Source organism: Taklimakanibacter deserti, from assembly GCA_003574785.1.
Genome location: QORU01000020.1, coordinates 1 through 56,987 on the forward strand (window position 1 = coordinate 1; position 56,987 = coordinate 56,987).

The window sequence follows — 56,987 nt, forward strand, 5'->3', positions numbered from 1 at the left end:
AGGGCCGGTATAGGTCGCGCCGTTGATGGTCAGAGTGACCGTATCGCCGTCCTGGACGTCGCCACCCACCGTGCCGGTCACGGCCACCGTGCCGCCGGCTTCCGCCGCATTGACGATGTTGTCGGCGGTGATCGCATCAAGCGTAATCGAGGCCGGAGGCGGCGTCGTGTCGACGCTGTAGGTCTGGCTGTCATTCGCCGTCGTGCTGTTGCCGGCCGTATCGGTGGTGGTGACGCTGGCATCGACGGTCACGTTGTCGTCCGCAGCCAGGGCCGAGCCCGGCACATCGATGCTGAAAGCGCCACTCGCGACGGGGCCGGTATAGGTCGCACCATTGATCGTCAGAGTGACCGTGTCGCCGTCCTGGACATCGCCACCCACCGTGCCGGTGACGGCAACCGTGCCGCCGGCTTCCGCCGCATTGAGGATATTGTCGGCGGTGATCGGCGCCAGGGTAATCGAGGCCGGAGGCGGCGTCGTGTCGACGCTGTAGGTCTGGGTGTCGTTAGCGGTCGTGCTGTTGCCGGCTATGTCCGTGGTCGTGACGCTGGCATCGACAGTGAGGTTACTGTCGCTGGTCAGGGACGAGCCCGGGACATCGATGCTGAAAGCGCCGCCCGCGGCGGGGCCGGTATAGGTCGCGCCGTTGATCGTCAGCGTGACCGTGTCGCCGTCCTGGACATCGCCACCCACCGTGCCGGTGACGGCAACCGTGCCGCCAGCCTCTGCCGCATTGACGATGTCGTCGGCGGTGATCGGCGCCAGGGTAATCGAGGCCGAAGGCGGCGTCGTGTCGACGCTGTAGATCTGGCTGTCATTCGCCGTCGTGCTGTTGCCGGCCGTGTCCGTGGTGGTGACGCTGGCATCGACGGTGAAGTTACTGTCGCTGGTCAGAGCCGAGCCCGGGACATCGATGCTGAAGGCGCCGCTGGCGACAGGGCCGGTATAGGTCGAGCCGTTGATCGTCAGAGTGACGGTGTCGCCGTCCTGGACGTCGCCGCCCACCGTCCCGGTGATGGCCACCGTGCCGCCGGCTTCCGCCGCATTGAGGATGTTGTCGGCGGTGATCGCATCGAGGGTAATCGAGGCCGGAGGCGGCGTCGTGTCGACGCTGTAGGTCTGGGTGTCGTTGGCCGTAGTGCTGTTGCCGGCTATGTCCGTCGTCGTCACGCTGGCATCGACGGTCACGTTGTCGTCCGCAGTCAGGGCCGAGCCCGGGACATCGATGCTGAAAGCGCCACTCGCGACGGGGCCGGTATAGGTCGCACCATTGATCGTCAGCGTGACCGTGTCGCCGTCCTGGACATCGCCACCCACCGTGCCGGTGACGGCAACCGTGCCGCCAGCCTCTGCCGCATTGAGCACATTGTCCGCCGTGATCGCATTGAGCGTGATCGAGGCCGGAGGCGGCGTCGTGTCGACGCTGTAGGTCTGGGTGTCATTGGCCGTGGTGCTGTTGCCGGCTATGTCCGTCGTCGTCACGCTGGCATCGACGGTCACGTTGTCGTCCGCCGCCAGGGCCGAGCCCGGCACATCGATGCTGAAAGCGCCGCCCGCGACAGGGCCGGTGTAAGTCGTGCCATTGATGGTCAGCGTGACGATGTCGCCATTGTGCACATCGCCGCCGACGGTGCCGGTCACCGCGACCGTGCCGCCAGCCTCCGCCGCATTGAGGATGCTGTCGGCGGTGATGGTATTGAGTGTGATCGACGCCGAAGGCGGCGTCGTGTCGACCAGAACGATGTCTGCCGGGTTCGATACGACGCCCGAGAGATCGGCAGCGTTACCCGCCACGTCCTTGATGCTGGCCGAATTGAGAGCGAGCCCGGATATTGCGAGATCGGCCGTGTTCTGGCCGGGCGCCACCGTATAAAGGAAAGTGAGTGATGCGGTTCCGGAGCCCGCCTGATAGATCGCCGTGCCGCCGCCGCTCAAGGAGAGGGTCGGAACACCGCCGGTGACTACGACGGCCTCCGAGAAGGTCAGGGTCAAGGTGATCGTGTCCGAGGCCTTGAGGGCGCCGTCATTGGCGCCATAGGCCGAGCCGGAAACGATCGGCGCGATCAGGTCGGACGGGCTGAGGCCCAGAAAATCGCCGGCGCCCAGACTTTCTCTCGAATTGATCCTGATGACCATATCGGCCAGGCCGTCGCCGGTCGTGTCGATGTTCACCAGGGTGGTGCGCGAGGAGGCAGAGTACCAGACGCCATAAGGTGCGGGCGACGTGCCCGCCCAGGAAAGGCTGTGGCCCGCGGAAGCGGCGAGGCCGGTGAGGTCGATCTTGTCGCGAAGTCCGGCATTGGTGGTTTCGGCCGTGGAGGCGAAGCTGTCGATCGTGTCGCCGGTCGTGGTGCTGAAGCCACGATTGGCGGCCGCCTGAGAATCACCCACAGCATCGAACACGTAGCGATCTCCGCCCGCGCCGCCGTTCAGCGCGTCGGCGCCGGCCCCACCAACGAGGACATCGTTGTTGTCTCCCCCGGAAAGGGAATCGTTGCCGGATTCGCCATAAAGGGTGTCGTCGGCCGTGTCGCCGCGCAGCACATCGTCGCCGTCGCCGCCGTAAATCGTGTCCCTGCCGGTACCGCCGCGCAGCTCGTCCTTTCCGGAACCCGCTGCATTGGCCGAGGCCGTGCCGCCATAGATGGTGTCGTTGCCGTCTCCGCCATCGACGGTATCATTCCCGGCTTCGCCATAGAGACTGTCGTTACCGGCGTCGCCGCGCAGCCCATCGTCCCCGTCGCCGCCGTAAATCGTGTCGCTGCCGGCACCGCCGCGCAGATTGTCCTTTCCGGAACCCGCGGCATTGGCCGAGGCCGTGCCGCCATAGATGATGTCGTTGCCGTCTCCGCCATCGACGGCATCATTTCCGGCTTCGCCATGGAGGCTGTCGTCGCCGGTGTCGCCGCGCAAACTGTCGTCGCCGTCACCGCCATAGATCGTGTCGTTGCCGGCGCCGCCGCGCAGATCGTCCTTTCCGGATCCGACGGCGTTGCTCGCGGCCGTGCCGCCATAAATGACGTCGTTGTTGTCGCCACCGTCGACGACATCGTTGCCGATGCCGGCGACGATCAGGTCGTTGCCGGCCTGACCGAAGAGCTGGTCGTTTCCACCAGCGCCATCGATTTCGTCATCGCCGGCGCCGGCATTGACGATGTCACCCGCGGAGGTGGTTGCCGACGGGCTGGTCAGGACCCAGGCCGTCCCGTTCCAGGTAAAAATTCCTAAAGTATTGAATCGCTCGCGAAGCGCCGTTCCCGTGAGCTTGGCCATATCGAGATCCCGCTGATTTTGAAGTCGCCGTCAGATGCTTGCAGAGTCGGATCAGAGGAACGCTAGGCAACCAGTTTCTTGTCCGCCACCCCCAAATGGGGGATGACATAATTATTAACCGAAGGTAAGCATATATCTTACGCTGCGCAAGGCAGCTCCGACACAAGGACAGGTTGCTCTGACGAAACTCGGGACGGCGGCCGATTCGGACAGGTCATTCCACGCGTCCGGGCGATTGTCCTGGGCGGGATGCGGTTTGCTTGGCCGGTCGCGCCTGGATTTCCCTAGCCGGCGCGAAGCCAAATGAGCCAGGCACCACTAGCCAACGGCAAGATGGCGCCGAAACCGGTGCTGGCGGCGGCCCTTGCCCATTTCAGAACGGCCTTCACCGCCATCGGCCTCATCAGCGGCGCCATCAATATCCTGGCGCTCACGGGCTCGTTCTTCATGCTGCAGGTCTATGACCGGGTGCTGCCCAGCCGCAGCATCCCCACCTTGCTGGCGCTGGCGCTCCTCGCCGGAACCCTGTTCCTGTTCCAGGGGATATTGGAACTCATCCGATCACGGCTTCTCGGCCGCATAGGCCTCGCCCTCGATCGCCGGCTGAGCGGACAAGTCTATTCCGCCCTGCTTCTTGCCCCGCTGAGGGCCAGATCGTCGGGCGACGGCCTGCAGCCGCTCAGAGACCTGGATCAAGTGCGATCCTTCATGTCGAGCGTCGGTCCGACGGCGCTCTTCGACCTGCCCTGGGTGCCGCTCTATCTCGCCATCTGCTTTCTCTTTCACTTCTGGATCGGTGTAGCGGCCCTCGCAGGGGCAATCCTCTTATGCGGCCTGACGCTCCTGACGGAGCTGCGCACGAGAGAGCCGACCAGGCTCGCCGGCAACCATGCGGCGAGCCGCAACGCGTTCGCCGAGGCGAGCCGGCGCAATGCCGAGGTCGTGCACGCCATGGGCTTCGGCGAGCGGATCGCGGAGCGATGGTCGGCGATAAACCGCGAATATCTCGATGCCCAGGCCAGGGCCAGCGACGTGACCGGCGCGCTCGGCACCGCCTCGCGGGTCTTGCGGCTGGCGCTTCAGTCCGGGGTGCTCGGCATCGGCGCCTATCTGGTGATCCACCAGGAAGCATCGGGCGGGATCATGATCGCGGGCTCGATCATCCTGAGCCGCGCCCTGGCGCCGATCGAACTCTCCATCGCGCATTGGAAGGGCTTCGTCTCGGCGCGGCAGAGCTGGGGCAGGCTGAAGTCGCTCCTGGCGGCGTTCCCGGCGAACGAGGTCAGCGTCGCCCTGCCACAGCCAGGCTCGGCGCTGACGGTCGACGGCATCAGTGTCACGCCGCCCGGGGAAAGACGCCTCGTCGTCCATGATATCAGCTTCATGCTGACGAAAGGCGCAGGGCTCGCCATCATCGGACCGAGCGCATCGGGCAAGTCGTCTCTCGCGCGCGCCTTGGCGGGCGTGTGGCAGCCGGCGGCCGGCCATGTGCGCCTGGATGGCGCATCCCTCGACCAATGGGATCCGGCCGAGAGAGGAAAGCATGTCGGCTATCTGCCACAGGACGTTCAGCTCTTCGACGGCACGATCGCGGAGAACATCGCCCGCTTCGAGACGAATCCGCCGGCCCGCAAGATCATCGATGCCGCGAAAGCGGCGGGCGTCCACGGGCTCATCGTCGGCATGAGAGAGGGCTACGACACGCGCGTCGGCGAATCGGGATCGGCATTGTCCTCCGGGCAGCGGCAGCGCATCGCCCTGGCGCGCGCCCTCTACGACAATCCGTTCCTCGTCGTGCTGGACGAGCCCAACTCCAATCTCGATGCCGATGGCGAGGCGGCGCTCACCGAAGCCATCAAGGGCATTCGAACGAGAGGCGGCATCGCCGTCGTGGTCGCGCATCGCCCGAGCGCGCTTGCGGCACTGGACCAGATACTGGTGCTGGCCAACGGGCGGGCACAGGCCTTTGGCGCGAAGGACGAAGTAATGGGCGCCATGAGCCGGCCAAAGACCGGTCACGCTCCGCCCTTGAAGATCGTCCCCTCGACGGAAGCGGCGGGCGCGTCATGACGGCCGGCAAGCCCAGCGCCGATCCCGATCGGTCCATCAAGAAATACATGCTGGCCGCGGCGGCGACCCTGGTTCTGCTTGTCGGCGGCATGGGTGGGCTTTCGGCGATGACCGAGCTGTCGGGCGCGGTCATCGCGCAGGGAACGCTCGTCGTCGATTCGAATGTCAAGAAGGTGCAGCATCCGACGGGCGGGGTCGTCGGCGCCATCAATGTGCGCGAAGGCGACAATGTCAGAGCCGGAGACGTCCTCGTCCGGCTCGATGAAACCGTGACCAAGGCCAATCTCGCGATCGTGGCGAAGAGCCTCGACGAGCTCAGGGCGCGGCTCGCAAGGCTCGAAGCCGAGCGCGACGGAAAAGACGGCGTCCGGTTTCCGGAAGATCTTCTGGCGCGCCGCGACGATACCGGCGTCGCCGGCATTCTGGCCGGCGAAACATCGCTGTTCGCGCTCAGGCGCGATGCGCGCCATGGACAGAAATCGCAGCTGCGCGAGCGGATTTCCCAACTGGCCGAGGAGACGGCCGGGCTCAACGAGCAGAAGACCGCGAAGACCAGAGAGATCGAGCTCATCGGGCGCGAGCTCGAGAGCATCCGCACCTTGTGGCAGAGCAAGCTGGTCTCACTCGACCGCCTGACCGCGCTCGAACGCGATGCCACGCGCCTCACGGGCGAGCACGGGCAGCTGATATCGGCGATCGCGCAGACCAAAGGCCGCAGCAGCGAGATCGAGCTGCAGATCATCCAGGTCGACCAGGATCTGCGCAGCGAGGTGGCAGGCGAGCTGCGCGAGGTCCAGGCCCGGATCGCCGAGCTTGTCGAACGCAAGGTCGCGGCCGAGGATCAATTGAAGCGGATAGACATACGAAGCCCGCAAAACGGGATCGTCCATCAGCTGATGATCCATACGATCGGCGGGGTCATCACTGCCGGTGAGCCTATCATGATGATCGTGCCGGTCAGCGACGAATCGACGGTCGAAGCCCGCATCGCCCCTCAGGACATCGATCAGGTCGCGCATGGCCAGAAGGCGCTGGTGCGCCTTTCGGCCTTCAACCAGCAGACCACGCCCGAGCTGATCGGCCTTGTCGCGAAGGTCGCGGCCGATCTCACGGTCGATCAGAAGTCCGGGGCGGAATACTATTCGGCCCGCATTCAACTGCCCAAGGAAGAAGTGTCGAAGCTCGGCGATTTGTCCCTCGCAGCTGGAATGCCGGCGGAAGTATTCCTGCAGACGCGGGAGCGCACCGTGCTGTCATATCTGGTCGAGCCGCTGTCCGATCAGATGAACCGGGCGTTCCGCGAAGATTAGCCGCAAGTCTCGCTTCCAGGACCCGCACCGCGACGATCCGCAAGGGCCATGCCCCAGCCTGTTCGGCGTCCTGAAACTTTATGCCCGGCTCATCCGTCAATAGGAATGTCCCCGAATGAGGGGGACACCGCAACTGAACCTCAAAAACGGAACAGTCCCATGATGACCCTTCGCGCTGCGCTTTGCGCCACCCTCCTGTCTGTCTGCGCCACGTCGGCATTCGCCGGCAATCCCAATGTGGGCGGTGCGCCCATGTTCGAAAACAAGAACATCATCCAGAATGCCGTGAACTCCAAGGACCATACGACCCTCGTCGCCGCGGTGAAGGCGGCAGGCCTCGTCGACACGCTGCAGACGCCTGGGCCCTTCACCGTGCTGGCGCCCGTGAACAAGGCTTTTACGGCGCTTCCCGCCGGCACGGTCGACAATCTGCTCAAGCCCCAAAACAAGGCCACGCTGGTCAAGGTTCTCACCTGCCATGTGATCCCGGCCAAGGCGCTGAGCTCGGCCATCAAGAAGATGGTGAATGACGACGGCGGCGTGCATGTCGTCGAGACGGTGGGCGGATGCCAGCTCAAGCTTTCGCTGAAAGGCAACAAGGTGCGCATCACCGATGAGAATGGCGGCGTAGCCCGCGTCACGATCGCCGATGTCAAGCAGTCGAACGGCGTCATCCATGTGATCGACAAGGTTCTCCTGCCGAAGAGCTGAGTCACACCGGAAACGAGCCTCTCCGGCGCGCTCGATGGCGCCGGAGAGGCCTCATGCACAGGGACCACCACCATGCCGGATCGGCCATACAATCCCGGACGACTGATCAAGCGGCAAAAGCTCGCGACCCGCGTGACGCATTGGACATGGGCGGTGTGCCTGTTCTTCCTGCTGCTGTCCGGTCTGCAGATCTTCAACGCGCATCCCGCCCTCTATCTCGGCGATCAATCGGGCTTCACTTACGAGAACGCGATCCTCGAGATCGAAGGCTTTCCGTCCTGGCTGATCATCCCCTCGACGCAAGACCTGGCGACGGGCCGCGTCGTGCATTTCTTCTTTGCCTGGATCCTGGTGATGACGCTCGCTTTATGGCTCGTTGCATCCCTCTTCAACCGTCACTTGCGCAAGGATCTCCTGCCCACGGCGCGCGATGCCAAGAACCTCGTCCCCGATATTCGCGACCACCTCAAGCTTCGCTTCATTCACGCGGTGCGTTACTCGCCCTTGCAGAAGCTCGCTTATGGCGGCGTGCTGTTCGTGCTCTTCCCCCTGATCATCCTCACCGGCCTTGCGATGTCGCCGGGCATGAATGCCGTGATGCCGTGGCTGCCTGAGCTCTTTGGCGGCCGGCAGAGCGCGCGCACCGTCCATTTCGCCGTCATGGTCCTGCTGGTCCTGTTCTTCGTCGTGCACATGGCGATGATCCTGCTCGCGGGACCTTTCAACGAATTGCGCTCGATCGTCACCGGGCGCTATCGCCTGTCGCCGCGACGCAAGAGCGAGGCATCCCATGGCTAGGCTGGTCCTCACGCGGCGGTCCCTGCTGCGCGCCGGTCTCGCCTCGGCCGCGGCCCTCCCCTTGGGCGGCTGCGACGCCTTTGATTTCTTGAAAGACCGCGAGAACGCCATGCGCGACTTCATGATCGGCATGAACAAGCTGACCTACAGGACGCAACGCCTCCTGCAATCGCCCGACCTGCTGGCTCCGGAATTCGCCGAAGCGGATATCAGGCAGGACCAGCATCCCAACGGGTCCATCGAACCCGATACCGATGACTATCTGACACTGCTGCAAGGGAATTTCACCGACTATCAGCTCATGGTGGACGGCCTCGTCGAGCGGCCCATGCGCTTCACGCTCGATGCGCTCCGCGCCATGCCGTCACGGACACAGATCACCCGGCATGATTGCGTGGAAGGCTGGAGCTGCATCGCCAAATGGCAGGGCACGCCCTTGCAGCACATCCTCGATCAGGTGGGCGTCAAGCCTCATGCCCGCTATGTCGTCTTCCATTGTTTCGATGCGATCGAGAGAAGCCTCAGCGGCGAAATTCTCTATTACGAGTCCATCGACCTCATCGATGCCCGCCACCCGCAGACGATCCTCGCCTATGTCATGAACGACAAGCCGTTGCCCGTCGCCAATGGGGCGCCCTTGCGGGTCCGGGTCGAACGCCAGCTCGGCTACAAGATGGCCAAATACATCCGCCGCATCGAGCTCGTGTCCGACTTTGGCCAGATCGGAGAGGGCCACGGCAGCTATTGGGCCGATCGCGGCTATGAATGGTATGCCGGCATCTGAGCCGCGGAGATCACACCGGTTTTCGCCAGAGAGTGAGTGGTGGAGCCAGACGGAATCGAACCGACGACCTCTTGAATGCCATTCAAGCGCTCTCCCAACTGAGCTATGACCCCACACTGGGTTTTCGAACGGGCGGCTTCTCGCCCTCGAATTGGGATGCCGCGCAGGCTCGTCTCAGCCTTGCGAAGCGGGCGGAAACTAGTGCCGCCCTCGGCATTTAGCAAGCAAAACTTGCCGCCCTCTGCGCTAAGCGGGGAGAGGCAAAAATCAGACCTCTTCCTCGCCTTCCTTGCCGCCGCCGCCCGGGCCGCCGTCGAGATAGCCCGAGACGTCGGAATTCTCTTCCTCGTCCTCGACCAGGAAAGTCGAATCCTCTTCCGATTCGGACGCTTCCTCCTCCTCGCCCAGATCGACATCGGCGATGGCGGCAGTCTCGTCCTCCTGATCGCCTCCCTCCTCGACCTCCTCGAGGCTGACAAGCTCGACATCGGACACCTCCTCGGCATCCGCGGGGGCGGGCTTGGGAGCCTCGCGCACCGGCTTGGCCACGGCGGCCTGCGGCACATCGCCCTTGGAGGGCAGCAAGGGGGCGGCAATGAAGCTCACCCCGCATTTCGGGCAAATGATCGGCGACTTCAGCAGATCATAGAATTTCGACCCGCAGGACGGGCATGTACGCTTGGTTCCGAGTTCAGCCTTGACCACGGTTGATCCTCTTAAGGGGCTTGAAATTGCGGTGATTGCGGGCTCCATGCCATGCTCGGACCCGCTTGTCAAAAGCAAAGGTGACAGGCGAAAAACCCCATGATAGGAGCCGACGCCAACACCCCGACCCCCATAAAATTGGACTTTCCCGTGCACGGTTCAAGCCCCGCACCCCTCCGTTCCCGCAAGGCCCAGGCGCTCAAGGGCCTGATCCGCGTGCCGGGCGACAAATCGATCTCGCATCGCTCCTTGATGCTGGGCGCCATCGCCGTGGGCGAGACCCGGGCCCAGGGCCTCCTCGAAGGCGAGGACGTGGTCAATACGGCCAAGGCCATGCAGGCGCTGGGCGCCAAGGTTTCGCGCGACAAGGACGGTATCTGGCGCATCCAGGGGGTGGGCGTCTCCGGCCTCACGAGCCCCAAGGGCGATCTCGATTTCGGCAATTCCGGCACCGGCGTGCGCCTGGCGCTGGGCCTGATGGCCGCAACCCCCTTGACCGCCCGCTGCATCGGCGATGCCTCGCTGTCGAAGCGGCCCATGGGCCGCGTCACCGTGCCGCTCTCGCAGATCGGCGCCCGCTTCGAGACCGAGGAGGGCGGCCGCCTGCCGCTGACCCTCCATGGCGCACGCGATGCCGTGCCCATCACCTACCGGCTCCCGGTCGCCTCGGCCCAGGTCAAATCGGCGGTGCTGCTCGCCGGCCTCAATACGCCCGGCCGCACCACCGTCATCGAGCCCCAGGCCACGCGCAATCACACCGAGCGCATGCTGAAAGCCTTCGGCGCCGAAATCGCGGTCGAGCAGAAAGACGACGGCCGCCATATCCATGTCATGGGCCAGCGCGAGCTCAAGGCACAGGCGATCGACGTGCCGGGCGATCCGAGCTCGGCCGCCTTCCCTCTGGTCGCCGCCCTCATCACCGAGGGCTCCGACATCACCATAGCCAATGTGATGCTGAACGAAACGCGCACCGGCCTCATCACCACGCTCATCGAGATGGGCGGCGATATCGAAATCGAGAACCGACGCCTTGCGGGCGGCGAGGAGGTGGGCGACCTGCATGTGCGCGCATCGAGGCTCAAGGGTATCAGCGTGCCGAAAGCGCGGGCGCCATCGATGATCGATGAATATCCCGCACTTGCCGTGGCCGCATCCTTCGCCGACGGCATCACCCATATGGAAGGTCTCGATGAGTTGCGGGTGAAGGAAAGCGACCGCCTCGCGGCTGTCGAGGCGGGGCTGCAGGCGAATGGCGTCACCACGCGCTCAGGCCCTGACTGGCTCGCGGTCGAGGGCGGTTCGCCCAATGGCGGCGGCACCGTCCCGACCCATCTCGATCACCGCATCGCCATGGCCTTCCTGGTGATGGGGCTGGCGGCGAGAGACGCGGTCAGCGTCGATGACAGCGCCATGATCGCCACCAGCTTCCCGAATTTCATCGCGCTGATGAACGGCATGGGCTGCCGCATCGAGCCCGTCGCATGATCATCGCGGTCGATGGACCCGCGGCCGCCGGCAAGGGCACGCTGGCGCGCGCGCTCGCCCGGCATTACAACTATCATTTCCTCGATACCGGGTCGCTCTATCGCATGGTGGGGTTCGCCGTGCTGGTCCGGGGCCATGATCCACGCGATGAAGCGGCGGCGCTCAGGGCGGCACAGGCGCTCAAGCCCGACCTGATGCATGAGCCGGACCTGCGCAGTGAAAAGGTGGGCGAAGCCGCCTCGATCGTCGCCGCCAATCTGAAAGTGCGCGAGGCGCTCCTCGGCTTCCAGCGCGATTTCGCAAGTCGCGCCCCCGGCGCGGTGCTCGACGGGCGCGATATCGGCACCGTGGTCTGCCCGGACGCCGAAGCGAAGATCTTCGTCACCGCGAGCCCGGAGGTCAGGGCCCGGCGCCGCCATGCCGAGCTCGCCGAGAGGGGCGAGGTGGTGCCGTTCGAGACGGTACTCGCCGAGATCAAAGCGCGTGACGAGCGCGACCGCACCCGTGCCCATGCGCCGCTCGTGCCGGCGAAGGACGCTTATGTGCTCGAGACATCGGCCATGACGCGAGAAGACGCGCTCAGGGCGGCGATCGAGTTTGTGGACGGGAGAGGGAAGTAGTTCCCTCGCTCAGCGGATCATTGCGCCGGATCCCCGTTCTGGAGCCTCGCATAGTCGTCCATCGCCCGGACGATGCCTTGCTTCAGCGCATCGATGCGGGCCCGATAGAGCTGGCGCAAACAGGCGAGATCGCCGCCGCATTGGGCGCGCTGTTGCAGGAAATTCTGCGCATCGTCCATGCGGGCACCATTCGAGCCCATCAGCATCGGCACCTTGCTGAAGGCGAACCACAGGCCGCCCATCTCGCTGTCGAGGGCGGAGAGATCGGGGGTCGCGCAAATGGCGCGCTCATCGGGCTTTGCCGCCTTGCTGCAATCGAAGCTCGCGGCCTCTACAGGCGAGACGAAGAGGATCAGAGCGCTGAGGAGAAGAAACAGATACCGGGTCATTTCGCCACATCACTCGTTTGAAAACCGCACCATTGGCCGAGCTTGCGATAGGAAGCGGTGAAGCCTGCAAGCGATAGCGACGGCGTCGGCTTGCCGGCGAGCGTCACCGTGACCGCGCTGCCGGCGGCGAGGCCCTTCAATAGAGCGAGGCTCGTCGCCTTCACATTATTGATCATCGCTTCCTTGCCATCGCCCGAGACCTTTGCCTCGAGCTTCTTGTCGCCGAAATCGAAGCTCGCGGGCTGGTTCTCGCCCTTGGGCAAGCCGCCCGCCGCCGAGCCGACGACAATGGCCGGATAGCCATCGGGCGGCAGGACATCGCCGTTGCTGATCGCGAGCTTGAGCGTCCAGTCCTTGCCGGCGGCATCCTTAGCGGTGGTCCAGGCGCTGCAGGTCTTGCGCAGATCCTCGCCGGTATTGACCTCGTCGAGGCTCGCCGTCCAGTCCTTGGACGTCTCCTTCTGGGACGCGGCGTGAGCACTTGTTGCCAGCGCGGCGGAAAGGATCAGAGATGAAACAAGGCTTCGGAACGTCATGCGGGCCTCCTGTCGGCACTCTCATAGCAGAGGCCGCGCCGCCTGTCGCAGGGCTTGGCATGGGAAGGTTTATGCATGACTTTACCCTCCCCCTCATGCACAGTCGTTCCATGGGAAGAAACGCCAAGACCGGCAAGACCGCCTATGTGGCCGGCACATTCGACACCAAGGCGCGCGAGCTGCTCTATCTCAAGGATTGCCTCGAGCACCAGGGCATCCCGGTCACGACCGTCGATCTGTCGACCTCGGGCGGCACGGCCGCATCCGCGGCCGATATCGGCGCCCTCTCCGTCGCCACCTATCATCCGATGGCCGCGGCCGCCGTCTTCACCGGCGAGCGCGGCAGCGCGGTCGCCGCCATGGCGGAGGCCTTCACCTACTTCATCCGCGCGCGCGACGATGTCGGCGGCATCATCGCGGCCGGGGGCTCCGGCGCCACCGCGCTCGCGACACCCGCGATGCGCGCCTTGCCGGTCGGCACGCCCAAGGTCATGGTCTCGACCATCGCCAGCGGCGACGTCCGGCCGCATGTCGGCTCCTCCGACATCGCCATGATCTATCCGGTCACCGACATTGCGGGCCTCAACCGCATCTCGCGCCGGGTGCTGGCCAATGCCGCGGGCGCGCTTGCCGGCATGATGCGGGCCGAGCCGATCGCCGGCGAGGCCGAGAAGCCCGCCATCGGCCTCACCATGTTCGGCGTCACCACAGCCTGCGTGCAGCAGGTGACGAAGCTGCTCGAGGCCGATTATGACTGCGTCGTCTTCCATGCGACGGGAAGCGGCGGACAATCCTTCGAGACGCTGGCGGCATCGGGCTTCTTCTCAGGCGTCATCGATGTCACCACCACCGAGATCGCCGACGAGATCGCGGGCGGCGTGCTCTCGGCGGGACCCTCCCGTCTCGATGCCTTCGCCCGCCATGACATTCCCTATGTCGGCTCGACGGGGGCGCTCGACATGGCGAATTTCTGGGGCATGGACACGGTGCCGGCCGGATTGCGGCAACGTCTGCTCCATGTCCACAATGCCAATGTCACGCTGATGCGCACCAGTGTCATGGAGAATGAGCGCATCGGCCGGTTCATCGCGGAAAAGCTCAACCGCATGAAAGGCGAGGTCCGCTTCCTCTTGCCGATGAAGGGCGTGTCGGCGCTCGACCAGACGGGCAAGCCTTTCTTCGACGAGGCCGCCGACCGGGCGCTGTTCACGACGATCGAGGAGAATTTCGCGGCCAGCCCCGGGCATCGGCTGGTCAAGCTGCCCCATCACATCAATGATCCCGACTTCGCCAAGGCCCTGGTCGAGGCCTTCCGCGAGATTGCCGAGAAGGAGAGCCTGCCCGCATGAGACGCTTCACCCGAGAAGAGCTGCTCGCCCGCTTCGGCGACATGATCCGCAAAGGCGAGCCGATCATCGGCGGCGGCGCCGGCACCGGTTTGTCCGCCAAATGCGAGGAGGCGGGCGGCATCGATCTCATCATCATCTATAATTCCGGGCGCTACCGCATGGCGGGTCGCGGCTCGCTCGCCGGCATGATGGCCTATGGCAATGCCAATGACATCGTGCTCGACATGGCGCGCGAGGTGCTGCCGGTGGTCAAGAAGACGCCGGTGCTGGCGGGGGTCAACGGCACCGATCCCTTCTGCCTGTTCGACGATTTCCTCGACCGGCTTGCGGCGCTGGGCTTCGCCGGCATCCAGAATTTCCCGACCGTCGGCCTCTTCGACGGCAAGATGCGCGCCAATCTCGAGGAGACCGGCATGGGCTATGGGCTCGAGGTCGATCTCATCCGTCTCGCCCACGCCAAGAACATGCTGACGACGCCCTACGCCTTCACCGTCGATGAAGCCGCCGCGATGACGAAGGCCGGCGCCGACATCCTGGTCTGCCATATGGGGCTGACGACGGGGGGCGCCATCGGGGCCTCGACCGCCTTCACGCTCAAGGACAGCGCCAAGCTCATCAACGAGATGATCGCCGCGGCGCGGAAAGTGCGCGACGACATCATCGTGCTCTGCCATGGCGGGCCGATCGCCGAGCCCGAGGACGCGGAATTCATCCTCAAGCATTGTCCCCACTGCCACGGCTTCTACGGCGCCTCGTCGATGGAGCGCCTGCCGGCCGAGCGTGCGCTCATCGCGCAGACGCAGAAGTTCAAGGGGATCGGGAAAAGGGCGCTGTAAGGGAAACTTCACCATTCTCGGATCAAATCGGCGGTGCGACAGATCGCCGGCGCCATGCTGCGAGCGATCCGGCAATGAGGGACCCTCGCGCCATGATTAATTTTTCCTTACCCGGCCTTGCAATCGCCGCGGCTCTCTTGTCCCTTGCCGGCCCCGCATTGGCCGCGAACGACGTCACCATCTATGCCGACCAGGCGAAGATCATCCAGCTGACGGACCAGCCGGGCACGGTGGTGGTCGGCAACCCCTCTATCGCCGATGTCACGGTGCAGGGCGAGCGCGTGGTGCTGATGGGCCGTACTTACGGCGTCACCAATGTCATCATCCTCGATCGCGAGGGCAAGCAGCTCGCCGCCCTCGACGTCACGGTCCAGATCACCGACAAGAACGCCGTCCATGTGTTCAAGGCCGGCGGGCGCATGAGCCTCGCCTGCGCGCCGATGTGCGAGCAGACCCTGCAAGTGGGCGACGAGCTGGTCCGCGTCTTCGATCCGCTGGCCAAGGAAATGCAGACCAAGAGCGACCTCGCTGCCGGCGGCGCGAAGGGCGACTGACCGCCGCCGCGAAGGGCAATCATTAAAATTTGAGTGAATATTTTCAATTCACCGCAATAGCGAGTTGCTAAGGCTGCCGCATGACCGCGGGAAACGCAGCACACGCCAAGGGACGGCGCAAAATCACAGGCGCGCGACTGCTCATTGCCGCCTTCGCCCGTAAGCAGGATGGCGCGGCCGCCGTCGAATTCGCCCTCGTCGCCCTGCCGTTCTTCTGGCTGCTTCTGGTCATCTTCGAGACCGCCGCCGTGATCTTTACCGACATCGCGCTGCAGAACGGCCTCACCGAGACTGCCCGCCTCATCCGCACCGGCCAGGTCCAGACCCAGAATATCAGCGAGAGCAAGTTCAAGGAACTGCTGTGCAAGAATGTCGCCTCCTATATCAATTGTACCAATATTCGCGTCGACATCACCAAATCGGCGAGCCTGGCGGCGATTACCGGCCCTGACATGATGACCGTCCAGGACGCCACGGCGCAGTCCTTCCAGCCGGGCGGGCCGATGGAATGGGTGCTGGTGCAGGCGCGCTATGACTGGCAGCTCACCGTGCCGGGCATCAGCCAGCTCGCCAATATGGGCCCGAACAGCTCGGTGCGCCGCCTCGTCGCCGGCGCCATGTTCCGCAACGAGCCTTACGGCGGCTGAGGACCCATGCGACAGCTTCACGCCAAGATCCGCCGGTTCATCCGCGACCGCCAAGGGGTCGCCGCCATCGAGCTCGCTCTCATCGCGCCCGTCCTGCTCCTGCTCTATTTCGGCACCGTCGATCTCGGCAACTGGTACATGGCGCATCGCCGCCTGGTGGTGGCCGGCAGCACGGTCACCGATCTCACCACCCAGAGCAACGGGCAAGTGACGAAGGCCGAGATCGACGCCTTCTGGAACGGCATCGGCCGGATCATCGCGCCCTTGAAGCTTGCCGATGTCAAAATGACGATGCGCGATTTCCGCAAGAAGAACGGCGCCGTCCAGCAGCAATGGTCCTATTCCGCCAATGGCGGCAGCGCGTGCGGGGCCGCTCTTACGGCCGCCGACATGCAGGCGCTCGGCACCAACGAGATGACCGACGGCAATGACATACTGGTCGCGTCGGTCTGCACGACGATCGCCCCCATCGCGCTCCAGATGTTCGGCTTCACGTCGATCGACATGAAATACCGGATCAGCATGCGCCCGCGCATCGGCAAGACGCTCGACTGCACCAATTGCTGAGCCATTTCTTTATTCGCTTTACTGGGTTATAGAGCCCGGCATTCGGCGATTCCGGGCGGGTCTTCGGGGACCCGGTGAAATAAGTGGACCTTCATATCTTCCTGGCCGTTCTTCTCGCGGCCCTCCTGCATGCGAGCTGGAACCTCCTGGTCAAGCTCGACCTCGACCGCTTCCTGGCGCTGCTCCTCATCTCCTGCGTGATGGGCCTCATGGGGATCGCGATGCTGATCGCCTTCCCCTGGCCCAGCCTGGCAAGCGCTCCTTATTTCATCACCTCGGGACTGCTGCATGTGGGCTACAACATGTTCCTGGCGCGCAGCTACCGCACCGGCGACCTCAGCCAGGTCTATCCGATCGCGCGCGGCACGGCGCCGCTCATCACCTTCATCGCCGCCTGGGCGCTGGCGGGCGAAACCGTCGGCGGGATCGGCGCCCTCGGCATCCTTCTTCTGGTCGGAGGCATCTGGCTCACCGCGCGGCCCGGCCATCAATCGATCCGGCTCGACGGCATGACCTTGTTCTTCGCGCTGGGCACCTCGGGCTTCATCGCCGCCTATACGATCGTCGACGGTTTCGGCGCGCGCCTGTCGGGCTCGGCTTCCGCCTATGCCGGCATGCTGTTCGTGCTCGATGCCGTGTTCATGATCATCGTCGCCCTCCTGACCCGCGGGCCTGCCGCCTTCCGGCAGATTCTGCCTTCCTGGAAGAGCGGCACCGCCGGCGCTGCCCTCTCGGCCGGCGCCTATTGGATCGTCATCTGGGCGATGAGTCTTGCTCCCATCGCCGCGGTCGCGGCACTGCGCGAAACCAGCATCCTCTTCGTCATGCTGATGTCGGCGGTCTTCCTGAAAGAGAAGGTGACGGGCTTCCGGCTCATGGGCGCGGTGCTGATCGTCCTCGGCGCGGTGGCGCTCAGAATGTCATGAATCACCCGGCAGAACCGTCATTGGCGTGTCATAAATTAAAGCCAGGTTAAGTTCACCAGGAGGCGTCAGTCGCGTTCCCTTTTCCTGGCATCACCCGACTGCCCAGCCATGCCGGCGCCACCTTCCCATCCTCAGCCCCTTAAAGGTCCGCGTCCGGCATGGCCCTTTCTTCCACCGAGTGTCGGTTCGATACCTAACCGAGAAGATTCTTCATCCGGCCCAGCGCTTCCTTGAGCTCGGCCTCGCTCGCGGCATAGGAGAGGCGCAAATAGCCGGCGCCATTGTCGCCGAAGCTCTCACCCGGGATGAGCGCCACATGGGCTTGATTCAGGAGGTCGCGCGCCAGATCGCGCGAGGCGCGTCCCGTCGCCTTCACATTGGGAAAGGCATAGAAGGCGCCGCCCGGCATGCGGCAGGATACACCTCTAAGCGCGTTGAGCCCGTCGACGACTAACCCGCGGCGCTTCTCGAAACTCCTGCGGAAACCCTCGATCTCGTCCATCGGCCCGGTCATCGCGGCGAGCCCCGCCATCTGGGCCGCGACATTGACGCAGGAATGATCGACGGTGATGAGCTTCCGCACATGATCGACCAGCGCCTTGGGCCAGATGCCGAAGCCCAGCCGCCAGCCGGTCATGGCGAAGGTCTTCGACCAGCCGTCGAGGATGATGGTGCGGTCACGCAGATCGGGGAAATCGAGGAAGCTCGTGAATTTGGCTCCCTGGAAAGTGAGGTGGCTGTAAATCTCGTCCGACAGAACCGCGACCTCGGGATGGCGCGCGAGGCCGTGGGCGAGCTTCGTGATCTCCACGCTATCTACGACGCCGCCCGTCGGATTGGCGGGCGAGTTGATCATGATGAGGCGCGTGTTGGGGGTGATGAGAGAAAGCACCTCATCGGCATCGAAACCGAAATCCTTCTCCTCGCGGATCGGGTAGGGAACACCCTTGGCGCCGCCCGAGCGGATCGCCTCGCGATAGGGCGGGAAGCCCGGATCGGGATAGAGGATCTCCGCCCCCGGACCGCCGAAGAGCAGGCAGGCGAAATAGAAGGTGACCTTGCCGCCCGGCACGATAACGACCTCTTCGGGCGAGACCGGCACTTTGAATCGACTCGAAACATGGGCGGCGACCGCCTCGCGCAAGGGCAGGATGCCAATCGGCGTCGTATAGCCATGCGGCCCATCGCGCACCGCCTTCTCGGCCGCTTCCAGTATATGGCGCGGCGGCGAGAAATCCGGCTGGCCGATGCCGAGATTGATAACGGGCGCACCCTTGGCTTTCAGAGCGAGGGCGCGGTCGAGAACGGCGAAGGCGCCTTCCTCCTCGATGACGGTGATATTGGGATTGAGCTTGAGCATCGGAGCCTTGCGTTCTGGTTTACGTCACATCGTCGATGGCCGGGTCGAGCAGGTGGCTGACATTGCGCCCGCCGTGACCCGTGGCGACCGCCTTGGCGAAGATCTGCTCTACAGCCTCGGTGAGCGGCGTCAACTGCTCGAGTTCCTGGGCGAGCGCCGAATAATAGCCGATGTCCTTGGCGGCATTGGTGAGGGAGAATTTATAGCCGTCGAAATCGCCGGCGAGCGCTGCCTCCATCATCTTGCGCAAGACGCCGGAATTGCCGGAGCCGTTGAGCATCACCTCATAGAGGTCCTTCCAGTCGACTTGCGCCTTGCGCGCCGTGGTGAAGGCCTCGGTGACGAGGCCGATCATGCCGATCACCAGATAATTGGAGATGAGCTTCGCCACATGGCCCGAACCCGGCGGACCGAAATGCTTCAGGCGGCTGGCATAGCAGGAGACAAGCGGCGCGATGGCCGCAAAAGTCTGCTCGTCGGCCCCGATCAGGGCGCCCACTTCCTTCTTCGCCACCTGCTCAGGCCCGCCCGCCATGGGCGCATCGGCATAGGCGACGCCTTGCACCTTCAGCTCGCGCGCCAGGCGGCGCGTCGTCTGAGGATCGGTCGTGCCGGTATCGATGATGATCTGGCCACGGCGCAAATGGGGCATCAGCCCCAAAATCGTCTCCTCCACCACTTTCGCGGTGGTGAGGCACAGGATGATCACCTCGCTTTCCTTGGCGAGGGTGCCCAGATCCTTTGCCTCATGGGCGCCTTTGCCAAGCAAGGGATCGATGAAACTGCGGTTGCGATGCGCCATCAGCCACAACTCGTGGCCCCTCTCCATCAGATGGCCGGCCATGCCGGAGCCCATCAGCCCCAGACCAACGAAACCGATCCTCATCTTCTCATCCTTTCCTGCGAGGCCCCGGGCATGCTAGAGCCGAACGCGAAAAAAAGGGAACCCGCAATTTCCGGAGAGCCGCTATGACACTGAACAAGAACTTCATCAATGGCGAATGGGTCGGCAGCGACCATGCCAAGGACAACATCAACCCGTCCGATCTCTCCGACATCGTCGGCTCCTATGCGCAAGGAAGCGACACCGATACCGAGGCGGCCATCGCCGCCGCCAAGGCCGCGGCACCGGCCTGGGCTCAGACGACGCCACAGCAGCGCGCCGATATCCTCGAAGCCACCGGTCAAGAGCTCCTGGCGCGCAAGGACGAGATCGGCAAATTGCTCGCCCGCGAGGAAGGCAAGACCCTCGCCAATGGCATCGCCGAGACGATACGCGCCGCCCAGATCTTCAAATTCTTCGCACAAGAGACCCTGCGGCTCGAAGGTATCGCCATTCCCTCGGTTCGCCCCGGCATCGACGTGGTGGTGACGCGCGAGCCCCTGGGCGTCGTCGGCCTCATCTGCCCGTGGAATTTCCCGATCGCCATCCCCGCCTGGAAGATGGCGCCGGCGCTCGCCTTCGGCAATACGGTGGTGTTCAAGCCCGCCGACCTGGTACCGGGCACGGCCTGGGCGCTGGTCGAAATACTCTCGCGCACCGGGCTGCCCAAGGGCGTGGTCAATCTGGTGATGGGCAAGGGCTCGGTGGTCGGCCAGAAGCTCCTCGATTCGCCCGACGTCAATGCGATTTCCTTTACCGGCTCGGTGGCGACGGGGGCGCGGGTGGCGCAGGCCTGCGCCGCGCGCGGCGCCAAGTTCCAGCTCGAAATGGGCGGCAAGAATCCCTTCATCGTGCTCGACGACGCCAATCTCGACGTCGCGGTCCAGGCCGCCGTCGACGGCGCCTTCTACCAGACCGGCCAGCGCTGCACCGCCTCCTCGCGCCTCATCGTGCAGAGCAAGATCCATGACGCCTTCGTCGACAAGACGATCGCGGCGCTGAAGGCGCTCAAGGTGGACAATGCGCTGAAGGAGGGCACCCAGATCGGCCCGGTGGTCGATGAGAACCAGCTGGCGCAGGACCTTTCCTATATCGATATCGGCCGGCATGAGGGCGCCGAGCTCGCCTGGGGCGGCGAATTGCTCAACCGCGACACCAAGGGCCATTATCTGAGCCCGGCTTTGTTCGTCGGCACCGACAACAAGATGCGCATCAACCGCGAAGAGATCTTCGGGCCCGTGGCCTCGGTGATCAAGGTCGAGAGCTATGACGAGGCGCTGACGGTCGCCAATGACACGGCTTTCGGCCTTTCCTCCGGCATCGCCACCTCATCGCTCAAATATGCCAATCATTTCCGCAAGGCTTCGGCGGCCGGCATGGTGATGGTCAATCTGCCGACGGCGGGCGTCGACTATCATGTGCCCTTCGGCGGGCGCAAAGGCTCGAGCTACGGTCCGCGCGAGCAGGGCCGGCATGCGGCCGAGTTCTATACTTCGGTCAAGACGGCCTATATCAATCCGGTGTGAAATACCCTCGCCCCTAGCGGGGGAGAGGGGATTACGTCACCACCACGTCGAGCGGGGCAAGCCTGGCGATCTCGCCATGCAGCCGGTCGCCGCGCTTGACGGCGCCGACGCCCGACGGCGTGCCGGTGAAGATCAGATCGCCCGGCGCCAAGAGAAAGAGCTGCGACAATTCGGCTATGATGTCGGCGACCGGCCAGACCATGTCGGCGAGATCGCCCGTCTGGCGGCGCTCGCCATTGACATCGAGGGTGATGGCGCCCTTGGTCAGGAAGCCCGACTGCTCGATCGGCGTGATGGCGCTCAAGGGCGCGGCCCGGTCGAAGGCCTTGGCAGCCTCCCAGGGCCGGCCCTGCTTCTTGGCCTCGGCCTGGAGATCGCGGCGCGTCATGTCGAGGCCCGTGGCATAGCCATAGACGATGTCCTTGGCCTTGGCGGAAGGAATGTTCTGGCCGCCCGCCTTCAAGGCGACGACGAGCTCGATCTCGTGATGGACGTCGGATGTCAGCGGCGGATAGGGGAAGACGCCGTCGGTGACGATCGAATCGGGCGCCTTCTGGAAGAAGAAGGGTTTCTCGCGCTTGGGATCGCCGCCCATCTCGCGTGTATGCTCGGCATAATTGCGCCCGACGCAATAGAGCCGGCGCACCGGGAAGGTGCGGCGCGTCCCGACCACCGGCACGGCGGGCAAGGGCGCGAGATCGACCACAAATTCATAGACGCGTTCGCGGAGATTCATCTGAGCTTTATCCCTCTGTCGCGAAAGGAGGCCTTCGTTGCAGCGGCGCTGCCGGCAAGATCGATGGCCCGGCAGGCTTCTTCGATCACGATCGTGTCAAAACCATGAGCGACGGCGTCCTCGGCCGAATAGCGCACGCAGTAATCGAAAGCGAGACCGACGCAGACGATCCGCGTGAGGCCGCGCTCGCGCAAATAGCCGGAAAGACCCGTCGGGGTCGTGCGGTCGTTCTCGAAGAAGGCGGAATAGGAGTCGATCTCCTTGTGGTAGCCCTTGCGGATGACGAGCTGGGCCTGAGGGATGTCGAGATCGGCATGGAAGGCGGCACCCTCGCTCTCCCAGGTGCAGTGATCGGGCCATAGAGTCTGCGGGCCATAGGGCATCTCGATCTCGGAGAAGGGCGCTTTTCCGGGATGGCTCGAGGCAAAGGAAGTATGGTCTTCGGGGTGCCAGTCCTGGGTCAGGACGACATGGCGGAATCGGCTGGCGAGACGGTTGATGACCGGCACCACCTCGTCGCCTCCGGGCACGGCAAGGCGGCCGCCCGGGCAGAAATCATTCTGCACATCTGTGACGAGGAGCACTTCGCCGTCGCGCATAGGTCGCCTCGCAAATGAACGGACTTCGCTCTATGCTAGATTGTCCTTCATCGCAATGATTAATAGCTTCCATGGGCCTCCTCGCCATCGATCACATCCAGCTCGCCATGCCGGAAGGCCGGGAAGAGGCGGCGCGCCGCTTCTATGGCAGGCTCCTCGGCCTCAGCGAGGTGGAGAAGCCGGAGAATCTCAAGAAACGCGGCGGCTGCTGGTTCGAGAAGGAGGGGATCAAGATCCATCTCGGCGTCGAGAAGGACTTCCGCCCGGCCCTGAAGGCGCATCCGGCCTTCCTGGTCGAGGATCTCCGCCGTCTCGTGGCAAGGCTGGAACAGGCCGGTGTCGCGGCCCGCCGCGACGAGCCGCTACCCGGCTATGACCGTGTCTATGTCGATGACCCGTTCGGTAACCGGATCGAGCTGATAGAGAAAGTCCCCTCGGCCTAAGAGCTCTCGGGATCCCTGAACGCCATCTTCAGTTTTCCCGGAGACTCTGGCAACCAGACACTGCCGTCACCGCTGGCATCAAGAAACCCGGCACCGTGCTTTGCGGCAAGCCGGAAGGTCGCCTCATAGGCCGCGCCGGGATCGGACCAGGAGAACGCAATATAGATACTCTCCTTTTTGATGAAGTAATCCGCCGCGCGCTCGGTCTGCTCCAGCTCATCCAGGTCCGGGGCATAGGCACCATTCATGGCCGGAAATTCCTTGATCATCTCCAAGAACCACGCCCGCAAGAGGGGCATGGTTTGTGCCGGATCACTATAATCCTCGAACATGTCGCCGGCGGCGGCAGTATCCGCCTCGGCATCGGCATCGGCGTCATACCAGGCAAAGAACGCGGTCGGACCATCCGGCACTTTTGCTGGATCAAACACCATCAGATCGTAGCTCATCCCTGCCCCCGATCGATCTCTAAACCTTCGTCCACTTCCCGTTCTTCGCCGAAGACTTCTTGCAGGCCTCGATGAAGGCCATGCCGGCGACGCCGTCCTCGATGCCGGGGAACATGACCTCCTTGTCGGGCTTCTTGCCCGAGCGCCTGGCCCTGATGGCGCGGGCGGCCTCGGTATAGATATTGGCGAAGCCCTCGAGATAGCCTTCCGGATGGCCAGGCGGCACCCGGGTCATGCGGGCGGCCGAAGCGCCGGAGCCGGCACCGCCCCGGGTGATGAGCCGCATCTCTCCGCCGAAGGGGGTGAACCAGAGATAATTGGGATCGGCCTGCGTCCAGTCGAGCCCGCCCTTGGTGCCATAGACGCGCAAGCGCAGGCCGTTCTCATTGCCCGGCGCCACCTGGCTCGCCCACAGCATGCCGCGGGCGCCGTTTTTGAAGCGCAGCAGCACATTGACATTGTCGTCCACCTTCCGGCCCTTGACGAAGGTCGTCATGTCGGCCGCCACCTCGTCCAGCGTCAGGCCGGAGACGAAGCAGGCGAGCTGATAGGCATGTGTCCCGATATCGCCAATGGCGCCGCCGCCCGACTGCTTGGGATCGGTGCGCCAGGCGGCCTGCTTCTGGCCGCCCTTCTCGATGTCCTCGGTCAGCCAGTCCTGCGGGTATTCGGCCTGGACCAGGCGGATCTGGCCGAGCTCACCCTTCGCCACCATCTCGCGCGCCTGGCGGATCATCGGATAGCCCGAATAATTGTGGGTGAAGGCGAAGATGACGTCCTTCCTCTTGCCGAGCAGGCTCGCGAGCGACTTCGCCTCCTTCAGCGAAATCGCCAGGGGCTTGTCGCAAATGACATGGATGCCGGCTTCGACGAAGGCTTTCGCCGCCGGGACGTGGACATTGTTGGGCGTGACGATGGCGACCGCCTCGATGCCGTCCTTGCGCTTGCCCTCCGCCTTCGCCATCTCGCGATAGTCCGTATAGATGCGATCCGGGGCGAGACCAAGCTCGACGCCGGAAGCCCTGGCGCGCTCCGGCGATGACGAGAGCGCACCGGCCACGAACTCATACTGATCGTCCATGCGCGCGGCCAGGCGATGCACCGCGCCGATGAAAGCGCCCTGGCCGCCGCCCACCATGCCGAGCCTGATGCGTCCGCCCTGCTTGGCGTCGCTGCGCCCTTCGATAGACATGTCATTTCCTCCGGTTTGAACTCGATCCTGGTACTAGATGCCCAGCATGCGCCGGACCTGCTTCTCGTCGACCTCGCGGGCGGTGAAATCGTCGAAGGATTTCTCCGTCACCTTGATGATGTGGCTTTCGATGAAGGGAGCACCCTCGGCCGCACCCTGCTGCGAATCCTTCAGGCAGCATTCCCATTCGAGCACCGCCCAGCTGTCATAATCATAGGCGGCAAGCTTGGAGAAGACCGCGCCGAAATCGACCTGACCGTCGCCCAGCGAGCGGAAACGCCCGGCCCGGTCGACCCAGGGCTGAAAGCCCGAATAGACGCCCTGGCGACCGTCGGTGTTGAGCTCGGCATCCTTCACATGGAACGCCTTGATGCGCTCGTGATAGATGTCGATGAAGGCCAGGTAATCGAGATGCTGCAGCACGAAGTGGGAGGGATCGTAATTGATGCAGCAGCGCTGATGGCCGTTCACTTGCGCCAGGAACATCTCGAAGGTGGCGCCGTCGAAAATATCCTCGCCCGGATGGATCTCGTAGCAGACATCGACGCCATGCTTGTCATATTCATCGAGGATGGGCGTCCAGCGCTTCGCCAGTTCCTCGAAGGCCATGTCGATCATGCCGGCCGGGCGCTGCGGCCAGGGATAGAGGAAGGGCCAGGCGAGTGCGCCTGAGAAGGTCACATGCGCATCGAGGCCGAGATTGCGCGAGGCCTTGGCGCCCGCCATGACCTGATCGACCGCCCATTTCTGCCGCTCCTTCGGCTTGCCGTGAACGGCAGGCGGCGCGAAATTGTCGAAGGCCTCGTCATAGGCCGGATGCACCGCGACGAGCTGGCCCTGCAAATGGGTCGAGAGCTCGGTGATCTCCACCCCATGCTTCTTGGCGATGCCCTTGATCTCGTCGCAATAGGTCTTCGATTCCGCCGCCTTCTTGATGTCGAAGAGACGCCCGTCCCAGCTCGGGATCTGCACGCCCTTGTAGCCGAGGCCCGCCGCCCATTTGCAGATCGCGTCCCATGAATTGAAGGGTTTCTCGTCGCCGGCAAATTGGGCAAGAAAGATCGCCGGCCCTTTGATGTTCTTCGCCATTCCGTTCCTCCCTAAGTATCGAATCGACTCGCTACCCTCACCCTGAGGTGCGAGCGAAGCGAGCCTCGAAGGGTGTGTTGCAGCATGTTCACTTCATCCTGGTGGATGCTTCGAGGGCCGCTACGCGGCCACCTCAGCATGAGGGTGTTGAGAGAGATGGTCCACCGCTTTCTAAAAATAGGTGTTCACCAGATTCTCGAGAGCTTCCTGCCGGCCAGAGCGGGGCTTGGGATCGATGCCGTCCTTGAGCACGCGCCCGGCGATATCGGCGAGGCTCTCCTTGCCCGCAAGCATCGCCTTGTTCTTCGGCTCCTCCCATTTGGCATAGCGCTTGTCGACCTCGGCCTTGAGCTTGCCGTCCTCGACCATCTTCGCCGCCATGATGAGGGCGCGGGCACAGGTATCCATCGAGCCCACATGAGCATGGAGCAGATCGTCGGGATCGATCGACTGGCGCCTGATCTTGGCGTCGAAATTCATGCCGCCCGTGGTGAAGCCGCCGGCTTTGAGGATCTCATAGAGAGCGAGCGCCAACTCGGGCATATTCGTGGCGAACTGGTCGGTGTCCCAGCCCGACTGATAGTCGCCGCGATTGAGATCGATCGAGCCGAAGATGCCGAGCGCCGAAGCGAGCGCGATCTCATGCTCGAACGTATGGCCGGCCAGGATCGCGTGATTCTGCTCGATATTGACTTTCACTTCCTTCTCGAGCCCGTTGGCTTTCAGAAAGCTGTAAACCGTCGCTACGTCATAATCATATTGATGCTTGGTCGGCTCCTGCGGCTTGGGCTCGATCAGGATCGGACCCTTGAAGCCGATCTTGTGCTTGTAGTCGACGACGAGATTGAGGAAGCGGCCGGCCTGGGCGAGCTCGCGCTTGAGATCGGTGTTGAGCAATGTCTCATAGCCCTCGCGCCCGCCCCACATGACATAGTTCTCGCCGCCCAATTCCCGCGTGACATCGAGACAATGCTTCACCTGCGCCGCGCAGTAGGCGAAGACGTCGGGATCGGGATTGGTGGCGGCCCCCGCCATGAAGCGGCGGTTGGAGAACATGTTCGCCGTGCCCCACAGGAGCCTGACGCCGGTCTCGTCCATCTTCTTGTGGAGATAGGCGGCAATGGTCGAGACATTGCGGTTGAACTCCTTGAGGGAGGAACCTTCGGGCGCGATGTCGAGATCGTGGAAGGTGAAGAACGGGACGCCGAGCAGCCGCAAGGTCTCGAACATCACATCCGCCTTGCGGCGGGCATGGTCCATCTGGTCGCCCGGCTGATGCCAGGGCCTCAAGAAGGTTTCGCCGCCGAAGGGATCGAGGCCCGGCCAGCACAGCGTATGCCAGTAGCAGACAGCGAAGCGCAAATGCTCCGCCATGGTCTTGCCGAGAAGCTTGCGCCTCGGATCATAGAAGCGGAAAGCCAAGGGGTTGGTGCTGTCCGGTCCTTCATATTTGACCGGCTCGGTCACGGAATAGAAATTCATGGATCAGATCTCCCTGATGGCCGGATAGATTTGCACATAGCGCTCATAGGCATGTTCATAGGCCTCGCGCGCTTTCGCTTCCGGCTTGATGCTTTTCGCGATCCTGGGCGGCGTGCAGACCTTGCGGAAATTTTCACCCGTCGCCGCGATCAGGCCGAGCCGTGCTGCGCCAAAGGCGCCGCCGAAGTCACCGTCGGCCGGGACATCGACGGTGAGATCGAGTGCCGTGGCGATGATCTTGAGCCACAATTCCGAGCGCGAGCCGCCGCCCACGGCGGTGACCCGCTCGACCGTCGTACCCGCGGCCCTCAACGCCTCGAGACTGTCGCGGAAAGCAAAAGCGACGCCGTCGAGCACCGCATGGGTCAATGTCTTGGCGTCGGTCTCATGGCCGAGCCCCATCACGAGGCCGCGGATCTGCGCATCCGCCACCGGCGTGCGCTCGCCCGAGAGATAGGGGAGGAACAAGGCCGAAGACGGGCCTGACAGTGTCTTGCCGAGCGCCGCGGTGAGCTTGGGCGCCGGAATCTTGAGCAGGCCCGCCAGCCATTCGAGGCTCGCCGCCGCCGACAGGATCACGCCCATCTGATGCCAGGTGTCGGGCACCGCATGGCAGAAGGCATGCACGGCGCGCGCCGCATTGGGCATGAAGCGCTCATTGGAGACGAAGAGTACGCCCGAAGTGCCGAGCGAGACGAAAGCCTCGCCGGGCTTGACCGCGCCGATGCCGCAAGCGGCCGCCGGATTGTCGCCGCCACCTCCCGCCACCACCGGGAGCTTCGGCATGCCCCAGCTCTTGGCAACCTGCGTGGTCAGCCGTCCGGTCGCATCCGTGCCTTCGAAGAGTTTCGGCATCTGGTCGCGCGACATGTCGGTCGCCTCGAGGAGCTCATCCGACCAGGCGCGCTTTTCGATATCGAGCCAGAAGGTGCCGGAGGAATCGGACATGTCGGAGGCATACTCGCCCGTCATGCGCAAGCGCACATAGTCCTTGGGCAGCAGCACCTTCTTCACGGAATCGAAGACGCGCGGCTCGTGCTTCTTCACCCAGACGAGTTTCGGCGCGGTGAAGCCGGCGAGCGGGATGTTGCCGGCGATCTTGCGGGCCCGAGGCTCGCGCTCCTCGATGTCGCGGCATTCGGCGAAGGAGCGGGCATCGTTCCACAGGATCGCCGGCCGCAGCACCTTGTCGTCCTTGCCGAGCAAGGTCGCGCCATGCTGCTGACCGGAGAGGCCGATGCCTTCGACTTGCGCAATCGCTTTCGGCTTCTGGCGGGCGAGCGCCTTCACCGCCTTGCCGCAGGCCTTCCACCAGTCTTCCGGCGCCTGTTCCGACCAGCCGGGATGGGGCCGCGACACGCTCAATGCGGCAGAGGCCGAAGCCACGATCTTCTGCTTCTCGTCGATCAGCACGCCCTTGACCGATGAGGTTCCTATGTCGAGCCCCAGATACATCCCTCACCTCATGGCAGATTGTCGCGCAGGAATATGTCGATGCGGATGCGTTCCTGTGCCTCGATCAAGGGCGCATTGTCGGCCTTGGCGAGAAGCACGCGCACCGCACTTCTGACTTCGTGGCCGGCATCCTGGTTGATGATCGCATCGACCGTGCCCTTGATCAGCGCCTTGCGCGCATGATTGGTGAGCTCATGGGCGATGAAGACGATGTCGCGCTCACGCCGGGCCTTCTCCAGCGCGACGATGATGCCGCGCGTGCCGCCGCCGGCATTGTAGATGCCGATGAGATTGGGATGCTCCTTGAGGAGCTGGGCCGTCACCTCCTCGACGCGCTGCCAGTCGTCGCGGCCCTCGCGTACGGGGAGAATCGAGAGATGCGGATATTCATGGGTCATGATCTGCTCGAAGCCAAACTGGCGCTCGATGTGATCGCGCAGCGCCAATGATCCGGCGATGAGGCCGACCTCGCCCCTGCGTCCGCCTAAGAACTTGCCCATCAGGCTCGCGGCGGTGCGCCCGGCCGAGGTGTTGTCGATGCCGGCATAATGCACGCGCTTCGAGCCCGGCACGTCGGAGACGAGGGTGACGACCGTGACGCCGCGCTGGCTGAGCCCGCTAATCGCCTCACGCACACTCGGGTGATCGAGCGCCACGACGGCGACGCCGTCATAGATGTCGCCGATCTGGTCGAGGGTCTGAGCCAGCACATTGCCGTCGAAGACATCGGTCAGGCGCATGTCGATGACAACGCGCTCGGGCGCCATGCGTTCGGCGGCGGCGCGCACTTCCTCGCCGAGCTGCACCATGAAAGTATTGTTGCCGGTCGGCAGCACGAAGCAGAAACGGTAGTCGCGCGAGCGGGCGAGCCTGGCGGCCAGCCGGTCCGGCTGGTAGTTCAGCTGGCGGATGGCGGCTTCGACGCGCTCGACCGTGACCTTGCGCACGCCGGTACGGTGATTGAGCACGCGGTCGACCGTGGCGACGCTGACGCCTGCCGACTGCGCGACATCGAGGATCGTGATTTTTCCCATCTCGCGAAGCAGCTTGGACCACAAGCGGCGATCTTGTCAATTTTTGATGTGCGCCTATCAGGCTTTATGGCGAACTGTTAGAAATCCTCTAATGGTTCGATCTCATGTTCAGCTAGAGAGGCGGTTGATTAAGCGCGGCGGCGCAACCCTTGAAGGCGGGGAAATCGTCCATGATCACGTAAAGCGGCACGGCGTTGAGATCGAGGCGGCCCTTTTCCTCGAAGACCCGGCGGAACGACCCTTCCTGCAGTTTCTTGACGATCGACGGCGCGATGCCGCCCGCGAGATAGACGCCGCCTTGCGCCTGCATCATCATCGCCGCATCGCCGGCAAGGCGCGCCAGCCAGGTGATGAAGTGATCGAGCGTCTTCACCGCATCGCGATCGCTGCCGTTAAGTGCTGCCTGCAGAACCTGCTCGGGCGTCGAGAGTCGCGCCGGGCGACCGGCGAGGCGGGTAATCGTCCGGTAGATCAGCAGGAGGCCGCCGCCGGTGACGGCGAATTCCGATTCGAAGACGGTGCCGGGCTCGGTCATAGCTTCGCGCAGGTCGAATTCCTCCCGCGTCGCGACGGGCAGATTGACATGCCCGAGCTCGCCCGGCAGCGCCATCCACCCGCCTTGCGGCAAAGGCGCCAAAGCCGCCATGCCGAGGCCGGTGCCGGGACCCAAGACGATCTTCAGCCGGCGCGGCGGCAGTGCGGCGCCGCCGATCTGCACCAGATTGACCTCTTTCAAATGCGGGAGTGACAGCGCCAAGGCCTCGAAATCATTGAGAATGATCAGCCGCTCGGTCCTGAGACGGCCCTTCAGCTTGGGGCGGGAGATGATCCAGTCGCGATTGGTGAGCAGGAAGTCCTCTTCCATGACGATGCCGGCGACCGCGATCGCCGCGGCGGCGAGCTCGTCGATGCCCTGGCGGTCGAGGTAGGCGCGCGCCACGTCCTCGAGCGAGCCGAACTCATCGTTCTTCAGCCGCTCGATGCGCGTGATCTCGACCGAGCCTTGCGCGACCAGGCCGAAGCGCGAATTCGTCCCCCCGATATCGCCCACCAGATTGAGCTTCGCCATTCCGCATTCCCATCTTCGATGGCCGGAGCCTTAAAGCCATATTTTGCTGCAGACAACCCGACCCCGCCAATTGACAGTGCCGGAAGGCTTTGATCAACTGGTAAAAACCATAACAGTGGAGGGAACGATGCGTCTGTCACGGCGAGAGCTCATCAAATATGCAGGTTCGGCGGCAGCCCTGCCACTTCTGGGCGGAGCGACGGCTTCCGCCAAGGATGTGATCAAAACCGCGGCGATCTACACGGTGCCGGTCGAGCAGCAATGGGTGAGCCGCATCCATAAGGCGGCACTCACCGCCAAGGAGCGCGGCGACATCGACTACACCTTCTCGGAAAAGGTCGCCAATACCGACTATGAGCGGGTGATGCGCGAATATTGCGAGGCGGGCCATCAGCTCATCATCGGCGAAGCCTTTGCGGTCGAAGACGCGGCGCGCGCCGTCGCCAAGGATTATCCCGACCGCGCCTTCCTCATCGGCTCGAGCTTCAAGCCCGATGCCGCGGCCAATCCCAATTTCTCGGTGTTCGACAATTATATCCAGGATGCCTCCTATCTCACCGGCATGATCGCCGGCGCCATGACCAAGGGCAATATCGGCATGGTGGGCGGCTATCCCATCCCGGAAGTGAACCGGCTGATGCATGCCTTCAAGGCGGGCGTCGCGGAGACGAAGCCCGACGCCAAATTCCAGGTCGCCTTCATAGGCTCCTGGTTCGATCCGCCCAAAGCCAAGGAGACCGCCTTTGCCCAGATCGATGCCGGCGCCGACCTCCTATATGCCGAGCGTTTCGGCGTCTCGGACGCGGCCAAGGAACGGAAAGTTCTGGCGATCGGCAATGTGATCGACACCCAGGCGGATTATCCCGATACGGTCGTCGCCTCGGCCTTGTGGCATTTCGAGCCGACGCTCGATGCCGCCATCAAGGCCATCCAGGACAAGGCCTTCAAGGCCGAGGACTACGGGCAATATTCCTTCATGAAATTCGGCGGCTGCAGCCTGTCGCCGCTCGGTACATTCGAGGGCAAGGTGCCGGCCGATGTCATGAGCAAGGTCAAGGCCAAGGAAGAAGCGATCAAATCCGGCGCCTTCACCGTCACGATCGACGATTCGGAGCCGAAATCATCCTGATGAAACCCTCGCCCCGCTTCGTCATGCTCGCAGGGCGAGGGTAGAGAATGACCGACACCGTCCTCAAACTCGAGCGCATCTCGAAGCGCTTCGGGCTGCTTCTTGCCAATGACGCGATCTCCTTCGACCTGAAGCGCGGGGAGATCGCGGCCCTTCTCGGCGAGAACGGCGCCGGCAAGACGACGCTGATGAACATCCTCTTCGGCCATTATGTCGCCGATGAGGGCGCCATCAGCGTCGGAGGCCGAACGCTGCCGCCCGGCCAGCCGCGTGCCGCGATCGAAGCCGGCATCGGCATGGTGCATCAGCATTTCACCCTTGCCGACAATCTGACCGTGCTCGACAACATCATGCTCGGCACCGAGAAACCGTGGCGCCTCCATTCGGCGAAGGGTGACGCCCGCCGGCGCCTCACCAGATTGGCCGAGGATTTCGGCCTCCGGGTCGCGCCCGACAAGAGCGTGGCCGAGCTCTCGGTCGGCGAAAGGCAGCGCGTCGAGATCCTGAAAGTGCTCTACCGCGAGGCCCGCATCCTCATCCTCGACGAGCCGACCGCGGTGCTGACGCCGCAGGAAAGCCAGACGCTGTTCCAGACCCTGAAGAAGCTCACGCAAAAGGGCCTCTCCATCATCTTCATCTCGCACAAGCTCCATGAGGTGTTGAGCGTCTCGGACCGCATCTTCGTCCTGCGCTCGGGCAAGCTCGTCGCCGAACGCGCGACGCAAGCGACGACCCGCCAGGAGCTCGCCGAATTGATGGTCGGCCGGCCGATCGCCGAGCCCAGGATCGAGCCCCAAGCGCCGGGCGATGTCCATGTCGATGTCAGATCCGTCACGACAAGCGACGGTCTCGAGCGCGCCGATCTCACGCTCCATGGCGGCGAGATCCTCGGCCTCGCCGGCGTCTCGGGCAACGGCCAGACGGCGCTCGCCAATCTCCTGAGCGGCCTCACCCGCCCGCACAGCGGCTCTTTGCATATTTTCGGCGAGGATGCGGCCCACTGGACGCCCGACATCGTGACCCGCCGCGGCATCGCCCGCATCCCGGAAGACCGCCATGCCGAGGGCCTCATTGCCGACATGTCGGTCACCGAGAATGTGATCGCCGAGCTCTATCGCGAGGAGCGCTTCAACAAGCGCGGCTTCCTTGATTGGCGCGCCGCGGAAGGTTTTGCCCGCGATATCATCGTCAAGTTCGACGTCAAATGCCCCTCGCCTGTGGCGCGCGTGCGGCTCCTTTCCGGCGGCAATATGCAGAAGCTGATCCTGGGGCGCACTCTGTCGCTGACGCCGCGCTTCATCCTCGCCTGTCAGCCGGCGCGTGGATTGGACATAGGTGCCGTCGCCTATGTGCATGAGCATCTGATCGAAGCGCGTAAGCGCGGCGCCTCGGTGCTCCTCATCTCGGACGATCTCGACGAGATCCTGAACATCTCCGACCGCATCGCCGTCATCTATCGCGGCCGCATCTCTAAAGCCCTGGCGCGCCGGGACGTCAGCATCAAGGAGCTGGGCCTGATGATGGCGGGCCATGGCTTTGGCGAAGGAGAGGCGCATGCGGCTTGAACCGCGCGAGCAGCCTTCGCTCTTCGTCACCTTGCTCTATCCGGCGCTGGCGATCCTCGCCACGCTCGTCTTCGCCGGCATATTGGTGAGCTTCAGCGGCGCCAATCCCTTCTCGGTCTTCTTCCTCGTCTTCAAGGGCGCCGCCGGCTCGCAATTCGCCTTTCTCGAGACGCTGACCCGCGCCACGCCTTTGATCTTCACCGGCCTTGCCGCGGCCGTCGCCTTCCGCGCCAAGTTGTGGAATATCGGCGGCGAGGCGCAGCTCTATATGGGGGCGGTCGCCACCATCGTCTTCGGGACCGGGCTTCTGCCGTGGCCTTCGCCCATCCTGGTCCCGATCCTGCTCGTCGTCGCGGCGCTCGCCGGGGCACTTACCCTGCTCGGCCCCGCCTTCCTCAAGGTGCGCTTCGGTGTCGATGAGGTGGTGACGACCCTGCTCCTCAATTTCATCGTCATCCTGTTCGTGAGCTTGCTGCTCGAAGGTCCGCTCAAAGACCCGATGGGGCTCGGCTGGCCGCAGACCAAGAAGGTCATCGCCGAAGCGCAATTGCCCAAGCTCATCCAGGGCAAGCGGCTGCATTTCGGCTTCATCCTGGCGCTCGCCGCCGCCGTCGTCGTGTGGATCATCAATACGCGCATGGCGCTCGGCTATGAGATGAAGGCCGTGGGCTTCAACCCGCGCGCCGCGCGTTTCGCCGGCATGAAGGTCGACCGCATCACATTGAAGACGGCATTGCTCTCGGGCGGGCTTGCGGGCCTCGCCGGCCTTTCGGAAGTGGCCGGCCTCAAGGGCAATCTCACCCTCGATCTGTCGCCGGGCTTCGGCTATGCCGGCATCGTCGTCGCCATGCTAGCGCTGCTCCACCCTCTGGGCGTCGTCGCCGCGGCGATCTTCGTCGCCGGCATCTTCGTCGGCGCCGATGCGATGAGCCGCAGCGCCCAAGTGCCGAGCTATATCGCGCAGGTGATGGTGGCCACGGCCCTTCTCGCCATGGTCACGGCGCTCATGTTCACTCGCTACCGCTTGCGCTGGAAATAAGCGATGGACGCGCTCGAGATCCTGTTTTCGGCGACACTCTGGGCGGCGGCCATCCGCATCGCCTCGCCCCTGATCTTCGCCACTTTGGGCGAGCTCATCTCGGAGCGCGCCGGCGTCCTCAATCTCGGCATCGAAGGCATCATGACGGTCGGCGCCTTTGCCGGATGGTACACCGTCTATCAGGGCGGCGATCTGTGGCTCGGCGTCGTGGTGGCGGCACTTGCCGGCGCCGCCTTCGGCCTCCTCCATGCGGTGCTGGTCGTGCCGCTCGGCCTCTCGCAGCATGTGACCGGCATCGGCATCACGCTCTTCGCCGCGAGCCTCACTTATTACACCTACCGCCTGGCTTTCCCGGAAGTGACATCGCCGCCCAAGATCGAGCCCTTTGCGCCCTGGCCGATTCCGATCCTTTCCGACATCCCCTTCTTGGGCGAGGCCCTGTTCCGACAGACGCCGCTCACTTATCTCGCTTTCATCGCCGCGGGACTGGTCGGCTGGTTCCTTTACCGCACGCCCGCCGGCCTTGCGGTGCGCACCGCGGGCGAGAACCCGGCCGCGGTCGAGGCGCAAGGCATCGACGTCACCAAGGTGCGCATCGCCGCCGTCGTGGCGGGTGCCGCGCTGATGGGTATCGGCGGCGCCTTCCTGACGCTCTCCGCTTTCAACTCCTTCTATTTCGAGATGGTGAACGGGCGCGGCTGGATCGCGATCGCGCTCGTCGTCTTCGGCTCCTGGCGGCCGGGCAAGGCGCTCTTGGGTGCCTTGCTCTTCGCCGCCTTCGATGCCTATCAGTTGCGGCTCCAGCAGCTTGCCGGCAGCTTCGTGCCCTATCAGGTCTTCCTCATGCTGCCCTATGCGCTGTCGATCCTGGCGCTCATCCTCATGTCGCGCCGCGCCGCCTATCCGCGCGCCTTGATGATCCCTTATCGCAAGGGCGAGCGCTGAGCCGCGAGGTGATCAAGCGTGAGCCAGATTGACCGTTTTTCCCGGCGTCCGCCCCCGATAGGGTAATGAAAAAGGGAGGACACCATGCTGAGACTATTCTTCGCCATCTCGCTCTTTGCTTTCACAGGTGCGGCGCGAGCCCAGGACGCGAGCATCATCAATCCGCGCGCGCTCTTTCCCGAAGGTCCGGTGATGATCGGCGATGTGCTCTACTACACCGAATATGCCGGCCATACGGTGATGCGCTGGGACGGCAAGCAGAACACGCAGATCTGGAAGCAGGATGGCTGCGGGCCCTCCGCGGTGATTCCGATGGGCGAGAACTTCGCCGTCACCTGCTACGATTCCGGCAAGCTCGCCGTCATCTCGAAGGACGGCAAGGACGTTGCAAGCTATGACAAGGACGACGCCGGCGCCGCACTTGTCGGCCCGAATGACGGCACGCCCGACGGCAAGGGCGGCGTCTATTTCACGACATCAGGCCCTTGGGAGGCGGGACCGATCGTCGGCCGCGTGCTGCATCTCTCGGCCGGCGGCAAGGTGAGCGAAGCCGCAAACGATCTGCATTATGCCAACGGCATCACCTTCGGGCCCGACAAGCGGCTCTATGTCAATGAATCGGAGGCCGGCCGCGTCATTTCCTTCGCGGTCGATGACGCGGGCCGATTGTCCGATCGCCGCCTGTTCGTCAGGCTCTATGCCCTGGGTGAGCCGGCGGATGCCTATCCGGACGGCATCAAGCTTGGGCCGGACGGCAATTTCTATGTCGGCGAGTATAGCGCGGGCAACATCCTCGTCGTGACGCCGGACGGCAAGCTCGCGGCCAAGCATACGGTGCCGTCGGCCGCGTCACCCAATCTCACCTTCAGCGCCGACGGCAAGACCATGTATGTCATGGCCGTCGACAACAAGAACGGCGCGCCCTATGAGGGCAAGGTCTATGCGGTGACGCTCAAATAGGCGGCAAGAGGACATCAGCGGGCGCTCTTCGGAAAGGCCGGCAGCCGGCCGATATGCGTTTCGTCATGCTGGATGATGAGCTTGGCATGGAGGCTCGCGACGATCGCCGTGAGACGCTCCATCGAGGCCAGGCTTTCGCCGCGATCCCAGTTGAAAGGCGGCACGCCCCGGTTGGCGAGCTGCTCATGGAAATGCACCACATCGCCCGACAGCACGACAGGGCCCGTCTTCTCGAGCTTGACCAGCAGGCTCATCTCGCCAGGCGTGTGGCCCGGCATCTTCAGCATGACCACACCGCCATCGCCGAAGACGTCATGATCGCGATCGACTGGCTCGGCCTTGGCTTTGCCCTCGAGCCACGGCGCCAGCAATTTGGGCTCGACGCCAAAGGGCGGCGGCGGCAGCTTCAGCGCATCGAAATCCGCCTTGCCGATCAGGAGAGCGGCAGTCGAGAAGGAGACGGCCTGCCCGACATGATCGAAATGACTGTGGCTGATGCCGAGATAGGAAATCTGCGCCGGAGTGACGCCGATCCGGGCGAGCTGGGTCGGGATGTCGACCGCGAGCGTCGGCGAGAGGACGGCTTTCTCATCCGGCTTCGCACCGATAAGGGCTGAGGGCAGGCCGGCGTCCCACAAGAGATACTGAGCGTCGTGGCGAATGAGATAGCAGCTGTCCGTCAGTGACCGCTTCTTTCCGGCATAGGCGAAGCTGTCGGAGAAGAAGGAGAGGTCGCGCACCTCGATGCGGCCGCAATCGAGCCGCCAGAGTTCGAGATCGGCCCCTTGCGCTGCGGCCAGGGGAAAGGTCAGGGTGAAGGCGAGGGCGGCAAAGAACTTCATGGGCTTCTCCTTATGCGCCGCTGGTCTTGCCGGAAGGACGCCCTTGGGATGGGCCTGATTTTCGCGTCCTTGAGCCCGAAACGCTCACTTGCGTTGTTTTTTGCGGGCAAGCCCCGCGCTAAGATCGGCCATGGACTTGCCCAGCCCCCATCCGCAGGATCGCCTGCGCGCCAGATTGCATGAGCGCCTGCGCGGCTTCATGGCGCCCGCCGGCGCGGGCGTGCACAACCATGCCAGGAACCTGTTCTCCTACTGCGCCCTCCATCGCGAGCGCCTCGCGGCGATCAAGCTGCCGCATCCGATCATCGGCATCGTGCTGCGCGGCAGAAAGGAAGTCTGGCTCGGCGATGTGAGCCAAAGCTTCCCGCCCGGATCGGTCATCGTGCTGCCGCGCAACGTGCCCATGGACGTGGTGAATATCCCGGGCGAGACCGGCATCTATGAATCGCTCGTCCTGGAAGTGCCCGTGCTGCCCGAAGGCGTGGCCCCGCTGACGCTTGCCGAACGGCGCGGCCGCGAGGCGGTATCGCGCGCCTTCGGCATCACCTTGAGCGATGACCTCATCGAGGCCTTGAGCCATGCCGCGGCAACCATACGCGATGAGGCGATGAGCGAGACGGTGCAGGCGCTGCGCCTCACGGAAGTCCTGACGTTGCTGCGCCAGCTGCCTGAGGCGCGGGCTCTGTTCACCGCGAGCCTTGCCGAGGAAGTAGCCTGGCTCATCGGCAGCGACCCGACACATGACTGGAGTGTCGGCCATGTCGCCGGCGCGGTCGGGATCGGCGCTTCGACCCTCAGGCGTCGCCTGGCGGCGGAAGGAAGCTCGTTCCGGGCCATCCTGCGCAGCGAACGCCTGCGCGCCGGACACTCCGCCCTGGCGGCGGGCGCCTCGAGCCTCACCGCCGCCGATGCCGCCGGCTATGTTTCACGCTCGCATTTCGCCCGGCGCTATCGCGAAAGTTTCGGGCGATCGCCGAGCGGACGCGCGCTGCGCAGACATGCTTAGAGCGCGGTGGAGCTTATCGAGCTCCGATCATGACTGATGTCTCCTCGGTCGATCCATGAACAATATCTCACGGAGCTTGTTGCCGCCAACGGCGGCACCGAGTTCCGAGATGGCCAGATACGGAACGAGTATCAGCAATATGACCAGACACGTTGCGAGAAGCTCCGGCAACCTGTCGCCACCGAGCTCCGCGAATATTGCAGCGATGGATTTCCCATGAACCATGCCCATGATCGTTTCTTCAGCGGCTGAAAGCACGATCAGCAGGGCAAGATAGGCCAGCGCTTTGTATGCGATGCGGAAGGCTGTCCTGGAGCTTTCATGCCGCTCACCCACATGGGCAACTCGTCCGAGCAATATGAACTTCGCCAGGATCAACGCCTTGATGAGAGGCAGTCCGAATGGCAGATAGCTGATGCCTTGGGCACCAAGTATTGCCACTTTGTAGAGAACGAGCGCGCCGAAGCAGATGTAGAGATACACAGACAGAAGTGCGTAGTCGCGCAGCTCCTTCTTCACTCTTTCGGCGATGGTTGCAGAACTGTCGGCAGGCATGTTTCCCTTCCTCGGCTCGCAAGCTTCAGGTCGCGCCCGACGGGTCGCAGTCCTGGAAAAGTCATTCCCCGTTCCCCGCGGATTGCTCCGCCGCCTGTTTTCGTTTCATCATTTGCTGTCCGGCCGCCGCAGCCTCCCCACCACCCTCGACATGAACGGTCGGCATGGCGATCTTGATGCCGTTCTCGTCGAAAGCCTGCTTGATCATCATATAGGCGCGTCGCTTGATGGCGAACTGCGTGCCGGGCTTGGTCATGAGCTTCAGCCTCAGCACGATGGCAAAATCGCCAAAACTGTCGACGCCCTGCATCTTCAAGGGCTGCAGCGTATTGGCCGCAAATTCGGGATCGGCGGCCAATTCCTGGCCGATCTTCTTGATGAGCTTGCGGGCCAGCTCGATGTTCGAATCGTAAGTGACATTGATTGTCATCTTGTCGATCACCCAGTCGCGGCTCGCATTCTGGACAGCGCCCAGCTCTCCGAAGGGCACCGTGAAAATCGAACCACGGTGATGCCGCAACCTGACCGAACGCAGGCTGAAGGATTCGACCGTCCCTTTATAGCTGCCGCTCTGAATGTATTCGCCGACCCGGAATGCGTCGTCGAGCATGTAGAACACGCCGCTGAGAACGTCCTTGACCAGGGTCTGCGAACCAAACCCGATGGCGACGCCGAAGATGCCGGCGCCGGCGATCAGCGGCGCGATCTGCACGCCCATCCCGGCCAGGATCGTCAGGGCTGCAACGGCGGCGATGAGGGCTGCGAGAGTATTGCGAAAGATCGGCAACAATGTGCGCAACCGGCCGTTGCGCAGCTGCGCGTCGGGATCATTTCCCGCAGCAGCCACAACATCGATCCGGTGCGCGATCAAGGCCTTCGACAATTGCCAGACCAGGTCGGCGACGAGCAGCACGATGATGCCGTTGAAGAGGCCGGACATGACCACCGAGCCGGTCGCGCCCGCGCCAAGGGCGGCTTCCCTGATGCGCCAGATATAGGCAAGCCAGGCGACCGCCAGTCCTATGACAACCGCTCTGGCGCCCCGCACGATGAGCACCTTCATCATGACGCCAAAAGTATCGTTGCGCTGTGCTCTGTCGGCGAAGATCTGAGCGATGTTGCCGACGCCTCGGACCACGAAGGGCAGCACCAGGGCGTAGAGGCCGAGCCACAGCAGGCCAAGCAGCCCCGCCACCCAGGCCAGCCAAAGCACGATCAGATACAGGGTCATCAGCGCCTTGCGCGTGGGCGACGCACTCGCTGCGGGCCTGCGCCAGACGATCTCGATGGCGATTGCCAACATGCCCAGCCCACATAGAAGAGCCGTGAACCTCGCCGTGTCCACCGAAAAGCCCACGCTAGGCATAAGGCTGACAACGGCCCAGCCAAAAAGCAGGAGGCTCCCGATCAGGGTTACACGTTGAACCCAGAAGCCTCGTTTGATTTCGACTTCCGGCGACGCGTCGCCCGCGCGATCGACAAATGGCAGCAAGAGCAGAGTGGCGGTGCGCGCGGCGCGGAGGGCAATGAACGCCAGAAGCAATGTGAGCACGATCCGGCGCAACAACGGAGGCCAGTCGAGCACCAGGAACGATCCAACGCTGGCCAGTGCAAAGGTCGCAATGCCGACGACCTCGACGAGCGGCGCTCGCCCGGGCTCTCGCAACCGCATCATGGCGCGGCGAATGAGCCACTCGGCGCCGAACCCGACGGCGATGAGTAGTGCGAGAATCCCGGCAACGAGACCCGGTCTGCCCGAATTCACATCCCGTGAGATGACATCGGCCGCATTCGAGAATTCCTGAGGAATGCGCGGAAAGACACCGGCAAGCGCCGCAAGCCGAGCGCGAACCGTTGCCTCCCAGTTCGATATGGCGTCATCCAAGGATGCAGCCGGCTGTTCTGCTTGGCCGGAAGCGACTTTTCGCTCCAGCCACGCTTTCACCTCCGGGTCAGACATCAGATGCAGGAATTGCTGGGCTTTCTCGGGCGTCAATTCGGCCGGATCTGCCTGCGCCACGGCCATGCCGCTGAGAACCCAAAGGAAGAGCAGGCTCGCCAGCGACAACAGCGCTAAACGCGCGGATGAGAGGAAACTCGTCGTGACCGTCCCCTATGCCCAAAAGCCGGAATAGATGCGCTCGATCAACCAGAACGACGCGATGCCGCCGATGCAGTAGGCGCCGGCGAATCGCAGCCATGCCTGTGACCAGTACGCCCGGGGCCCGGGGAATGCCACTGAAATCCGATGGAGGATCGCGAAGAGCGCCATCGCGACCGCAACGAAAAGAAGCTGCCCGAGCTCGACGCCGAGATTGAAGAACAGCAGCGCCGCCGGAATGGCATGGGCCGGCAGGCCGACATCGCTCAGCGCGCCGGCAAAGCCGAGCCCATGCAGGAGCCCGAAGGCGAAGGCGATGAGCCACGGGAACCGAGAGGCAAGGCTTTGCCGGCCGCGCTCGGCATTCACGATTTCCACCGCGACGAGTGCGATGCTCAAGGCGATCAGGGCCTCGACCGGGGGCCCCGGCACATCGAGATAGCCGAGCGTCGCCGCCCCGAGCGTGATGCTGTGCGCCAGCGTGAAGGCGGTGATCGTCAAGGCGATGCGCTTCCAGCCCCGCACAAGCATGATGAGCGCCAGGACGAAGATCAAATGGTCGACACCAAGGAGGATGTGCTCGACGCCCAGCCACAGGTAAGCGACGGCCACCTGTTGCCATCCGGCGGCGGCGGGAACCTCGAATGAGGGGGCAGCCGGCGTGAGCCGCACCGTGCTGACTTCCCCGTTCAGTCTCTCAATTCGCACCAGAACGTCGGTCCGGCTCTCGGCCAGGCCGTCGATCGCGATCGTATCGCCGGTCAAGCCGGCCGGTGCGCGCACCGCCCAGCGTTCGACATAGGCATCGGCGAGAAAAACCCCTTCGCGCGGTGTCGACTCGATCGCACTGCGTGGCAGTTGCGGGGCGATCGCCAGCCGGCGCTCGCCCATGGCCGGAACCTTCCAGAAAACCGCATAGGCATCCGGCGCGGTCTCGGTGAGGGCGAGATAGGCCGGGCGCAAGTCGTGCGCCTGGGCTTGCCCAACGACGATGACCGCAAGAGCCCAGATGGCGAGGATCAGGCGGATCATTGCGCCGCCTCGGCGAGCTTGGAACCTTCCACGCTTATGACGTAACGGGCCCGCAGCCTGGCATAGAGCGCGTCGTTGGCGGTGATCTTGCGGCCGTGCAGCAGTTCCCGCCGCGCGACCTCGCGAACCTCCGCGAAGGGAAGCTCACGCGCCTCAATGCGCTCGCTTACGCGAACCAGATGCGTGCCATAGGCGGAAGCCACCGGGCCGCCCCATTCGCCGGGTCGGGCGCGCCCGATCCAGGTCGCGAAGCTCTCGCCGAAGGTTTGCGCCACATCCGATCGCGCGACGTGAGTGAAATCGAAGCCCGGGAGGAACGGGCTGCCGACCTTCGATGCGTCCGCCGCTCCGCCATTCAACGCCTGGCGCAGGCTATCCAGCTCCGCGACAGGGAGACCGGTGCTGAAATAGACATGGCTGAACGAGAAGCGCGGCTCGGACCTGAACCGTGCCGGGTGCTCCGCCACGAAGGCCTTCAATTCGACGTCCGTCGGCTCCGCATCGGCCGCCAGATCGGAGATGAACTCCATCTTCTGCCGCATGCGGCGGCGGATGACGGCGTCGTCGCGGTCGAGGCCCATGGCCAGAGCTTCCCGGTAAAAGACCTCGTCGCGAACGTAGTCGTTCACCAGTGCTTGCGATTCGGCGGCGGTCGGCGGCCGTTGCCAGGTGCGGCTGAAGATCGCCTCCATGCTGGCGATCTGCCCGGCGCTGACGACGATCTCGCCCTGCGCGGTTTCGCCGTCGCCGCTACGGGTCAGCTGAAAGGCGCCGAACAGGACGGCGCCGATCAGCAGGAAATGCAGGAGCGGTTCGCGCAAGAGTTTCATCATCGTCTCCGTCAGCCCGGCGTGTACCAGATCGGCGATGTGTAAGCGCGCTCCTGGCCGAACAACGGCGTGTCGGCGGGCATCTTGATGTTGAAGCGCACTGCATCATAGGCGGTCCAGCGCGGCGTCGGGATTTCGAGCACCCGCGCATAGTATACGGCGCGCAAGGCCGGATCGAAATCCGGATCGGTCCAGGCCTTGATGAGCTCGGAGGCGCCGATCGTGTTGGTCCAGGTCGCCGTCGCCACGTCGACGGTGTTGCCGACCGGCGGCAGCTTGCCGTCGGGACCCGGCACGCGGCCGTCCGACCAGACGACGTCATAGACCTTTTCCTGCCGCTTGCCGGCGGCGTCGATCCAGCCCTTGACGATCTGGATCCGGTCGAGATTGCCGCCGATCGGATCCTTGAGTGCCGCGACGAGGAAGGTCGGCGCCTTGCCCGCCGGAGCGGCGCGCAGGTCGCCGCCCATCGGCACGCCCTTGGCATAGCCGGCAAAAGCGGGGCTGCGCGAGCGTGCATCGGCGTCGGTGAAATCCCAGCCGCCGAAGAAGCGCACGAGCATGCGCGGGCCGGTGGTGGCGTAAACCTCCTTGCGGCGCATGGCGTCCCAGATCGCTTCACGCGTGTTCTCGCTCGCCCACACGCCGGCATAGCCCGCGGCGACCATCTGCCAGCCCATCAGGAAGACATCGCCATTGCGCATGAATTCATGGGCGGCGCGATGCGGGCTGGGCTCGGCGCCGGAATGCTTGCCGAAGAAGTTTTCCTCCTCGGCGGTGGTGAGCGACGTGTGGCTGTCGGTCGAGCCGACCATGCCGAACTTGTAAGGATTGACGCCGAGCTTGGCCTCGAGCTGGAGGCCGGTCTGCAAGGCGGTGCGCGCATATTCCCGCTCCAGCATCTCCGGCTTCTTCACTTCGCTCAGATTGAGGTTGCCCTTGTCCCATAATTCGTAGCCGGCGAACTCGTCGGTGGGCGAGAGATAGGGATGAGCTTCGCCGTCGCCCTTGATCTGGGTCACCTCATAGAGCGGCTCCCAGCGGGCGCGCGTCTTGGCGTAATCCGGCGACAAGGGCTGGCCGGTGACCGGATTGGTCTCGGTCGGAAACATCCAGCCGTTCGAGAGATTGCCGTTATGCGGGATGGCCAGCACGCGCCCGCCGGTCTTGTCCTCATAGGCCTGGAGGTGTTTCCACAGATCCTCGGGCGTCGTGCTGCCGAGCGGCGGATAGGTCGTGAAGGGAAGCGTCTGGCTCGCCCGCGCACCGCCATCGCGATAGATCACCACACGGTGCAGATTGTTGCCGGGCGGGACCTGCGAGGTCCACTCATAGCCGATGAAGGCGCTGAACCGACCAGGCTCGTTGTATTTTTCCGCCGCCGCGACGATCTGGTCCCAGGTCGCCTGAAAACCCTCGGAGCCCGGCAGAAACTCCAGCGCCGGCGGGAATTTGCCGCGTGAAAAGCTGTCGATGATCTCGAGCGCGGCCCTGACGCCGTCCTCGCCGCCCTTCTGCACCAGATCGTACCAGCGCCGGCCGGTCGGATCGGCGAGCATTTCGGGTTTTCCGGCGAAGAGTGCCGGGAAGAAACCCATATTGTCGGAATGATCGGAGATGACCAGGAAATCGAGCGGGCGCGACAGCTTCACCCGCTCGCCGCCGGAGGCAGTCAGCTCCTCGCCGCGGGCGAAGCGGTAGGCGTCCTCGAAGCCAAGCCTTGTGCCGAAGGCGCCGGCATCCAGTGACGCGCTGGTGTGCAGATGCGTGTCGCCCCAGTATACGCGGCTCGGAAAATTGCGCCCGGCATAGGGCGAATAGCCCGGCGGCTTTCCCGGCAGGACGGTCGCAGCATCGAGCGTGCCGATGTCGGTGATCGTTTGCGCCGCCGCCGGACAGGCGACGAGCGAGCAGCCGATCGCCAGAGCCAGGCGCAGCTGCTGCTTGCCGCGGACCGGTCGCACCCGGGCTGCATTGTCATCATTCTGCATCGCTTCCTCCTGTCCATCGGTTTGACGTACGGACAGTCTCTAGCAGCGGGAGATGACGATCAATTGCCCCAAGGTCCATGGCTAGCCAGCGGCGGCAGTGAACGCAAATGCGGGGATCTCAGCGGTGGAATTTGTCGGCGGTGAGCCAGAAGACCTCGCCTTCACTCTCAGCTGTGTCGAGCCAGAAGAAATCGAGCTCCGGATAATCATCTTCCAGAAGCTCGCGGCCGCGGCCGATCTCGCACAAGAGCCCGCCACCGGGATTGAGATGGCGCGGCACCTCGGCCAGGATGCGGCGCACGATATCGAGGCCGTCCTCGCCGCCATCGAGCGCCATGGCTGGCTCGTGCCGGAATTCCGGCGGCAGTTCCTCCATCGCCGCCGCATCGACATAGGGCGGGTTGGTGATGATGAGGTCGTAGCGCTCCTGCGCCACCGGCTGGAAGAGATCGCCCTCATAGAGATTGAGCCGGTCGGCATGGCCCGACTCCGCGATATTGAGCCGCGCCACTTCGAGCGCTTGCGGCGACAATTCGACCGCATCGATCAGGGCATTGGGAAAGACATGGGCGGCGAGGATGGCGAGGCATCCCGAGCCCGTGCACAGATCGAGCACGCGGCCGACTTGCGAAACGTCGGGAACGAGCGTGAAGCCTTCGCCGCCGAAGAGGTCAGTGAACAGGAGCTCGCCGATGAAGGAGCGCGGCACGATCACCCGTTCGTCGACATGGAAGGGGATGCCCTGGATATAAGCCTTCTTGGTGAGATAGGCGGATGGGCGGCGCTTCGTCACGCGCTCCTCGATGCGGGCGAGCAGCAGCTCGCGCTCAGGCAGCGTGAGCCGCGCCTCGGCCCAGGGGTTGATGTCGTCAACCGGAAGATGAAGCGTCTCGAGGATGAGGAAGGCCGCCTCGTCGACGGCGCTTGCCGTTCCCTGACCAAAGGCCAGGCCCGCCTCGCCGAACCGGCTCACCGCGAAACGCAGCAAATCGCGGATGGAAATCAGGTCCTCGGCATGGTTTTTCATGAGGAATCCCATAGCGGGGCCGGGCAGCCGCGCCAAGGGGTCGCGGCTGCCCTGCAATGGCCAAGGAAAGCTTGCCTCCGGCGGGGGTGGTCATGCTATTTGTATGACATGAAAAAATCCCCGCCCAAGCTCAGGTCGCAGGCCTGGTTCGACAACCCCGACAATATCGACATGACGGCGCTCTATCTCGAGCGCTATCTGAATTACGGCTTCACCCGCGCCGAATTGCAGTCCGGCAAGCCGATCATCGGCATCGCCCAGACGGGTTCCGACCTGTCGCCCTGCAACCGCGCCCATCTGGAGCTCGCCAAACGGGTGCGCGACGGCATCACCGCGGCGGGCGGCGTGCCGCTCGAATTCCCCACCCATCCGATCCAGGAAACCGGCAAGCGGCCGACCGCCTCGCTCGACCGCAACCTCACCTATCTGAGTTTGGTCGAGGTCCTGTTCGGCTATCCGATCGACGGCGTGGTGCTCACCGTCGGCTGCGACAAGACGACACCCGCGGCGCTGATGGCGGCGGCGACCGTCAATATCCCGGCCATCGCGCTCTCCTCGGGGCCCATGCTCAATGGCTGGTACAAGGGCGAGCGCACCGGCTCCGGCACGATCCTGTGGAAGGCGCGCGAGCTCCTCGCCACCGGCGACATCGATTATGAAGGCTTCGTCGAGCTCGTCGCTTCTTCCGCCGCCTCGACCGGCTTCTGCAACACCATGGGCACCGCGACCTCGATGAACTCGCTGGCCGAGGCGCTCGGCATGACGCTGCCCGGCAATGCCGCGATCCCGGCACCCTATCGCGAGCGCGGCCAGATCGCCTATATGACCGGCAGGCGCATCGTCGAGATGGTCAAGGAAGACCTCACCCCGTCCAAGATCCTCACCCGCAAGGCCTTCGAGAACGCCATCGCGGTCAATTCGGCGATCGGCGGATCGACCAACTGCCCGATCCATCTCAATGCCATCGCCCGCCATATCGGCGTTCCGCTCGAGGTGGCCGATTGGGAGAAGCATGGCTATGACATCCCGCTGCTGGTCAATCTGCAGCCGGCCGGCGAATATCTGGGCGAGGACTATCATCGCGCCGGCGGCGTGCCTGCGGTCGTCGGCGAGCTCATCAAGGCCAAGCGCATTCACGAGGACGCGCTCACCGTCAACGGCAAGACGATCGGCGAGAATTGCAAAGATAAGCTCTCGCAGAATCACGAAGTGATCAAACCTTATGACGCGCCGATCAAGAAAGAGGCCGGCTTCAAGATGCTGAAGGGCAACCTCTTCGATGCGGCGATCATGAAGACGAGCGTCATCTCGGACGAGTTCCGCCAGCGCTATCTCTCCAATCCCAAGGATCCCAATGCCTTCGAGGCGAAAGCGATCGTGTTCGACGGGCCAGAGGATTATCACAAGCGCATCGACGATCCGAAGCTCGGCATCGACGAGCATACGGTCCTGTTCATGCGCGGCACCGGACCCTTGGGCTATCCGGGTGCGGCCGAGGTCGTCAATATGCGCGCCCCCGGCGAGCTCCTGAAGAAGGGCGTGCATTCGCTGCCCTGCGTCGGCGACGGGCGCCAGTCCGGCACATCGGGCTCGCCCTCGATCCTCAACGCCTCGCCCGAAGCCGCGGCCGGCGGCGGCCTCGCTCTCTTGAAGGACGGCGATCGCGTGCGTATCGACCTCAACAAGGGCACCGCCGATATCCTCATCTCCAAGGAGGAGCTCGAACAGCGACGCATTGCCTTTAAGTCGAATGGCGGCTATCACGTACCGGAAAGTCAGACGCCTTGGCAGGAGATCTTCCGCGCCAATGTCGAGCAACTATCGGAAGGCATGGTGCTGAAGCCCGCCGTCAAATATCAGAAGATCGCGCAGACGAAGGGCCTGCCGCGCGACAACCACTGATGGCGACGCGCGTCGCCGAACTCGAAGCGGGAACCTTCGAGGGCGAGGCGGCACGCAATTTCGAAATCGTGAGCGAGAGCGGCTTCCGCGCGACCTTCAATGCGGTGGGCGCGCGGCTGATGGCGCTCCATTATCCGGACGGCTTCGACATCGTCGCCGGCCCCGAGCGCATCGAAGACATGCTCGAGAGCGACATCTATGCCGGGGCCATTTGCGGGCGTTTCGCCAACCGCATCGGCAATGGCCGCTTCATGCTCAACGACAAGGAGCGTCAGCTCACCCAGAATCTTCCCCCGCATCACCTGCATGGCGGCGTCAACGGCTTCCACCGCAAGAACTGGGTGTCCGAGATCGAGGACGATGCGCTCGTCTTCTCGCTCGTCTCGAAGAGCCAAGAGGAAGGCTATCCCGGCAGGTTCAGGGCGCGGGCGGTCTATCGCTTCGATGACGACATTCTGAGCCTCGATATCGAGGCGCGGACGCGGCGGCCGACCATCGTCAATCTCACCAACCATGCCTATTGGAATCTCTCGGGTGCTAAGACCATCACCAATCATGTGCTGCAGATCTCGGCCCAGGCCTATACGCCGACCGACCAGACCCTCATCCCGACCGGGGCGGTCAGCTTCGTTTCGGGGACAAATTACGATTTCCGCGAGCCGACGCTGCTTGAGGAGGCCTTTGGCGACGATCAGGGCTTTGACACCAATTTCTGCCTGGAAGGCCCGCGCTACGAGCTCCATCATGCGGCGACGCTCATGGCCCAAGGCCGCGAGTTCGATCTCTTCACCACCGAGCCCGGCCTGCAGCTCTATACGGCCGGCCATCACGGGCCGGAGCTCAAAGGCAAGAACGGCCAGCCTTTGAGGCGCTTCGGATCGATTGCGCTCGAGCCGCAGAACTGGCCCGACGCGCCCAACCATCCGAATTTCCCCTCGGCGGTGCTGAAACAGGGCGAAGTCTACCACCATCGCATGGAATGGCGGTTCAGGCAGGTTTAGGCACGGCGTTGCGCGGCGCGGCATTGGCGGTAGACTGCGGCCCAAAGGACAGTTCATGAAGGACATTGTGGTTGTCGGCGCCGGCAAGATCGGCTCCACCATCGCCCGGCTGCTCGGCGATACCGGCGATTATCGCCTGACCGTCGTGGACCGCGCCGCCGACCAGCTGCGCCTGGTCGAAAAATCGAAGAAGGTCCGCACGAAGATTCTGGAGATATCGGACAAAACACTCGAGTCCGTTCTCGACGGCTGTTATGCCGTGCTGAGCGCCGCCCCCTACCAGCTGACCACGACGATCGCCAAAGCCGCGGCGCGCGCCCAGGTGCATTATCTCGATCTCACCGAAGACGTCCGCTCTACCCGCAAGATCCGCGCGATCGCCGCCAAGGCGGCTTCCGCCTTCCTGCCGCAATGCGGTCTCGCACCTGGTTTCGTCTCCATCGTCGCCCATGATCTCGCCAGCCGCTTCGAGACGCTCGACAGCGTGCGCATGCGGGTCGGCGCCTTGCCGCAATATCCCTCCAATGCGCTCAACTACAACCTGACCTGGAGCACCGACGGCGTCATCAATGAATATATCGAGCCCTGCGAGGCCATCGTCGATGGCCATTTCATGGAAGTGCCGGCGCTCGAGGAGCGCGAGGAGTTCTCGCTCGACGGCGTGACCTACGAAGCCTTCAACACCTCGGGCGGGCTCGGCACGCTGGCCGAGACGCTGAAGGGCAAGGTCAACACGCTCAACTACCGCACCATCCGCTATCCGGGCCATGTGGCGATCATGAAGGCGCTGCTCAACGATCTCGGCCTCAGGCACCGCCGCGACCTGCTCAAGGACATATTGGAGAATGCCCTGCCGACGACGACCCAGGACGTGGTCATCATCTTCGTCACCGTCAGCGGCCGCCGCGAGGGTCGGCTGATCCAGGAGACCTATGCCAACAAGATCTACAGCCGTGAGATCAGAGGCAAGATGCACAGCGCCATCCAGATGACCACGGCGGCGAGCATCTGCGCCGTGCTCGATCTCCTGGCGCAAGGCACGCTGCCGCAAAAGGGCTTCATCCACCAGGAAGACATCCGCTTGAGCGACTTCCTCGCCAACCGCTTCGGCAAGGTATTCGCCAACTAGGGCTGGGCTGGATGGCCGCCTCAAGGGCGGCCATGACGGAGCTGAGAAGCGGAGCCGCAGTCACTTTTCAGCCCTAAGTCGGAGTGCCGGCTACACCCACCCGCCGTCGACGGTGAAATCCTGATTGGTGCAGGCGGACGCCTCATCCGACGCCAGGAACAACGCCATGCGGGCGATGTCGAGCGGATAGAGCTTCCGCTTGAGGCACTGGTTCTTCATGATCTCCTTCTCGCCCTCGGGCGTTACCCAGAGCTTCAGCTGGCGCTCGGTCATGATCCAGCCGGGCGAGATGGTGTTGACGCGGATATTGTCGGGTCCGAGATCGCGCGCCAGCGAGCGCGTCAGGCCGGTGACGCCCGATTTCGACGCGGTATAGGCGGCCATGCCGCCCTGGCCGATCTTCCACGAGGTGGAGCCGAGATTGATGATCGAGCCGCCACCCGATTTCTGCATCATCGGGATCACCGCCTGGGCAGCGAAGAACTGATGCTTGATGTTGACGGCGATGCGCTGGTCCCAATAATCCGGCGTCATCTTGTCCCAGGCGTGACGCTCGTCATGGGCGGCATTGTTGACGAGGACGGTGATAGGCCCCAGCGCCTTGGCAGCGTCGGCGATCGATTGCTGCAGCGCCTTGATGTCGGTGACGTCGCAATGACCGAACCACACCGCGCCCGAGAGCCTGGCTTTCAGTCTCTCGCCCGCCTCCTTGGCGATATCGATGAAGGCCACCTTCGCGTCCTGCTTTGCGAATTCCTCGACGATCGCTTCGCCGATGCCCATGGCGCCACCGGTGATGAACACCGTCTTGCCCTTGAGGCTCGGATAGATGGCTCGAGTCATGACTGCTCCCGTTTTGTATGACTTTTGCCGGTTGGTTACAGGGAAAACTGCTGCTATGGCAAGCTCTTCTGACGGAGAGCCAGATGCCGATCACACGCCCCTATCTCGTGAGCATGGCGGCTTACAACAGCTGGATGAACGGCAAGGTCTATGACGCGGCCGCAAGATTGCCGCCTGAGGAGATCGCTCGCGACCGCGGCGCCTTCTTCAAGTCGATCCTCGGCACGCTCAATCATCTGCTCTATGCCGACCTCGTCTGGATCGGTCGCTTCAAGGACGGCCGGCCACGCATCACTGATCCCGACGTCCTGCTGCTGCATGAGGACCTTTCAGCCTTGCGGCAAGCCCGCAGGGCGCTCGACCGCGAGATCGAAGACTGGGCAAAGACGATCGATGAGACCTGGCTGGCGCGGCCCTTCACGTTCAAGACGCTCAAGGGCGATGCCGAGTTCACCTTCCCGGCCTCCATCCTGGTGATGCATATGTTCAATCACCAGACGCATCACCGCGGCCAGATCACGACGCTTCTGACTCAGGCTGGAGAAGATGTCGGCGTGACTGATATTCTCATGCTGCCGGGGCTGAAGGAGATGGTCTAGCGCGGTGGAGCGCATTCTTAGTTTCGCATCATCTTATCCGAAAAGTCTGCAACTTTTCGGGATGATGCGCCTAATGCGCCTCTTCCCAATTGAGGGCGGCGCGGGCGTCGACGGCAAGCGGCACGGCGAGCTTGATGGCGGGCTCGGGCGCCTTCTCCATCACCTCTTTCACCACCTTCTTCACCGCCTCGACCTCTTGGTCGATGCTCTCGAAGATCAGTTCGTCATGCACCTGGAGGAGCATGCGGGCGCCGAGCCCCGCCTTCGCTAAGGCGTCCGGCATGCGGACCATGGCGCGGCGGATGATGTCCGCGGCCGCCCCCTGGATCGGCGCATTGATCGCGGCGCGCTCCATGAAGGAACGCTCCGATGCATTGGGTGATGTAATGCGCGGGAAGTGGCAGCGCCTGCCGAAGATCGTCTCGACATAGCCCTTCTCGCGCGCCGCCTTCCGCGTCGAATCCATGTAATCCTTGATGCCGGGAAAGCGCTGGAAATAGGTCTTGATGTAATTGCCCGCCTCCTCGCGCGAGATGGTGAGCTGGTTGGCGAGGCCGAAGGCCGAGATGCCGTAGATGATGCCGAAATTGATCGCCTTGGCCTGCCGGCGGATCAGCGGATCCATGCCTTTCACCGGCACGCCGAACATCTCCGATGCCGTCATCGCATGGATGTCGAGGCCTTCGGCGAAGGCCTTGCGCAATTGCGGGATGTCGGCGACATGCGCCAGCACGCGCAATTCGATCTGGCTGTAATCGGCGCTGACCAGCTTCGAGCCCTTGGGCGCGATGAAGGCGGTGCGGATCCGGCGGCCTTCCTCGGTCCTGACCGGGATGTTCTGCAGATTGGGTTCGTTGGAGGAGAGACGCCCGGTCGAGGTCGCGGCCAGCGCATAGGAAGTGTGGACGCGGCCGGTATCGGGATTGATGTAAGCCGGCAGCGCATCGGTATAGGTCGAGCGCAGCTTGGAGAGCTGGCGCCAGTCGAGCACCTTGCGGGCGAGGTCGATCCCCTGGCTCGCCAAATCCTCCAGCACATCGGAATCGGTGCTCCAGGCGCCGGTCTGGGTCTTGCGCCCGCCCGGCAGACCCATGCGGCCGAAGAGGATGTCGCCCAGTTGCTTGGGTGAGCCGATGTTGAAATTCTCACCCGCGAGCGCGTAGATCTCCTTCTCGATCTTGCCGCCCGCCGTGGCGAATTCGCCGGACAGCCTGGCAAGCACGGCGCGATCGACCAGGATGCCTTCGCGCTCCATGCAGGCCAGAACCTGAACCAGCGGACGCTCGAGCGTCTGATAGACGGTGGTCTTGCCCTCGCGCGCCAGGCGCTCGCGGAACAGGAGCCAGAGCCTGAAGGTGATGTCGGCGGCTTCCGCGGCATAATGGGTGGCGCGGTCGAGCGGCACCTTGTCGAAGCTCACTGCCGATTTGCCGGTGCCCGCAACATCCTTATAGGCGATGGGCTTGTGGCCGAGATGCTTTTGCGCAAGCTCGTCCCGGCCATGGCCGTTGAGGCCGCTTTCGAGCGCATAGGACATGAGCATCGTGTCCTCGATCGCGGCAATCTCGATGCCGAGACGGCGGAAGACGAGGGCGCCGGATTTGAGATTCTGCCCGATCTTGAGGATCGCCGGATCTTCGAGCACGGGTTTCAGCAGAGTGATGAGATCGGCGAGCGGCAATTGCTTGATCTCATTGCCGCCGAAGTCGAGCCCGTCGCCGGTACGATGGCCGACCGGAACATAGCCGGCCTCGCCCGGCGCCACGCTGAGCGCCAGGCCGGCAAGGCTCGCCTGCATGGGATCGAAGGCCGTCGTCTCGATGTCGAGCGCCACCTGGCCTTCTTCATAGATGCGGGCCACCCAGCGCTCGAGTCCGTCCTTGTCGATGACCGTCTCATAGTCGTCATATTTGACCGCGGTGGCCTTGAGCCTCTCCGCCACCGAGACTTTGGGCTTCTCCTCGACCGCGGCGAAGACCGTCCTGGTCGCCTCATGCTGGGGATCGGCTTTGCGCTTCTCCGGCCGCTGCGGGGCCGCCGATGCCGGCGCCGGAGTCGTCCCCACGGCCGATCCTTCCGGCGGCCAGCCCTTGACCACGACGGGGACGGCATCGATCTCGGCCGCATCGGCCGCGAGATCGCTGGCGACGCGGCGCATCAGGGAGGAGAATTCCATCGTCTTGCAGAAGCCGATGAGATCCGACGCGCGCGGTTCCTCGACCAGAAATGAATCAATCGCATGCTCGACCGGTACCCGATCCTCGAGCGTCACCAGTTTCTTCGAGATGCGCGCCTGCTCGGCGAACTCGATGAGATTCTCGCGCCGCTTGGCCTGCTTGATCTCGGAGGCTTTGGTGAGAAGGGTTTCGAGATCGCCGAATTCGGTGATGAGCTGGGCGCCGGTCTTGACGCCGATGCCCGGCACGCCCGGCACGTTGTCGACCGAATCGCCGGCCAGCGCCTGGACATCGACGACCTTGTCGGGCTTGACGCCGAATTTCTCAAAAACTTCCGGCTCGCCGATCTCCTTGTCCTTCATCGTGTCGTACAGCTTCACCTTGGCATTCACGAGCTGCATGAGGTCCTTGTCGGAGGAGACGATACGGACAGTCGCTCCCACCTCCGCCGCCTGCCGCGCATAGGTGGCGATGAGGTCGTCGGCTTCGTAATCGTCCTGCTCGATGCAGGCGACATTGAACGCGCGGGTCGCTTGCCGGATCAGGCCGAATTGCGGAATGAGATCGGCCGGCGGGTCGGGCCGGTGCGCCTTGTAATCGGCATAGATGCGCTTGCGGAAAGTCTGTTCCGACTTGTCGAAGATGACGGCGAGATGGGTGGGCTTCTCGCCCGCCTTCATCTCCTTCATCAGCTTCCACAGCATGTTGCAGAAGCCGGTGACGGCCCCGACGGGCAGCCCGTCGCTCTTGCGGGTCAGGGGCGGGAGCGCGTGATAGGCGCGGAAAATGTAGCCGGAACCGTCGATCAGATAGACATGATCGCCGGATTTAAGGGGGCGATGTTGGGACATGCCCCCTATATGCCACCCTAATCCTCAGGCTTCCAGCCTTCCCCGCCGGCTGCTGACAAGTTCTGGCTGAACGGCTTTCTGACGCGGCGTCGCGGGGATCTTGACCCATTGCGGGCGGCGGAACAGGAAGCTCAAGGGCGTATGGCGCACCGCCCAGAAAAGGAGCACCGGCCCCACCACGCCAGCCGTCGTGACGATGATGGAGACGGTGCCCAAGTCCTGGATCACGCCCGTCTTGAGGAGGAGGGTGCGGGTCGCCGCCATGAACATGAAGAAGGAGAGATAGATGACGATCGAATTCTCGCCGCAATAGCGGATGGGCGAAGCGATCTTGAAGCGCGAGAGGAAGACGCCCATGGCGATGACGGCGCCGGCGCCGATGAAGCCCAAGATGAGGCCGATGCCCGGCAGATGCGATGCGCCATTGTCGACCAGGATCGCATTGATGACCGCCCAGATGGCGAGGCCGCCCAATATGCCGATGGGGTTGAGACCGCTCACTTCACGCGCATAGGCGAAGACATGATTGGCGAGCCAGTAGCCGGTGAAGAAATAGACGAAACGGTTGGCGAACTCATCGATGACGAGCCAGCCGGTATGGATGGAGACCAGCTGCAGCACGCAGCCCATGGCGAAGACGAGAACGGGCGGCAGCGGGCGCAGGAGCTTCGTCACGACGAAGAAGATGGCGAGGAGATAGATGAACCACAAAGTGCCATAGGGCTGGATGAGCCCCATTGCATAGGCTTCGAGGGTCGCCATCGCCCCTTCGCTGGAATAGAGGCCCCAGCATTTCATGCCGAACTGGATGGTCATCCACAGGATGTAGAAATAAGCGAAATGCACGAGCTTGGTGTCGAGATACTGGCGCCAGGGGCGGTCGATGCGGCTCGCGAGGAACAGTCCCGAGATCAGAAAGAAGTCCGGCATGCGGAAGGGCCTGGCCCATTCGACGAAGCCGTTGAGCCAGGAAAGCTCGCTGGCCGCCTTCTCGACGCCCAGCGTCGAATGCATCATCACGACCAGAATGATACAGATGCCCTTGGCGTAATCGACCCAGTCGACCCGCTCCGCCTTTATTCCTGCTGACATGTCGCCTCTCCCTGTGCCAATGCGGCACGGTCTTTGGCCCTGTCCGGCAAGGACCGTGCCGAGAGACCTCGCCCTTTGTTGCCCTTGCGACAATTTTCTTTATTTCCGGGCCCCGGGAGCGCAGACTGAACGGGGGCGAGGGCCTGTGCCATGCGGGGTATCCGAGGTCTCTTCACCGTCTTTCTGTTATCCGGGCTGGGATGGTCGGCCGCGCAAGCGGAAGACGAGCGCGCGAGCCCATCGCCTTCCCTCACTTTGGCCGCGGTCGAGGCGGGCACCGGTTTGGCCGCGGCCAGCAAGGGCCATGGGCTGCATGCGGCCGCGATCTACAACCGGCCCAAGGCGGCGAAACTGCTGGTCGCCCGGGGCATGCCGGTCGACATGCGCAATGAAGGCGGCCTGACGCCCCTGATGGTCGCCGCCACCTTCGGCAATGTCGAAGTGGCCGAGGTGCTGATCGCTGCGGGCGCCGACCTAACCCTTCGCAATCCTGCCGGCCATGCGGCCCTCCATATCGCCGCCCTTGCCGGACAAGCCCCTGTGGCGCAGCTGCTTCTCGCCCATGGCGCCGACAGCGCGCTGCGCGCCGAGGCCCAGGGCGAGACACCGCTCCATTTCGCCGCCTCGCTTGGCCGCGCGAAAGTGATCGCCGTGCTGGCGGCCCATGGCGCCCCGCTCGATGCCACCGACAATGACGGCGTGACGCCACTGCAATATGCGCGGCGCCGCCTCCAGATGCGCGCGGTCGAGGCGCTGACCCAACTCGGCGCGCGTGTCGACGGGCTGCATGATGCGGTGAATGCCGGCGACGTCGCGCGCGTCATCGAGCTCATCGCCAAGGGCGCGGATGTGAATGCGCCCGATCTCTTCGGCACGCCCTTGCACCTGGCTGCGGCCAAAGGCCGGACCGGCATCGCGGTGATCCTCATCGATCGCGGCGCCGATCTCGAAGCCGTGGGCGAGCCCGAGGGCGCTCATCCCTTGCACACGGCCGCCCTCAATGGCGAGGACGAGGTGGCGGCCCTCCTCATCGAACGCGGCGCGAAAGTCGATGCGCGTGACGTAGCAGGCCGCACGCCCCTGATGGTGGCGGCGGGCTTTCTCAAGCCGGATGTGGCGCGGTTGCTGCTGGCGCAGGGCGCCGATGTCCGCGCCATGGACAGCGTGTGGGGCGACACCCCGATCCACTACGCGGCCTGTTCCGACGATCTCGAAACGGCGCGTTTGCTCTTGCGCCACGGCGCCGATGTCAATGCCCGCAGCGGTGGCAATGGCGCAACGCCGCTCCACTACGCCGCGGGCAAAGGCAAGATCGAGATGGTCGAACTGCTGCTCAAGGAAGGCGGCCAGCCCGACATTTCCGACAAGGCTGGATGGCTGCCTTACACGACGGCGAACAACAGCCGCCACGAACATGTGGCGCAATGGCTGCGCCGCCTCGCCGACGAAAAGTGAACCTCACTCAGCCGCCTGGCGCTGGCGCAGCAGATTGGC

At 63.9% G+C, this 56,987-nt stretch carries 52 protein-coding genes and 1 tRNA gene (1 of these 53 running past the window's edge); 26 read left to right on the plus strand and 27 right to left on the minus strand.

Annotated elements, in window-relative coordinates; translation table 11 throughout:
• Positions 1-3,273 (minus strand): beta strand repeat-containing protein (locus DS839_RS31310; protein WP_119274479.1); only part of this gene is annotated, 3,273 nt, incomplete at its 3' end.
• A 303-nt stretch (positions 3,274-3,576) separates the two neighbouring features.
• Here DS839_RS31310 and DS839_RS31315 point away from each other — a divergent pair.
• The 5 genes from DS839_RS31315 (at position 3,577) to DS839_RS31335 (ending at position 8,946) form a co-directional block, all read left to right on the plus strand.
• Positions 3,577-5,343, plus strand: a complete 1,767-nt coding sequence (locus tag DS839_RS31315) for a type I secretion system permease/ATPase (protein WP_368912025.1) — start codon at positions 3,577-3,579, stop codon at positions 5,341-5,343.
• Positions 5,340-6,653, plus strand: a complete 1,314-nt coding sequence (locus DS839_RS31320; RefSeq protein ID WP_119274481.1) for an HlyD family type I secretion periplasmic adaptor subunit — start codon at positions 5,340-5,342, stop codon at positions 6,651-6,653. Before DS839_RS31315 ends, DS839_RS31320 begins: the two co-directional genes overlap by 4 nt.
• Positions 6,654-6,812: 159 nt before the next feature.
• On the plus strand, positions 6,813-7,364 hold the full coding sequence (locus DS839_RS31325; RefSeq protein ID WP_119274482.1) for a fasciclin domain-containing protein: 552 nt from the start codon (positions 6,813-6,815) through the stop codon (positions 7,362-7,364).
• 72 nt (positions 7,365-7,436) lie between these two features.
• A complete protein-coding gene (locus DS839_RS31330; RefSeq protein ID WP_119274483.1) occupies positions 7,437-8,162 on the plus strand; it encodes a cytochrome b/b6 domain-containing protein in 726 nt (241 codons plus the stop codon).
• Entirely contained in the window at positions 8,155-8,946 is a 792-nt protein-coding gene (locus tag DS839_RS31335; RefSeq protein ID WP_119274484.1) for a molybdopterin-binding protein, read from the plus strand. Before DS839_RS31330 ends, DS839_RS31335 begins: the two co-directional genes overlap by 8 nt.
• A gap of 37 nt (positions 8,947-8,983) precedes the next feature.
• On the opposite strand, the gene DS839_RS31340 is transcribed toward DS839_RS31335, so the two are convergent.
• Positions 8,984-9,059 (minus strand) — tRNA-Ala (locus DS839_RS31340).
• 154 nt (positions 9,060-9,213) lie between these two features.
• A complete protein-coding gene (locus DS839_RS31345) occupies positions 9,214-9,651 on the minus strand; it encodes a TIGR02300 family protein (protein WP_368912026.1) in 438 nt (145 codons plus the stop codon).
• A 150-nt stretch (positions 9,652-9,801) separates the two neighbouring features.
• Here DS839_RS31345 and aroA point away from each other — a divergent pair, with 150 nt between their 5' ends.
• On the plus strand, positions 9,802-11,136 hold the full coding sequence (aroA, locus tag DS839_RS31350; RefSeq protein WP_368912027.1) for a 3-phosphoshikimate 1-carboxyvinyltransferase: 1,335 nt from the start codon (positions 9,802-9,804) through the stop codon (positions 11,134-11,136).
• Positions 11,133-11,756, plus strand: coding sequence for a (d)CMP kinase (gene cmk, locus DS839_RS31355; RefSeq protein WP_119274487.1), 624 nt, complete (start codon positions 11,133-11,135; stop codon positions 11,754-11,756). Before aroA ends, cmk begins: the two co-directional genes overlap by 4 nt.
• Positions 11,757-11,773: 17 nt before the next feature.
• Here cmk and DS839_RS31360 read toward each other — a convergent pair whose 3' ends face one another.
• Positions 11,774-12,145: a lysozyme inhibitor LprI family protein gene (locus DS839_RS31360; RefSeq protein ID WP_119274488.1), complete on the minus strand. Its 372-nt coding sequence runs from the start codon at positions 12,143-12,145 to the stop codon at positions 11,774-11,776.
• Entirely contained in the window at positions 12,142-12,681 is a 540-nt protein-coding gene (locus tag DS839_RS31365) for a hypothetical protein (protein ID WP_119274489.1), read from the minus strand. The genes DS839_RS31360 and DS839_RS31365 overlap by 4 nt, the downstream gene beginning before the upstream one ends.
• Positions 12,682-12,791: 110 nt before the next feature.
• Here DS839_RS31365 and DS839_RS31370 point away from each other — a divergent pair, with 110 nt between their 5' ends.
• The 6 genes from DS839_RS31370 (at position 12,792) to DS839_RS31395 (ending at position 17,560) form a co-directional block, all read left to right on the plus strand.
• Positions 12,792-14,030, plus strand: coding sequence for a Tm-1-like ATP-binding domain-containing protein (locus DS839_RS31370; RefSeq protein WP_119274490.1), 1,239 nt, complete (start codon positions 12,792-12,794; stop codon positions 14,028-14,030).
• Positions 14,027-14,866 (plus strand): phosphoenolpyruvate hydrolase family protein, encoded by an 840-nt coding sequence (locus tag DS839_RS31375; protein ID WP_119274491.1) that lies wholly within the window; start codon positions 14,027-14,029, stop codon positions 14,864-14,866. The genes DS839_RS31370 and DS839_RS31375 overlap by 4 nt, the downstream gene beginning before the upstream one ends.
• A gap of 92 nt (positions 14,867-14,958) precedes the next feature.
• Positions 14,959-15,420 (plus strand): pilus assembly protein N-terminal domain-containing protein, encoded by a 462-nt coding sequence (locus tag DS839_RS31380; RefSeq protein WP_162918929.1) that lies wholly within the window; start codon positions 14,959-14,961, stop codon positions 15,418-15,420.
• A gap of 80 nt (positions 15,421-15,500) precedes the next feature.
• The gene (locus tag DS839_RS31385; RefSeq protein WP_119274493.1) at positions 15,501-16,067 is read left to right on the plus strand and encodes a TadE/TadG family type IV pilus assembly protein; all 567 of its coding nucleotides are present in this window, start codon (positions 15,501-15,503) and stop codon (positions 16,065-16,067) included.
• A 6-nt stretch (positions 16,068-16,073) separates the two neighbouring features.
• Positions 16,074-16,634 carry a TadE/TadG family type IV pilus assembly protein gene (locus tag DS839_RS31390; RefSeq protein WP_119274494.1) on the plus strand — a complete coding sequence of 187 codons (561 nt, stop codon included), beginning with the start codon at positions 16,074-16,076 and terminating at the stop codon, positions 16,632-16,634.
• Between the two features lie 83 nt (positions 16,635-16,717).
• A complete protein-coding gene (locus tag DS839_RS31395) occupies positions 16,718-17,560 on the plus strand; it encodes an EamA family transporter (protein WP_119274495.1) in 843 nt (280 codons plus the stop codon).
• Positions 17,561-17,753: 193 nt separating this feature from the next.
• Here the strand turns inward: DS839_RS31395 and DS839_RS31400 are convergent, their stop codons facing one another.
• Positions 17,754-18,920 (minus strand): pyridoxal phosphate-dependent aminotransferase, encoded by a 1,167-nt coding sequence (locus DS839_RS31400; protein WP_119274496.1) that lies wholly within the window; start codon positions 18,918-18,920, stop codon positions 17,754-17,756.
• Positions 18,921-18,939: 19 nt separating this feature from the next.
• Positions 18,940-19,806 (minus strand): NAD(P)-dependent oxidoreductase, encoded by an 867-nt coding sequence (locus tag DS839_RS31405; protein ID WP_119274497.1) that lies wholly within the window; start codon positions 19,804-19,806, stop codon positions 18,940-18,942.
• Positions 19,807-19,889: 83 nt separating this feature from the next.
• Here DS839_RS31405 and DS839_RS31410 point away from each other — a divergent pair, with 83 nt between their 5' ends.
• The gene (locus tag DS839_RS31410; protein ID WP_119274498.1) at positions 19,890-21,329 is read left to right on the plus strand and encodes an aldehyde dehydrogenase family protein; all 1,440 of its coding nucleotides are present in this window, start codon (positions 19,890-19,892) and stop codon (positions 21,327-21,329) included.
• A gap of 31 nt (positions 21,330-21,360) precedes the next feature.
• On the opposite strand, the gene DS839_RS31415 is transcribed toward DS839_RS31410, so the two are convergent.
• Together DS839_RS31415 and pncA are read right to left on the minus strand one after the other, a co-directional pair.
• Positions 21,361-22,065 (minus strand): fumarylacetoacetate hydrolase family protein, encoded by a 705-nt coding sequence (locus DS839_RS31415; protein WP_119274499.1) that lies wholly within the window; start codon positions 22,063-22,065, stop codon positions 21,361-21,363.
• Positions 22,062-22,664 carry a bifunctional nicotinamidase/pyrazinamidase gene (gene pncA, locus DS839_RS31420; RefSeq protein ID WP_119274500.1) on the minus strand — a complete coding sequence of 201 codons (603 nt, stop codon included), beginning with the start codon at positions 22,662-22,664 and terminating at the stop codon, positions 22,062-22,064. Before pncA ends, DS839_RS31415 begins: the two co-directional genes overlap by 4 nt.
• Before the next feature lie 71 nt (positions 22,665-22,735).
• Here pncA and DS839_RS31425 point away from each other — a divergent pair, with 71 nt between their 5' ends.
• Positions 22,736-23,107, plus strand: a complete 372-nt coding sequence (locus DS839_RS31425) for a VOC family protein (RefSeq protein ID WP_119274501.1) — start codon at positions 22,736-22,738, stop codon at positions 23,105-23,107.
• On the opposite strand, the gene DS839_RS31430 is transcribed toward DS839_RS31425, so the two are convergent.
• The 7 genes from DS839_RS31430 to DS839_RS31460 form a co-directional block, all read right to left on the minus strand.
• Positions 23,104-23,556, minus strand: coding sequence for a hypothetical protein (locus tag DS839_RS31430; RefSeq protein ID WP_368912028.1), 453 nt, complete (start codon positions 23,554-23,556; stop codon positions 23,104-23,106). The two genes, DS839_RS31425 and DS839_RS31430, sit on opposite strands and share 4 nt — an antisense overlap.
• A 19-nt stretch (positions 23,557-23,575) precedes the next feature.
• The gene (locus tag DS839_RS31435) at positions 23,576-24,748 is read right to left on the minus strand and encodes a Gfo/Idh/MocA family protein (RefSeq protein WP_119274502.1); all 1,173 of its coding nucleotides are present in this window, start codon (positions 24,746-24,748) and stop codon (positions 23,576-23,578) included.
• A gap of 33 nt (positions 24,749-24,781) precedes the next feature.
• A complete protein-coding gene (locus tag DS839_RS31440) occupies positions 24,782-25,837 on the minus strand; it encodes a sugar phosphate isomerase/epimerase family protein (protein ID WP_119274503.1) in 1,056 nt (351 codons plus the stop codon).
• 171 nt (positions 25,838-26,008) lie between these two features.
• Complete coding sequence (gene xylA, locus DS839_RS31445) at positions 26,009-27,319, minus strand: xylose isomerase (RefSeq protein WP_119274504.1); 1,311 nt, start codon at positions 27,317-27,319, stop codon at positions 26,009-26,011.
• A 3-nt stretch (positions 27,320-27,322) separates the two neighbouring features.
• Positions 27,323-28,774, minus strand: a complete 1,452-nt coding sequence (gene xylB / locus DS839_RS31450) for a xylulokinase (protein ID WP_119274505.1) — start codon at positions 28,772-28,774, stop codon at positions 27,323-27,325.
• Positions 28,775-28,782: 8 nt separating this feature from the next.
• Positions 28,783-29,808 carry a LacI family DNA-binding transcriptional regulator gene (locus DS839_RS31455; RefSeq protein ID WP_119274593.1) on the minus strand — a complete coding sequence of 342 codons (1,026 nt, stop codon included), beginning with the start codon at positions 29,806-29,808 and terminating at the stop codon, positions 28,783-28,785.
• A gap of 112 nt (positions 29,809-29,920) precedes the next feature.
• Complete coding sequence (locus tag DS839_RS31460; RefSeq protein ID WP_119274506.1) at positions 29,921-30,877, minus strand: glucokinase; 957 nt, start codon at positions 30,875-30,877, stop codon at positions 29,921-29,923.
• Between the two features lie 127 nt (positions 30,878-31,004).
• Between DS839_RS31460 and DS839_RS31465 the strand changes: the two genes are divergently transcribed.
• From DS839_RS31465 to DS839_RS31485, 5 genes are all read left to right on the plus strand, one after another.
• Positions 31,005-32,006 (plus strand): BMP family protein, encoded by a 1,002-nt coding sequence (locus DS839_RS31465; RefSeq protein WP_119274507.1) that lies wholly within the window; start codon positions 31,005-31,007, stop codon positions 32,004-32,006.
• A gap of 47 nt (positions 32,007-32,053) precedes the next feature.
• Positions 32,054-33,571: an ABC transporter ATP-binding protein gene (locus DS839_RS31470; RefSeq protein WP_119274508.1), complete on the plus strand. Its 1,518-nt coding sequence runs from the start codon at positions 32,054-32,056 to the stop codon at positions 33,569-33,571.
• Complete coding sequence (locus DS839_RS31475; protein WP_119274509.1) at positions 33,561-34,610, plus strand: ABC transporter permease; 1,050 nt, start codon at positions 33,561-33,563, stop codon at positions 34,608-34,610. Before DS839_RS31470 ends, DS839_RS31475 begins: the two co-directional genes overlap by 11 nt.
• A 3-nt stretch (positions 34,611-34,613) precedes the next feature.
• Positions 34,614-35,555 carry an ABC transporter permease gene (locus tag DS839_RS31480; protein ID WP_119274510.1) on the plus strand — a complete coding sequence of 314 codons (942 nt, stop codon included), beginning with the start codon at positions 34,614-34,616 and terminating at the stop codon, positions 35,553-35,555.
• Positions 35,556-35,639: 84 nt separating this feature from the next.
• Positions 35,640-36,515: an SMP-30/gluconolactonase/LRE family protein gene (locus DS839_RS31485; protein WP_119274511.1), complete on the plus strand. Its 876-nt coding sequence runs from the start codon at positions 35,640-35,642 to the stop codon at positions 36,513-36,515.
• 14 nt (positions 36,516-36,529) lie between these two features.
• Here the strand turns inward: DS839_RS31485 and DS839_RS31490 are convergent, their stop codons facing one another.
• Positions 36,530-37,357: an N-acyl homoserine lactonase family protein gene (locus DS839_RS31490; protein WP_119274512.1), complete on the minus strand. Its 828-nt coding sequence runs from the start codon at positions 37,355-37,357 to the stop codon at positions 36,530-36,532.
• Positions 37,358-37,487: 130 nt separating this feature from the next.
• Between DS839_RS31490 and DS839_RS31495 the strand changes: the two genes are divergently transcribed.
• The gene (locus DS839_RS31495) at positions 37,488-38,363 is read left to right on the plus strand and encodes a helix-turn-helix domain-containing protein (protein WP_119274513.1); all 876 of its coding nucleotides are present in this window, start codon (positions 37,488-37,490) and stop codon (positions 38,361-38,363) included.
• A gap of 27 nt (positions 38,364-38,390) precedes the next feature.
• On the opposite strand, the gene DS839_RS31500 is transcribed toward DS839_RS31495, so the two are convergent.
• From DS839_RS31500 to prmB, 6 genes are all read right to left on the minus strand, one after another.
• Positions 38,391-38,918 carry a hypothetical protein gene (locus DS839_RS31500; RefSeq protein ID WP_119274514.1) on the minus strand — a complete coding sequence of 176 codons (528 nt, stop codon included), beginning with the start codon at positions 38,916-38,918 and terminating at the stop codon, positions 38,391-38,393.
• 61 nt (positions 38,919-38,979) lie between these two features.
• Positions 38,980-40,944, minus strand: coding sequence for a mechanosensitive ion channel family protein (locus DS839_RS31505; protein WP_119274515.1), 1,965 nt, complete (start codon positions 40,942-40,944; stop codon positions 38,980-38,982).
• An 87-nt stretch (positions 40,945-41,031) separates the two neighbouring features.
• Positions 41,032-42,051: a HupE/UreJ family protein gene (locus DS839_RS31510; RefSeq protein WP_119274516.1), complete on the minus strand. Its 1,020-nt coding sequence runs from the start codon at positions 42,049-42,051 to the stop codon at positions 41,032-41,034.
• Positions 42,048-42,881, minus strand: coding sequence for a peptidylprolyl isomerase (locus DS839_RS31515; protein WP_162918930.1), 834 nt, complete (start codon positions 42,879-42,881; stop codon positions 42,048-42,050). The genes DS839_RS31510 and DS839_RS31515 overlap by 4 nt, the downstream gene beginning before the upstream one ends.
• Positions 42,882-42,892: 11 nt before the next feature.
• Positions 42,893-44,872 (minus strand): DUF3604 domain-containing protein, encoded by a 1,980-nt coding sequence (locus DS839_RS31520; RefSeq protein WP_119274518.1) that lies wholly within the window; start codon positions 44,870-44,872, stop codon positions 42,893-42,895.
• 118 nt (positions 44,873-44,990) lie between these two features.
• Entirely contained in the window at positions 44,991-45,899 is a 909-nt protein-coding gene (gene prmB, locus DS839_RS31525; RefSeq protein WP_119274594.1) for a 50S ribosomal protein L3 N(5)-glutamine methyltransferase, read from the minus strand.
• A gap of 108 nt (positions 45,900-46,007) precedes the next feature.
• Between prmB and DS839_RS31530 the strand changes: the two genes are divergently transcribed.
• Genes DS839_RS31530 through DS839_RS31540 form a run of 3 tightly spaced genes read left to right on the plus strand, consistent with a single transcriptional unit; the run spans position 46,008 to position 49,931 of the window.
• Positions 46,008-47,801, plus strand: coding sequence for an IlvD/Edd family dehydratase (locus DS839_RS31530; protein ID WP_119274595.1), 1,794 nt, complete (start codon positions 46,008-46,010; stop codon positions 47,799-47,801).
• Positions 47,801-48,802, plus strand: coding sequence for an aldose epimerase family protein (locus DS839_RS31535; protein ID WP_119274519.1), 1,002 nt, complete (start codon positions 47,801-47,803; stop codon positions 48,800-48,802). Before DS839_RS31530 ends, DS839_RS31535 begins: the two co-directional genes overlap by 1 nt.
• A gap of 55 nt (positions 48,803-48,857) precedes the next feature.
• Entirely contained in the window at positions 48,858-49,931 is a 1,074-nt protein-coding gene (locus DS839_RS31540; protein WP_119274520.1) for a saccharopine dehydrogenase family protein, read from the plus strand.
• A 90-nt stretch (positions 49,932-50,021) separates the two neighbouring features.
• On the opposite strand, the gene DS839_RS31545 is transcribed toward DS839_RS31540, so the two are convergent.
• Positions 50,022-50,774, minus strand: coding sequence for an SDR family NAD(P)-dependent oxidoreductase (locus tag DS839_RS31545; RefSeq protein WP_119274521.1), 753 nt, complete (start codon positions 50,772-50,774; stop codon positions 50,022-50,024).
• A gap of 83 nt (positions 50,775-50,857) precedes the next feature.
• Between DS839_RS31545 and DS839_RS31550 the strand changes: the two genes are divergently transcribed.
• On the plus strand, positions 50,858-51,373 hold the full coding sequence (locus tag DS839_RS31550; protein ID WP_368912029.1) for a DinB family protein: 516 nt from the start codon (positions 50,858-50,860) through the stop codon (positions 51,371-51,373).
• Between the two features lie 70 nt (positions 51,374-51,443).
• Here the strand turns inward: DS839_RS31550 and polA are convergent, their stop codons facing one another.
• Entirely contained in the window at positions 51,444-54,401 is a 2,958-nt protein-coding gene (gene polA, locus DS839_RS31555; RefSeq protein WP_119274522.1) for a DNA polymerase I, read from the minus strand.
• A gap of 24 nt (positions 54,402-54,425) precedes the next feature.
• A complete protein-coding gene (locus DS839_RS31560; protein WP_119274523.1) occupies positions 54,426-55,493 on the minus strand; it encodes an acyltransferase family protein in 1,068 nt (355 codons plus the stop codon).
• Between the two features lie 150 nt (positions 55,494-55,643).
• On the opposite strand from DS839_RS31560, the gene DS839_RS31565 reads away from it, so the two are divergent.
• Complete coding sequence (locus DS839_RS31565; protein ID WP_119274524.1) at positions 55,644-56,948, plus strand: ankyrin repeat domain-containing protein; 1,305 nt, start codon at positions 55,644-55,646, stop codon at positions 56,946-56,948.
• Positions 56,949-56,951: 3 nt separating this feature from the next.
• Here DS839_RS31565 and DS839_RS31570 read toward each other — a convergent pair whose 3' ends face one another.
• Positions 56,952-56,987, minus strand: the final stretch of a protein-coding gene (locus tag DS839_RS31570; protein ID WP_119274525.1) for a FadR/GntR family transcriptional regulator. The gene runs 648 nt beyond the window's last position; 36 of the gene's 684 nt are visible here — the last part of the coding sequence; the start codon falls outside the window, past its right edge — the gene reads right to left on this strand; it ends in the stop codon at positions 56,952-56,954.

Bases quoted from the DNA above. Each gene is read 5' to 3' on its own strand.
- DS839_RS31430 (WP_368912028.1), bottom strand. From the start codon at position 23,556: ATGAGCTACGATCTGATGGTGTTTGATCCAGCAAAAGTGCCGGATGGT.
- pncA (WP_119274500.1), bottom strand. From the start codon at position 22,664: ATGCGCGACGGCGAAGTGCTCCTCGTCACAGATGTGCAGAATGATTTC.
- DS839_RS31435 (WP_119274502.1), bottom strand. From the start codon at position 24,748: ATGTCTATCGAAGGGCGCAGCGACGCCAAGCAGGGCGGACGCATCAGG.
- DS839_RS31485 (WP_119274511.1), top strand. From the start codon at position 35,640: ATGCTGAGACTATTCTTCGCCATCTCGCTCTTTGCTTTCACAGGTGCG.
- DS839_RS31380 (WP_162918929.1), top strand. From the start codon at position 14,959: ATGATTAATTTTTCCTTACCCGGCCTTGCAATCGCCGCGGCTCTCTTG.
- DS839_RS31455 (WP_119274593.1), bottom strand. From the start codon at position 29,808: ATGGGAAAAATCACGATCCTCGATGTCGCGCAGTCGGCAGGCGTCAGC.
- DS839_RS31470 (WP_119274508.1), top strand. From the start codon at position 32,054: ATGACCGACACCGTCCTCAAACTCGAGCGCATCTCGAAGCGCTTCGGG.
- DS839_RS31405 (WP_119274497.1), bottom strand. From the start codon at position 19,806: ATGAGGATCGGTTTCGTTGGTCTGGGGCTGATGGGCTCCGGCATGGCC.
- DS839_RS31520 (WP_119274518.1), bottom strand. From the start codon at position 44,872: ATGCAGAATGATGACAATGCAGCCCGGGTGCGACCGGTCCGCGGCAAG.
- DS839_RS31490 (WP_119274512.1), bottom strand. From the start codon at position 37,357: ATGAAGTTCTTTGCCGCCCTCGCCTTCACCCTGACCTTTCCCCTGGCC.
- xylB (WP_119274505.1), bottom strand. From the start codon at position 28,774: ATGTATCTGGGGCTCGACATAGGAACCTCATCGGTCAAGGGCGTGCTG.
- DS839_RS31370 (WP_119274490.1), top strand. From the start codon at position 12,792: ATGGGAAGAAACGCCAAGACCGGCAAGACCGCCTATGTGGCCGGCACA.
- DS839_RS31515 (WP_162918930.1), bottom strand. From the start codon at position 42,881: ATGAAACTCTTGCGCGAACCGCTCCTGCATTTCCTGCTGATCGGCGCC.
- DS839_RS31375 (WP_119274491.1), top strand. From the start codon at position 14,027: ATGAGACGCTTCACCCGAGAAGAGCTGCTCGCCCGCTTCGGCGACATG.
- DS839_RS31440 (WP_119274503.1), bottom strand. From the start codon at position 25,837: ATGGCGAAGAACATCAAAGGGCCGGCGATCTTTCTTGCCCAATTTGCC.
- DS839_RS31325 (WP_119274482.1), top strand. From the start codon at position 6,813: ATGATGACCCTTCGCGCTGCGCTTTGCGCCACCCTCCTGTCTGTCTGC.
- DS839_RS31415 (WP_119274499.1), bottom strand. From the start codon at position 22,065: ATGAATCTCCGCGAACGCGTCTATGAATTTGTGGTCGATCTCGCGCCC.
- DS839_RS31390 (WP_119274494.1), top strand. From the start codon at position 16,074: ATGCGACAGCTTCACGCCAAGATCCGCCGGTTCATCCGCGACCGCCAA.
- DS839_RS31360 (WP_119274488.1), bottom strand. From the start codon at position 12,145: ATGACCCGGTATCTGTTTCTTCTCCTCAGCGCTCTGATCCTCTTCGTC.
- DS839_RS31495 (WP_119274513.1), top strand. From the start codon at position 37,488: ATGGACTTGCCCAGCCCCCATCCGCAGGATCGCCTGCGCGCCAGATTG.
- DS839_RS31510 (WP_119274516.1), bottom strand. From the start codon at position 42,051: ATGATCCGCCTGATCCTCGCCATCTGGGCTCTTGCGGTCATCGTCGTT.
- DS839_RS31320 (WP_119274481.1), top strand. From the start codon at position 5,340: ATGACGGCCGGCAAGCCCAGCGCCGATCCCGATCGGTCCATCAAGAAA.
- DS839_RS31365 (WP_119274489.1), bottom strand. From the start codon at position 12,681: ATGACGTTCCGAAGCCTTGTTTCATCTCTGATCCTTTCCGCCGCGCTG.
- DS839_RS31565 (WP_119274524.1), top strand. From the start codon at position 55,644: ATGCGGGGTATCCGAGGTCTCTTCACCGTCTTTCTGTTATCCGGGCTG.
- DS839_RS31385 (WP_119274493.1), top strand. From the start codon at position 15,501: ATGACCGCGGGAAACGCAGCACACGCCAAGGGACGGCGCAAAATCACA.
- DS839_RS31460 (WP_119274506.1), bottom strand. From the start codon at position 30,877: ATGGCGAAGCTCAATCTGGTGGGCGATATCGGGGGGACGAATTCGCGC.
- DS839_RS31465 (WP_119274507.1), top strand. From the start codon at position 31,005: ATGCGTCTGTCACGGCGAGAGCTCATCAAATATGCAGGTTCGGCGGCA.
- DS839_RS31545 (WP_119274521.1), bottom strand. From the start codon at position 50,774: ATGACTCGAGCCATCTATCCGAGCCTCAAGGGCAAGACGGTGTTCATC.
- DS839_RS31535 (WP_119274519.1), top strand. From the start codon at position 47,801: ATGGCGACGCGCGTCGCCGAACTCGAAGCGGGAACCTTCGAGGGCGAG.
- DS839_RS31410 (WP_119274498.1), top strand. From the start codon at position 19,890: ATGACACTGAACAAGAACTTCATCAATGGCGAATGGGTCGGCAGCGAC.
- DS839_RS31530 (WP_119274595.1), top strand. From the start codon at position 46,008: ATGAAAAAATCCCCGCCCAAGCTCAGGTCGCAGGCCTGGTTCGACAAC.
- DS839_RS31425 (WP_119274501.1), top strand. From the start codon at position 22,736: ATGGGCCTCCTCGCCATCGATCACATCCAGCTCGCCATGCCGGAAGGC.
- cmk (WP_119274487.1), top strand. From the start codon at position 11,133: ATGATCATCGCGGTCGATGGACCCGCGGCCGCCGGCAAGGGCACGCTG.
- DS839_RS31400 (WP_119274496.1), bottom strand. From the start codon at position 18,920: ATGCTCAAGCTCAATCCCAATATCACCGTCATCGAGGAGGAAGGCGCC.
- xylA (WP_119274504.1), bottom strand. From the start codon at position 27,319: ATGAATTTCTATTCCGTGACCGAGCCGGTCAAATATGAAGGACCGGAC.
- DS839_RS31335 (WP_119274484.1), top strand. From the start codon at position 8,155: ATGGCTAGGCTGGTCCTCACGCGGCGGTCCCTGCTGCGCGCCGGTCTC.
- DS839_RS31540 (WP_119274520.1), top strand. From the start codon at position 48,858: ATGAAGGACATTGTGGTTGTCGGCGCCGGCAAGATCGGCTCCACCATC.
- DS839_RS31475 (WP_119274509.1), top strand. From the start codon at position 33,561: ATGCGGCTTGAACCGCGCGAGCAGCCTTCGCTCTTCGTCACCTTGCTC.
- DS839_RS31315 (WP_368912025.1), top strand. From the start codon at position 3,577: ATGAGCCAGGCACCACTAGCCAACGGCAAGATGGCGCCGAAACCGGTG.
- DS839_RS31505 (WP_119274515.1), bottom strand. From the start codon at position 40,944: ATGGCCGTGGCGCAGGCAGATCCGGCCGAATTGACGCCCGAGAAAGCC.
- DS839_RS31550 (WP_368912029.1), top strand. From the start codon at position 50,858: ATGCCGATCACACGCCCCTATCTCGTGAGCATGGCGGCTTACAACAGC.
- DS839_RS31480 (WP_119274510.1), top strand. From the start codon at position 34,614: ATGGACGCGCTCGAGATCCTGTTTTCGGCGACACTCTGGGCGGCGGCC.
- DS839_RS31500 (WP_119274514.1), bottom strand. From the start codon at position 38,918: ATGCCTGCCGACAGTTCTGCAACCATCGCCGAAAGAGTGAAGAAGGAG.
- polA (WP_119274522.1), bottom strand. From the start codon at position 54,401: ATGTCCCAACATCGCCCCCTTAAATCCGGCGATCATGTCTATCTGATC.
- DS839_RS31330 (WP_119274483.1), top strand. From the start codon at position 7,437: ATGCCGGATCGGCCATACAATCCCGGACGACTGATCAAGCGGCAAAAG.
- DS839_RS31560 (WP_119274523.1), bottom strand. From the start codon at position 55,493: ATGTCAGCAGGAATAAAGGCGGAGCGGGTCGACTGGGTCGATTACGCC.
- prmB (WP_119274594.1), bottom strand. From the start codon at position 45,899: ATGAAAAACCATGCCGAGGACCTGATTTCCATCCGCGATTTGCTGCGT.